The sequence below is a fragment of the Streptomyces sp. NPDC111744 genome, assembly GCF_055634995.1.
This window is the reverse complement of sequence record NZ_JBVKCG010000013.1, coordinates 56862-110365: the sequence shown is the minus strand read 5'-3', so window position 1 is coordinate 110365 and position 53504 is coordinate 56862. Positions and strand designations below refer to the sequence as shown.

General features: G+C 70.9%; 48 protein-coding genes and 3 pseudogenes (1 of these 51 only partly in view). 31 read left to right on the top strand and 20 right to left on the bottom strand.

What is annotated here, in order from left to right; all coding sequences use genetic code 11:
* Positions 1-289: 289 nt before the first annotated feature.
* Genes ACZ7OO_RS26900 through ACZ7OO_RS26890 form a run of 3 tightly spaced genes read left to right on the top strand, consistent with a single transcriptional unit; the run spans position 290 to position 2998 of the window.
* Positions 290-652, top strand: a complete 363-nt coding sequence (locus ACZ7OO_RS26900) for a bifunctional 3-phenylpropionate/cinnamic acid dioxygenase ferredoxin subunit (protein WP_382530847.1) — start codon at positions 290-292, stop codon at positions 650-652.
* The gene (locus tag ACZ7OO_RS26895; RefSeq protein ID WP_471508447.1) at positions 649-1812 is read left to right on the top strand and encodes an NAD(P)/FAD-dependent oxidoreductase; all 1164 of its coding nucleotides are present in this window, start codon (positions 649-651) and stop codon (positions 1810-1812) included. The genes ACZ7OO_RS26900 and ACZ7OO_RS26895 overlap by 4 nt, the downstream gene beginning before the upstream one ends.
* A 52-nt stretch (positions 1813-1864) precedes the next feature.
* Positions 1865-2998, top strand: coding sequence for an aromatic ring-hydroxylating oxygenase subunit alpha (locus ACZ7OO_RS26890; protein WP_471508446.1), 1134 nt, complete (start codon positions 1865-1867; stop codon positions 2996-2998).
* 69 nt (positions 2999-3067) lie between these two features.
* Here the strand turns inward: ACZ7OO_RS26890 and ACZ7OO_RS26885 are convergent, their stop codons facing one another.
* Positions 3068-3865, bottom strand: a complete 798-nt coding sequence (locus ACZ7OO_RS26885) for an IclR family transcriptional regulator (RefSeq protein ID WP_471508445.1) — start codon at positions 3863-3865, stop codon at positions 3068-3070.
* A gap of 150 nt (positions 3866-4015) precedes the next feature.
* On the opposite strand from ACZ7OO_RS26885, the gene betA reads away from it, so the two are divergent.
* The 6 genes from betA to ACZ7OO_RS26855 all read left to right on the top strand — a co-directional run bounded on the left by betA (position 4016) and on the right by ACZ7OO_RS26855 (position 14087).
* The gene (betA, locus tag ACZ7OO_RS26880; protein ID WP_471508444.1) at positions 4016-5686 is read left to right on the top strand and encodes a choline dehydrogenase; all 1671 of its coding nucleotides are present in this window, start codon (positions 4016-4018) and stop codon (positions 5684-5686) included.
* 109 nt (positions 5687-5795) lie between these two features.
* Positions 5796-7265: an aldehyde dehydrogenase family protein gene (locus ACZ7OO_RS26875; protein ID WP_471508443.1), complete on the top strand. Its 1470-nt coding sequence runs from the start codon at positions 5796-5798 to the stop codon at positions 7263-7265.
* A gap of 19 nt (positions 7266-7284) precedes the next feature.
* Positions 7285-8463 (top strand): quaternary amine ABC transporter ATP-binding protein, encoded by a 1179-nt coding sequence (locus ACZ7OO_RS26870; RefSeq protein ID WP_471508441.1) that lies wholly within the window; start codon positions 7285-7287, stop codon positions 8461-8463.
* 62 nt (positions 8464-8525) lie between these two features.
* Positions 8526-10436, top strand: coding sequence for an ABC transporter permease (locus ACZ7OO_RS26865; RefSeq protein ID WP_471508652.1), 1911 nt, complete (start codon positions 8526-8528; stop codon positions 10434-10436).
* 13 nt (positions 10437-10449) lie between these two features.
* Entirely contained in the window at positions 10450-11415 is a 966-nt protein-coding gene (locus ACZ7OO_RS26860) for an ABC transporter substrate-binding protein (RefSeq protein WP_471508439.1), read from the top strand.
* Positions 11416-11648: 233 nt separating this feature from the next.
* Positions 11649-14087: a GcvT family protein gene (locus tag ACZ7OO_RS26855; protein WP_471508437.1), complete on the top strand. Its 2439-nt coding sequence runs from the start codon at positions 11649-11651 to the stop codon at positions 14085-14087.
* A 78-nt stretch (positions 14088-14165) separates the two neighbouring features.
* Here ACZ7OO_RS26855 and ACZ7OO_RS26850 read toward each other — a convergent pair whose 3' ends face one another.
* Positions 14166-15203 carry an acyl-CoA dehydrogenase family protein gene (locus ACZ7OO_RS26850; RefSeq protein ID WP_471508435.1) on the bottom strand — a complete coding sequence of 346 codons (1038 nt, stop codon included), beginning with the start codon at positions 15201-15203 and terminating at the stop codon, positions 14166-14168.
* Between the two features lie 99 nt (positions 15204-15302).
* Between ACZ7OO_RS26850 and ACZ7OO_RS26845 the strand changes: the two genes are divergently transcribed.
* The 5 genes and pseudogenes from ACZ7OO_RS26845 to ACZ7OO_RS26825 all read left to right on the top strand — a co-directional run bounded on the left by ACZ7OO_RS26845 (position 15303) and on the right by ACZ7OO_RS26825 (position 20225).
* Positions 15303-15653 carry a YciI family protein gene (locus tag ACZ7OO_RS26845; RefSeq protein WP_471508433.1) on the top strand — a complete coding sequence of 117 codons (351 nt, stop codon included), beginning with the start codon at positions 15303-15305 and terminating at the stop codon, positions 15651-15653.
* A pseudogene (locus ACZ7OO_RS26840) lies at positions 15653-16840 on the top strand (RNA polymerase sigma factor). The gene ACZ7OO_RS26845 and the pseudogene ACZ7OO_RS26840 overlap by 1 nt, the downstream one beginning before the upstream one ends.
* Before the next feature lie 155 nt (positions 16841-16995).
* A pseudogene (locus ACZ7OO_RS26835) lies at positions 16996-18319 on the top strand (aldehyde dehydrogenase family protein).
* A 254-nt stretch (positions 18320-18573) separates the two neighbouring features.
* The gene (locus tag ACZ7OO_RS26830) at positions 18574-19284 is read left to right on the top strand and encodes a chitinase (RefSeq protein ID WP_471508431.1); all 711 of its coding nucleotides are present in this window, start codon (positions 18574-18576) and stop codon (positions 19282-19284) included.
* Between the two features lie 35 nt (positions 19285-19319).
* Positions 19320-20225 carry an aldo/keto reductase gene (locus tag ACZ7OO_RS26825; RefSeq protein WP_471508429.1) on the top strand — a complete coding sequence of 302 codons (906 nt, stop codon included), beginning with the start codon at positions 19320-19322 and terminating at the stop codon, positions 20223-20225.
* A gap of 15 nt (positions 20226-20240) precedes the next feature.
* On the opposite strand, the gene ACZ7OO_RS26820 is transcribed toward ACZ7OO_RS26825, so the two are convergent.
* Positions 20241-20699 (bottom strand): pyridoxamine 5'-phosphate oxidase family protein, encoded by a 459-nt coding sequence (locus ACZ7OO_RS26820; protein ID WP_471508427.1) that lies wholly within the window; start codon positions 20697-20699, stop codon positions 20241-20243.
* A 142-nt stretch (positions 20700-20841) separates the two neighbouring features.
* On the opposite strand from ACZ7OO_RS26820, the gene ACZ7OO_RS26815 reads away from it, so the two are divergent.
* The 3 genes from ACZ7OO_RS26815 (at position 20842) to ACZ7OO_RS26805 (ending at position 23058) form a co-directional block, all read left to right on the top strand.
* Positions 20842-21225, top strand: coding sequence for a BlaI/MecI/CopY family transcriptional regulator (locus ACZ7OO_RS26815; protein WP_471508425.1), 384 nt, complete (start codon positions 20842-20844; stop codon positions 21223-21225).
* A 331-nt stretch (positions 21226-21556) separates the two neighbouring features.
* Positions 21557-21949, top strand: coding sequence for a VOC family protein (locus ACZ7OO_RS26810; RefSeq protein WP_471508423.1), 393 nt, complete (start codon positions 21557-21559; stop codon positions 21947-21949).
* 38 nt (positions 21950-21987) lie between these two features.
* Complete coding sequence (locus ACZ7OO_RS26805) at positions 21988-23058, top strand: adenosine deaminase (protein WP_471508422.1); 1071 nt, start codon at positions 21988-21990, stop codon at positions 23056-23058.
* On the opposite strand, the gene ACZ7OO_RS26800 is transcribed toward ACZ7OO_RS26805, so the two are convergent.
* The 3 genes from ACZ7OO_RS26800 to ACZ7OO_RS26790 form a co-directional block, all read right to left on the bottom strand.
* Positions 23040-23555 (bottom strand): mycothiol transferase, encoded by a 516-nt coding sequence (locus tag ACZ7OO_RS26800; RefSeq protein WP_471508420.1) that lies wholly within the window; start codon positions 23553-23555, stop codon positions 23040-23042. The genes ACZ7OO_RS26805 and ACZ7OO_RS26800 overlap by 19 nt on opposite strands.
* Positions 23556-23582: 27 nt before the next feature.
* Complete coding sequence (locus ACZ7OO_RS26795) at positions 23583-25076, bottom strand: carotenoid oxygenase family protein (RefSeq protein ID WP_471508418.1); 1494 nt, start codon at positions 25074-25076, stop codon at positions 23583-23585.
* 61 nt (positions 25077-25137) lie between these two features.
* Positions 25138-26052: a LysR family transcriptional regulator gene (locus tag ACZ7OO_RS26790; protein WP_471508416.1), complete on the bottom strand. Its 915-nt coding sequence runs from the start codon at positions 26050-26052 to the stop codon at positions 25138-25140.
* A gap of 110 nt (positions 26053-26162) precedes the next feature.
* Between ACZ7OO_RS26790 and mgrA the strand changes: the two genes are divergently transcribed.
* Positions 26163-27155 (top strand): L-glyceraldehyde 3-phosphate reductase, encoded by a 993-nt coding sequence (gene mgrA / locus ACZ7OO_RS26785; RefSeq protein ID WP_471508414.1) that lies wholly within the window; start codon positions 26163-26165, stop codon positions 27153-27155.
* 35 nt (positions 27156-27190) lie between these two features.
* Here the strand turns inward: mgrA and ACZ7OO_RS26780 are convergent, their stop codons facing one another.
* Together ACZ7OO_RS26780 and ACZ7OO_RS26775 are read right to left on the bottom strand one after the other, a co-directional pair.
* On the bottom strand, positions 27191-27478 hold the full coding sequence (locus ACZ7OO_RS26780; RefSeq protein WP_471508413.1) for a DUF1905 domain-containing protein: 288 nt from the start codon (positions 27476-27478) through the stop codon (positions 27191-27193).
* Between the two features lie 74 nt (positions 27479-27552).
* Positions 27553-27936, bottom strand: coding sequence for a nuclear transport factor 2 family protein (locus ACZ7OO_RS26775; protein ID WP_471508411.1), 384 nt, complete (start codon positions 27934-27936; stop codon positions 27553-27555).
* A gap of 311 nt (positions 27937-28247) precedes the next feature.
* Here ACZ7OO_RS26775 and ACZ7OO_RS26770 point away from each other — a divergent pair, with 311 nt between their 5' ends.
* From ACZ7OO_RS26770 to ACZ7OO_RS26760, 3 genes are all read left to right on the top strand, one after another.
* A complete protein-coding gene (locus ACZ7OO_RS26770; protein WP_471508651.1) occupies positions 28248-28658 on the top strand; it encodes a hypothetical protein in 411 nt (136 codons plus the stop codon).
* A gap of 69 nt (positions 28659-28727) precedes the next feature.
* Positions 28728-31067: an FHA domain-containing protein gene (locus ACZ7OO_RS26765; RefSeq protein ID WP_471508409.1), complete on the top strand. Its 2340-nt coding sequence runs from the start codon at positions 28728-28730 to the stop codon at positions 31065-31067.
* Between the two features lie 8 nt (positions 31068-31075).
* Positions 31076-31687: an SH3 domain-containing protein gene (locus ACZ7OO_RS26760; protein ID WP_471508407.1), complete on the top strand. Its 612-nt coding sequence runs from the start codon at positions 31076-31078 to the stop codon at positions 31685-31687.
* 3 nt (positions 31688-31690) lie between these two features.
* Here ACZ7OO_RS26760 and ACZ7OO_RS26755 read toward each other — a convergent pair whose 3' ends face one another.
* Positions 31691-32989: a streptophobe family protein gene (locus tag ACZ7OO_RS26755; RefSeq protein WP_471508405.1), complete on the bottom strand. Its 1299-nt coding sequence runs from the start codon at positions 32987-32989 to the stop codon at positions 31691-31693.
* A gap of 168 nt (positions 32990-33157) precedes the next feature.
* Between ACZ7OO_RS26755 and ACZ7OO_RS26750 the strand changes: the two are divergent.
* Both ACZ7OO_RS26750 and ACZ7OO_RS26745 read left to right on the top strand, forming a co-directional pair.
* A pseudogene (locus tag ACZ7OO_RS26750) lies at positions 33158-34375 on the top strand (DUF6777 domain-containing protein); the annotation flags it as partial.
* Between the two features lie 377 nt (positions 34376-34752).
* Positions 34753-35205, top strand: coding sequence for an ATP-binding protein (locus ACZ7OO_RS26745; protein WP_352221638.1), 453 nt, complete (start codon positions 34753-34755; stop codon positions 35203-35205).
* Between the two features lie 112 nt (positions 35206-35317).
* On the opposite strand, the gene ACZ7OO_RS26740 is transcribed toward ACZ7OO_RS26745, so the two are convergent.
* Both ACZ7OO_RS26740 and ACZ7OO_RS26735 read right to left on the bottom strand, forming a co-directional pair.
* Complete coding sequence (locus ACZ7OO_RS26740) at positions 35318-36205, bottom strand: RNA polymerase sigma factor SigF (protein ID WP_471508403.1); 888 nt, start codon at positions 36203-36205, stop codon at positions 35318-35320.
* Positions 36206-36408: 203 nt separating this feature from the next.
* Entirely contained in the window at positions 36409-37221 is an 813-nt protein-coding gene (locus ACZ7OO_RS26735; protein ID WP_471508401.1) for a class I SAM-dependent methyltransferase, read from the bottom strand.
* A gap of 56 nt (positions 37222-37277) precedes the next feature.
* Between ACZ7OO_RS26735 and ACZ7OO_RS26730 the strand changes: the two genes are divergently transcribed.
* Complete coding sequence (locus ACZ7OO_RS26730) at positions 37278-37637, top strand: helix-turn-helix domain-containing protein (RefSeq protein WP_471508399.1); 360 nt, start codon at positions 37278-37280, stop codon at positions 37635-37637.
* 7 nt (positions 37638-37644) lie between these two features.
* Here the strand turns inward: ACZ7OO_RS26730 and ACZ7OO_RS26725 are convergent, their stop codons facing one another.
* A complete protein-coding gene (locus ACZ7OO_RS26725; protein WP_471508397.1) occupies positions 37645-38847 on the bottom strand; it encodes an epoxide hydrolase family protein in 1203 nt (400 codons plus the stop codon).
* A gap of 99 nt (positions 38848-38946) precedes the next feature.
* On the opposite strand from ACZ7OO_RS26725, the gene ACZ7OO_RS26720 reads away from it, so the two are divergent.
* Positions 38947-39429 carry a VOC family protein gene (locus ACZ7OO_RS26720; RefSeq protein ID WP_471508395.1) on the top strand — a complete coding sequence of 161 codons (483 nt, stop codon included), beginning with the start codon at positions 38947-38949 and terminating at the stop codon, positions 39427-39429.
* Positions 39430-39488: 59 nt separating this feature from the next.
* On the opposite strand, the gene ACZ7OO_RS26715 is transcribed toward ACZ7OO_RS26720, so the two are convergent.
* From ACZ7OO_RS26715 to ACZ7OO_RS26700, 4 genes are all read right to left on the bottom strand, one after another.
* Entirely contained in the window at positions 39489-40373 is an 885-nt protein-coding gene (locus ACZ7OO_RS26715; protein WP_471508393.1) for a geranyl diphosphate 2-C-methyltransferase, read from the bottom strand.
* 48 nt (positions 40374-40421) lie between these two features.
* Entirely contained in the window at positions 40422-41474 is a 1053-nt protein-coding gene (locus tag ACZ7OO_RS26710) for a family 2 encapsulin nanocompartment cargo protein terpene cyclase (RefSeq protein ID WP_471508392.1), read from the bottom strand.
* 19 nt (positions 41475-41493) lie between these two features.
* Complete coding sequence (locus ACZ7OO_RS26705; RefSeq protein WP_471508390.1) at positions 41494-42936, bottom strand: family 2B encapsulin nanocompartment shell protein; 1443 nt, start codon at positions 42934-42936, stop codon at positions 41494-41496.
* A 229-nt stretch (positions 42937-43165) separates the two neighbouring features.
* Entirely contained in the window at positions 43166-44173 is a 1008-nt protein-coding gene (locus tag ACZ7OO_RS26700; RefSeq protein WP_471508650.1) for a zinc-binding alcohol dehydrogenase family protein, read from the bottom strand.
* A gap of 150 nt (positions 44174-44323) precedes the next feature.
* Here ACZ7OO_RS26700 and ACZ7OO_RS26695 point away from each other — a divergent pair, with 150 nt between their 5' ends.
* Positions 44324-45118, top strand: a complete 795-nt coding sequence (locus ACZ7OO_RS26695) for a VOC family protein (RefSeq protein ID WP_471508388.1) — start codon at positions 44324-44326, stop codon at positions 45116-45118.
* 47 nt (positions 45119-45165) lie between these two features.
* The gene (locus tag ACZ7OO_RS26690; RefSeq protein ID WP_471508386.1) at positions 45166-45867 is read left to right on the top strand and encodes a ribonuclease H family protein; all 702 of its coding nucleotides are present in this window, start codon (positions 45166-45168) and stop codon (positions 45865-45867) included.
* A 10-nt stretch (positions 45868-45877) separates the two neighbouring features.
* Here ACZ7OO_RS26690 and melC2 read toward each other — a convergent pair whose 3' ends face one another.
* A complete protein-coding gene (melC2, locus tag ACZ7OO_RS26685; RefSeq protein WP_471508384.1) occupies positions 45878-46699 on the bottom strand; it encodes a tyrosinase MelC2 in 822 nt (273 codons plus the stop codon).
* Between the two features lie 35 nt (positions 46700-46734).
* Positions 46735-47130, bottom strand: coding sequence for an apotyrosinase chaperone MelC1 (gene melC1 / locus ACZ7OO_RS26680; RefSeq protein WP_471508382.1), 396 nt, complete (start codon positions 47128-47130; stop codon positions 46735-46737).
* Positions 47131-47471: 341 nt separating this feature from the next.
* Between melC1 and ACZ7OO_RS26675 the strand changes: the two genes are divergently transcribed.
* The 3 genes from ACZ7OO_RS26675 (at position 47472) to ACZ7OO_RS26665 (ending at position 50845) form a co-directional block, all read left to right on the top strand.
* Positions 47472-48665 carry an FAD-dependent monooxygenase gene (locus ACZ7OO_RS26675; RefSeq protein WP_471508380.1) on the top strand — a complete coding sequence of 398 codons (1194 nt, stop codon included), beginning with the start codon at positions 47472-47474 and terminating at the stop codon, positions 48663-48665.
* Positions 48666-48761: 96 nt separating this feature from the next.
* The gene (locus tag ACZ7OO_RS26670) at positions 48762-50255 is read left to right on the top strand and encodes an MFS transporter (RefSeq protein ID WP_471508378.1); all 1494 of its coding nucleotides are present in this window, start codon (positions 48762-48764) and stop codon (positions 50253-50255) included.
* On the top strand, positions 50252-50845 hold the full coding sequence (locus tag ACZ7OO_RS26665; protein WP_471508376.1) for a TetR/AcrR family transcriptional regulator: 594 nt from the start codon (positions 50252-50254) through the stop codon (positions 50843-50845). Before ACZ7OO_RS26670 ends, ACZ7OO_RS26665 begins: the two co-directional genes overlap by 4 nt.
* On the opposite strand, the gene ACZ7OO_RS26660 is transcribed toward ACZ7OO_RS26665, so the two are convergent.
* A complete protein-coding gene (locus ACZ7OO_RS26660) occupies positions 50809-51738 on the bottom strand; it encodes a LysR family transcriptional regulator (protein ID WP_471508374.1) in 930 nt (309 codons plus the stop codon). The genes ACZ7OO_RS26665 and ACZ7OO_RS26660 overlap by 37 nt on opposite strands.
* A gap of 152 nt (positions 51739-51890) precedes the next feature.
* Here ACZ7OO_RS26660 and ACZ7OO_RS26655 point away from each other — a divergent pair, with 152 nt between their 5' ends.
* Positions 51891-52781: an SDR family oxidoreductase gene (locus ACZ7OO_RS26655; RefSeq protein ID WP_471508372.1), complete on the top strand. Its 891-nt coding sequence runs from the start codon at positions 51891-51893 to the stop codon at positions 52779-52781.
* Between the two features lie 92 nt (positions 52782-52873).
* Here ACZ7OO_RS26655 and ACZ7OO_RS26650 read toward each other — a convergent pair whose 3' ends face one another.
* Positions 52874-53504: the final stretch of a cholesterol oxidase substrate-binding domain-containing protein gene (locus ACZ7OO_RS26650; protein ID WP_471508370.1), read on the bottom strand. Its footprint extends 1076 nt past the window's final position; the window shows 631 of its 1707 coding nt (coding positions 1077-1707); its start codon lies off the right edge, out of view; it ends in the stop codon at positions 52874-52876.

The following is a 53504-nucleotide window of genomic DNA, read 5'->3' as shown; positions in this document are numbered from 1 at the left end:
AGGTCTCTGATCAAATCCCCCCCCCCGACGCCATACGCTCGATGACCCCCCTCCCCCGCTCCGAGAACCGCTCCCCCCCCCCCCCCGCTCCCAGGGCCGCGTCGTCGCATTCGAAGGGACGCCTGTTTTCCCTGTTCAACCTTGCTTTCGTGGGCACTTCGGCATGCCCGGGAGCCGCTGTCGCGGCCCGCGCAGACCGGCGGGTGAACGCCTTGACAACGCTTCGGAGCCGCCCCCAAACTGACGTTGCGCTCATCGCAATCCGTTTCGCTATACGCACCGAGGTGTCATGATGATTCCCGCGTGCCGTCTCGCGGATCTGCCGCGAGGCGAGGCTCACCGGCTCGATATCGACCCGCCTGTCTCGGTGTTCCACACCGAGGACGGCGAGCTCTTCGCCATCGACGACACGTGCACCCACCAGGACGCCTCGCTCGCCGACGGCTGGCTGGAGGGCCGCGAGGTCGAATGCCCCCTGCACGCCTCCAAGTTCGACCTGCGGACCGGCGCCGTGGACGCACCCCCGGCCAAGCGTCCGGTCCGCACCCACGAGGTCGTCGTCGAGGACGGCACGGTCTACGTCCGGCTGTCCGCCGACGCGCCCAACCTGCCGCCGTGCGTCGCCGCCCGGCTCGCCGGAGGCGCGGCGTGAGGACGGTGGCCGTGGTGGGCGCCTCGCTGGCCGGTCTGTCGGCCGCGCGCTCGCTGCGGCAGCGGGGGTACGACGGCCGGCTGGTCGTCATCGGCGAAGAGCCTCATCGCCCGTACGACAGACCACCGTTGTCCAAGGAGTTCCTGGCCGGCACCCTCGGCGAGGCGGACCTGGCGCTGGAGCGGGACGACGAGGAACTCCGTGCGGAGTGGCTGCTCGGGACGCGCGCCACCGGGCTCGACCGCACCGGACGGGCGATCCGGCTCGCCGACGGCCGGGAGGTCCGCGCCGACGGCGTGGTCGTCGCGACCGGGGCCGCCGCCCGTACCCTGCCCGGCACCGAGGGCCTCGCCGGGGTCCATGTGCTGCGCACCCTCGACGACGCCCGCGCCCTGCGGGGCGATCTTTCCCGGGGCGGCCGCCTTGTGGTGATCGGCGGCGGGTTCGTCGGCGCCGAGGTCGCCTCCACGGCGTACGCCCTCGGGCTCGACGTGACCGTGATCGAGGCGGCGCCGACCCCGCTGGCCGGACCGCTCGGACAGGCCATGGGCGCCGTGGTCTCCGCCCTCCACGCCGACCACGGGGTACGGCTGTTGTGCGGGGTGGGGGTCAAGGGGCTGAGCGGCGAGCGGCAGGTGGACGCTGTACTCCTGGAGGACGGCCGCAGTGTGCCCGCCGACACCGTCGTCGTCGGCGTGGGGGCGCGCCCCTGCGTCGATTGGCTGGAGGGTTCCGGCGTCGTGCTCGACAACGGCGTGAAGTGCGGTGCCGACGGGCGTACCAGCGTGGCCGGAGTGGTCGCCGTGGGCGACTGCGCCAACTGGTACGACCCGCACACCGGCGACCACCGCAGGGTCGAGCACTGGACCGGCGCACTCGAACGGCCGGCCGCCGCCGTCGCCGCGCTCCTCGCGTACGGGGCGACGGAACCGGGCGTCCCCCGGCCGCCGTACTTCTGGTCCGACCAGTACGGCGTGCGGATCCAGTTCGTCGGGCACGCCGCCGGGGCCGACGAGGTGACGGTCGAGGAGGGCTCGACCGACAACCGCCGCTTCCTCGCCGTCTACCGGCGGGCGGGTCGCCCGGTCGCCGTGCTCGGGATGGACCAGCCGCGCCTGTTCACGCGCTGGCGCAAGCAGTTCGGCACCACCGCGTCCTGACCCGGCGCCCGCGCCGTCCCACCGATCCACGACGTTCTCCGAGGAGTGCACCGTGACCTCGACCAGCCTGCCGGACAGCCTGATCGCCACCCTCCCCGGTTCCGCCTACACGGATCCCGGGATCTTCGCCCAGGAACAGGAACGCATCTTCGAGACGATGTGGTTCTGCGTCGCCCGCGCGGCGGACCTGCCGAAGCCCGGCGCGTTCCGCACGGTCGACGTGGGCCGGGAGAGCATCCTGGTCACCCGCGCCCGGGACCGTTCGGTCCGCGCCTACTTCAACGTCTGCCGGCACCGCGGGGCAAAGCTCCGCACCGAGGACACGGGCGAGGTCAGGCGCGCCTTCCAGTGCCCGTACCACGCCTGGACCTACGACCTCGACGGCAAGCTGGTGGCGGCACCCAACCTCACCAGGATGCCCGACGTCGGCCGTACCGAGTACGGCCTGGTGGGCGTGGCCGTACGCGAGTGGCTCGGCTATGTGTGGGTGTGCCTCGCGGAGGACCCGCCCTCCTTCGAGGAGGACGTGATGGGGGCCGTCGTCGAGCGGCTGGGCGACACCGCCTCGATCGAGCACTACGACATCGACCACCTCTCGGTGGGCCGCCGGATCGTCTACGACGTGCGGGCGAACTGGAAACTCATCATCGAGAACTTCATGGAGTGCTACCACTGCGCCACCATCCACCCCGAACTCACCGAGGTGCTGCCCGAGTTCGCCGACGGTTACGCGGCGCAGTACTACGTGGGCCACGGCGCCGAGTTCGGCACGGACATCCGGGGCTTCACCGTCGACGGCTCCGAGGGGCTCGACCGCATCCCCGGAGTCGCCGCGGACCAGGACCGGCGCTACTACGCGATCACCGTGAAACCGCAGGTGTTCATCAACCTCGTCCCCGACCACGTGATCTTCCACCGGATGTACCCGGTGGCCGTCGACCGGACGGTCGTCGAGTGCGACTGGCTCTACCTTCCGCACGTCGTGGAGAGCGGCAGGGACGTCAGCCGGTCCGTGGAACTCTTCGACCGGGTCAACCGCCAGGACTTCGACGCCTGCGAACGCACCCAGCCCGGGATGAGCTCACGGCTGTACGCCAAGGGCGGAGTGCTGGTGCCCAGCGAGCACCACATCGGCGCCTTCCACGACTGGGTCCACGAGCGGCTCGCTACCCGGCAGCCGGAGTGAAGGAGAGAGGGCGCCCGTGGCCCGCGGGGAAGGCGGACGCGGGCCGTACGACGGTCGTCCCCGGGGCGCTCAGCCCAGGTAACCCATGCGGTGGCTGATCTCGTCCGCGCCCTTGACCAGCACCGGAGCCAGTTCGTGCATACGCTCCTCGGTGAACCGGTAGGACGGCCCGGACGCGCTGATCGACGCGACGACCTTGCCCTCCCGGTCCCGGATCGGCGCGGCCATGGCGTGCAGCCCGATCTCCAGCTCCTCCAGCGTCCAGGCGTAACCGCGCTCCCGGGCCTCGGCGAGGTTCTTCTCCAGCTTCGCCTTGGAGGAGATGGTGTGCGGCGTGAGCTTCTTCAGGCCCCCCTCCGAGACCAGCGCGGCCCGTGCCTTCGCCGGCAGATGGGCCAGCATGATCTTGCCGCTGGAGGTGGCGTGCAGCGGGGTCAGCTGGCCGACCCAGTTGTGCGCGGTGACGGCGGCCGTACCGCGCACCTGGTAGAGGTTGATCGCGTAGTGCTCCTGCATCACCGCGATGTTGACCGTTTCGCCGATCTCGTCGGCCAGCCGCTCGCACACCTGCCGGCCCTGCTGGGTGACGTCGACACGCCCGGTGACCGCGCCCGCCAGACGTACGATGCCGAAGCCGAGCGCGTACTTGCCCCGTTCGCCCGCCTGCTCCACCAGACCGCGCGCCTCCAGGGCGCCGAGCAGACGGAACGCGGTCGACTTGTGTACGTCGATCTCGGCGGCCACCTCGCTCACGCCCGCCTCGCCGCGCCGGGCGAGGATCTCCAGGACGCTGATGGCGCGGTCGACGGACTGCACGCCGCCGGAAGATGAGCCGTGCGTTTCGGTATCCGGACTGTAGTTGCTCATAACGGAACTATACGCGGAGTAAACAACAGCACCCAAGAAACGCGATGTGAACAAGGATCTTACAAGTTGCGTTGTTCGCAACCTAGTGCGCATAGCGGTACCCGTACTAGCATGCCGCGCACATCGACGGCGCGAGCGAGACGAGGCAGCATGGATCCCTTGCAGTACGACTTCGTCATCGTCGGCGGCGGATCGGCCGGCAGCGCACTGGCGAACCGGCTCTCGGCCGACCCCGGCAACCGGGTGCTGGTGCTGGAGGCGGGTCGCCCGGACTACCCGTGGGACGTGTTCATCCATATGCCCGCGGCGTTGACGTACCCCATCGGAAGCCGTTTCTACGACTGGAAGTACGAGTCCGAGCCGGAGCCCCACATGGGCGGCCGCCGTGTCTACCATGCCCGCGGCAAGGTCCTGGGCGGCTCCAGCAGCATCAACGGGATGATCTTCCAGCGCGGCAACCCCATGGACTACGAGCGTTGGGCCGCCGATCCCGGCATGGAGACCTGGGACTACGCCCACTGCCTGCCGTACTTCCGCCGCATGGAGAACTGCCTGGCCGCCGACCCCGACGACGAGTTCCGCGGCCACGACGGCCCCCTCGTCCTGGAACGCGGCCCCGCCACCAACCCGCTCTTCTCCGCCTTCCTCAAGGCCACCCAGGAGGCGGGCTACGCACCCACCGACGATGTCAACGGCTACCGGCAGGAGGGCTTCGCCAAGTTCGACCGCAACGTGCACCGCGGCCGGCGCCTGTCCGCGTCCAAGGCGTACCTGAAGCCCGCCAGGAAGCGGCCCAACCTCACCGTCACCACCCGCGCCTTCGTCACCCGCGTCCTCTTCGAGGGGAAAAAGGCCGTCGGCGTCGAGTTCCAACGGGGCAAGGGCGCCCTCCGGCAGGTCCGGGCCGCGGAGGTCATCCTGTGCGGCGGCGCGATCAACTCCCCGCAGCTGCTCCAGCTTTCGGGCGTCGGCAACGCCGGGGAACTGCGCGCCCTCGGCGTCGACGTCGTCCACGATCTGCCGGGCGTCGGCGAGAACCTCCAGGACCACCTGGAGGTGTACATCCAGTACGCCTGCAAACAGCCCGTCTCCGTACAGCCGTACCTGGCGAAGTGGCGGGCCCCGTTCATCGGCCTGCAGTGGCTGTTCCGCAGGGGACCGGCCGCCACCAACCACTTCGAGGCGGGCGGCTTCTGCCGCAGCAACGAGGACGTGGACTACCCCAACCTGATGTTCCACTTCCTGCCCGTCGCGGTCCGCTACGACGGCTCCGTGCCCGCCGGCGGCCACGGCTACCAGGTCCATGTCGGGCCCATGTACTCCGACGCCCTCGGCTCGGTGAAGATCCGGAGCAGGGACCCGCACGAACACCCGGCGCTGCGCTTCAACTACCTCTCCACCGAGCAGGACCGCCGCGAGTGGGTCGAGGCGGTCCGGGTGGCCCGCGAACTCCTCAACCAGCCCGCCCTCGCCCCCTACAACGACGGGGAGATCTCGCCCGGTCCGTCCGTGGCGACGGACGAGGAGATCCTCGCCTGGGTCGCCAGGGACGGCGAGACCGCCCTGCACCCGTCCTGCACCTGCAAGATGGGCACGGATGCGATGTCGGTCGTCGACCCGCTCACCATGCGGGTGCACGGAGTGGACGGACTGCGCGTCGTGGATGCCTCGGTGATGCCGTACGTCACCAACGGCAACATCTACGCCCCGGTGATGATGATCGCCGAGAAGGCGGCCGACCTCATCCTCGGCAAGGAGCCGCAGGCGCCGTCCAAGGCCGCCTATTACCGGCACCGCGACGCCCAGAAGCAGGCGGGGTAGCGCACTCTCCCCGGACCTCTTGACGGCGGTCGCTCCGTTCGTCAGGGTGTGCCACCAAAAGCAAACCAATGCACAATGCGCAACGATTTCGGGCTCGAAGGGCGCGACCGTGGCAGATCTGTACGTGGATGGTGAATGGCGGACGGCCGTGGCCGGCGGCCAACGCGAGATCCGCTGTCCGGCGGACGGCACCCTCGTCGCCACGGTCTCGGAGGCGACCCGCCCCGACACCGAGGCCGCGATCGCCGCGGCCCGGCGCGCCTTCGACGACGGCCCCTGGCCGCACACCCCCGAGCGGGAACGCGGCGCGCTGCTGCTGCGCACCGCCGACATCATCGAGCGCGACGCCAAGGAATTCGCCCGCGCCGAATCCCTCGACACCGGCAAGCGGCTGGTGGAGAGCGAGTACGACATCGCCGACGTCGTCTCCTGCTTCCGCTACTACGGCGGCATCGCCGGCACCAACGCCGGACGGGTGGTCGACACCGGCCGCGACGACGCGCTCAGCCGGGTCACCTACGAACCCGTCGGCGTGTGCGGACTGATCACCCCCTGGAACTACCCCCTGCTGCAAGCCTCGTGGAAGGTCGCCCCGGCCCTTCTCGCGGGCAACACCGTCGTCCTCAAGCCCAGTGAGCTCACCCCCTCCACCGCGATCCTGCTGATGAAGTCCCTTGCCGAAGCGGGCCTTGCGGCCGGCGCCGCCAACCTCGTGCTGGGCGCCGGCGCCGAGGCGGGTGCACCGCTCGCCGAGCACCCGGGCGTCGACATGGTGTCCTTCACCGGCGGACTGCACACCGGCCGGCACCTCATGGCCACCGCCGCCGCCACGGTGAAGAAGGTCGCCCTCGAACTCGGCGGCAAGAACCCCAACGTCGTCTTCGCCGACGCCGACTTCGCCAGCGCCGTCGACTTCGCCCTCACCGCCGTCTTCCTCCACTCCGGGCAGGTCTGCTCGGCCGGCGCCCGGCTGATCGTCGAGGACGCGATCCACGACGCCTTCGTCGACGAGGTCGTGCGCCGCGCCAGGCTCATCCGCCTCGGCGGCCCCTTCGACTCCGAGGCCGAGACCGGGGCGCTGATCTCCGCACAGCACCGCGAGAAGGTCGAGGCGTATGTCGCCGCCGGCCTCGCCGAGGGCGCCGTACTGCGCTGCGGCGGCGCGCGCCCCGACGACCCCGCGCTGGCGAACGGCTTCTACTACCCGCCCACCGTCCTCGACGAGTGCCGGCAGGACATGCGGGTGGTGCACGAGGAGTCCTTCGGGCCCGTGCTCACCGTGGAGCGCTTCCAGGACGAGGACGACGCCGTCCGCATCGCCAACGACACGGAGTACGGCCTCGCCGGCGCCGTCTGGACGCAGGACGCGGGCAGGGCACAGCGGGTAGCCCGCAGGCTGCGCCACGGCACTGTGTGGATCAACGACTACCACCCCTATGTGCCGCAGGCGGAATGGGGTGGCTTCGGGCACTCGGGCGTGGGCCGCGAGCTGGGACCGACCGGCCTGGACGAGTACCGGGAGCCCAAGCACGTCTGGCAGAACATCCGACCCCGGCCGCAGCACTGGTTCCGCGGCTGACGCCGAAGAGAGGCCGATCATGACCCCAGCGCAGACCGAGGTGTCGCAGCGGCGCGACACGTCCCAGGACTCCGGGGAGCGCACCCCGGTCATCTCCGTGCGCCGACTGTGGAAGGTGTTCGGGCCGAAGGCCGACGAGGTGCCGGGCTCCGAGGAGTTGTGCGGGCTGACCCGCCGCGAGCTGATGGACCGCACCGGCTGCACCGCCGCCGTGCGGGACGTCAGCTTCGAGGTGTCGCCCGGCGAGGTCTTCGTCGTCATGGGCCTGTCCGGGTCCGGCAAGTCCACCCTGGTGCGATGTCTGACCCGACTGATCGAACCCACCGCCGGGGAGGTCGTCTTCGAGGGCGAGGACATCCGGGGCGCCGACGCCCGGCGGCTGCGGGAGCTGCGGCGCAGCAAGTTCTCCATGGTCTTCCAGCACTTCGGTCTGCTGCCGCACCGCAAGGTCGTCGAGAACGTCGCGTTCGGCCTGGAGATCCGGGGCATGGGCAGGGCCGAACGGACCAGGAAGGCCATGGAGGTCGTCGAACTGGTGGGCCTCGCCGGATACGAGAACTCCTACCCCGACCAGCTCTCCGGCGGTATGCAGCAACGCGTCGGTCTCGCGCGCGCCCTCGCCGGCGACCCCGACGTCCTCTTCTTCGACGAGCCGTTCTCCGCGCTCGACCCGCTGATCCGCCGTGACATGCAGAGCGAGGTCATCCGTCTGCACCACGAGGTCGGCAAGACCATGGTGTTCATCACCCACGACCTCTCCGAGGCACTGAAGCTCGGCGACCGCATCCTGATCATGCGGGACGGCAGGACGGTCCAGTGCGGCACCGGCGACGAACTCGTCGGCGCCCCGGCGGACGACTACGTACGGGACTTCGTCAAGGACGTGCCGCGCGGCGACGTCCTCACCCTGCGCTGGATCATGCGGCCCGCCACTCCCGAAGATGCCCTGGACGGACCCGAGTTGGGCCCGGAGGTGGTGGTCCGCGAGGCCACCCGGGCGGTGCTCGCGGCCGAGAAGCCGGTCAAGGTGGTCGAGAACGGCAAGCTGCTCGGCATCGTCGGCGACGAGGAGATCCTCGCCGTTGTCGCGGGAGCCGTCGGTGCCGGAGCAAGTGCCCCCGGAGCAGCCGGTGCAGGAGCAGCGGGTGCGGGAGCCCGTGCCGGAGCCGTCGTCGCTGGACAGGAGGGCGGCGCGTGACGGCCGCCGTCGCCGACGCGACCGCGCCTGTCACCACCCTGCGCCACAAGGTGAGCCGTCCCATGGTGGTGGGGGCGATCCTGGTCGTCTGGCTGGTGCTCTTCGCCGTACTGCGCGGCAGGCAGACGCTGACCCTGGCCGCCGCCGACCTCACCGGCCTGCACCGCTGGCTGAACGACGTCAACGACAGCATCGGTGCCAACCGCAACTCCAACCCGCTCTTCCTCTACTTCTTCAACGAGATCCGGCTGGCCATCGACAACCTGGTGACCTTCGTCCAGTCGCTGATCTCGCAGCCCGCCGGCTCCCGCCCGGTCCCGCAGATCGGCTGGCTCGGTGTCGTCGGACTCGCCGGTTACGTGTCCTGGGCCGTGGGCAACTGGCGGGTCGCGCTGCTGGCCGCGGCCGGCTTCACGTTCTTCGGGTTGCAGGGTCTGTGGCAGGAGAGCATGGACACCCTGGCGCTTACTCTGTCGGCGGTCCTGGTGGCCCTGCTCATCGGCATCCCGCTGGGCGTCTGGGCCGGACTCTCCGACCGGTTCAACCGGATCATGACGCCCTTCCTGGACTTCATGCAGACGATGCCGACCTTCGTCTACCTCGCCCCCCTGACCCTGATCTTCCTCATCGGCGGGGCCTCCGCCGTGATCACCACGGTGATCTACGCGGCACCCCCCGCCATCCGTATCACCGCGCACGCCATCCGCTCGGTACCCGAGGCGACCGTCGAGGCGGCCGACTCGCTCGGCGCGACACGGACGCAGCAACTGCTGAAGGTGCTGCTGCCGATGTCCCGGCGCACGGTGGTGATGGGCGTCAACCAGACCATCATGGCCGCCCTGGCCATGGTCACCATCGCCGCCCTGATCGACGCGCCCGGCCTCGGCAAGACCGTCGTCCAGGCCCTGCAGTCCCTCGACGTCGGCACCGCCTTCAACGCCGGACTCGCCATCGTCGTCATGGCCATCGTGCTCGACCGCGTCACCACTGCGGCCGCCGTCCGCACCGAAGTCCGCCGCACCGGCGGCCCGTTCCTGAAGTGGCGCCGCCCGCTGCTGGCGGCCGGCGGGATCGCGGCCGCCGTCCTGGTGTACCTCTCCCACACCTACGTCTGGGCGGCCGAGTTCCCCGGCGACGGCACCGTCGGTTCCCACATCGCGAGCGCCGCCGACACCGCGACCACCTGGCTCCAGGACCATCTCTCGGGTCTGACCAACGCCCTGCGGGACGCCCTCACCAACGGCCTGCTCAACCCGTTCCAGACGCTGCTCACCGACTCCCCGTGGTGGCTCGTCGGCGCCACCCTGGTCGCGCTCGGCGCGGTCATCGGCGGCCGGTGGGCCGGGGCGACGGCCGCCGTGTGCGTCGGGCTGCTGGTCGGCACGGGCGTGTGGTCGGACAGCATGACCACCCTCGCCTCGACCGCCGTGGCCACCGTGCTGGTGATGCTGCTCGGCGCCGTCGTCGGCGTGTGGATGGGCCGCAGCGCGCTGGCGGACCGGCTGATCCGGCCCACGCTGGACGCCGCGCAGGTCATGCCGCCGTTCGTCTATCTCGTTCCGTTCCTGGCGCTCTTCGGCGCGACCCGCTTCACGGCGATCGTCGCGGCCGTCGTCTACGCGGCGCCCGTCGCGATCAAGATCATCGCGGACGGGGTGCGGAACGTGCCCGAGTCCACCGTGGAGGCGGCCACCTCGGCCGGGTGCAACACCTGGCAGATCATCACCAAGGTCCAGCTGCCGATGGCACGCGGCGCCCTGACCCTCGCGACCAACCAGGGCCTGATCTATGTGCTGTCGATGGTTGTGGTGGGCGGCCTGGTAGGGGCGGGCGCCCTCGGCTACGACGTCGTGGCCGGTTTCTCGCAGGGTGAGCTGTACGGCAAGGGACTGGCGGCGGGGCTCGCCATCGTACTGCTCGGAGTCATGTTCGACCGGATCACTCAGGCTGCGGCGCGACGCACCCGGGCATAAGGAGCGCGACACCATGGCACAACACTGGCGAGCCGGCGCGGCCGGCCTGGCCGTCCTCGGACTCACCCTCACGGCCTGCGGCGGAGCGAAGGTCGGCGAGAGCAGTTCCGCCGGCTCGAAGTCCGCGGACGGCAAGTGCGGCACCTTCAACCTGGCCGTCAACCCGTGGGTGGGCTACGAGGCGGACGCGGCGGTCGTCGCATACGTCGCCCAACACGACCTCGGCTGCACGGTCGCGAAGAAGGACCTCAAGGAGGAGATCGCCTGGCAGGGCTTCGGCACCGGCGAGGTGGACGCCGTCCTGGAGAACTGGGGCCACGACGATCTCAAGAAGAAGTACATCACCGGGCAGAAGACGGCCGTGGAGGCCGGGTCCACCGGCAACAAGGGCATCATCGGCTGGTACGTCCCACCGTGGCTCGCCAAGGCGCACCCGGACATCACGAACTGGCAGAACCTCGACAAGTACGCCACCGAGTTCAAGACGTCCGAGTCGGGTGGCAAGGGCCAACTGCTCGACGGCGACCCGTCGTACGTCACCAACGACGCCGCCCTGGTGACGAACCTGAAGCTGAACTTCAAGGTGGTGTACGCGGGCAGCGAGACCGCGCTCATCCAGGCCTTCCGCACGGCCGAGAAGAACAAGCAGTGGCTGATCGGCTACTTCTACGAACCGCAGTGGTTCCTCTCCGAGGTGCCGCTGGTGAAGGTGGACCTGCCCAAGTACACGACGGGCTGCGACGCCGACGCGGCGAAGGTCGCCTGCGACTACCCCGTCTACGACCTGGACAAGATCGTCAGCGCGAGCTTCGCCAAGTCGGGCAGTCCGGCGTACGACCTGGTGAAGAAGTTCAACTGGACCAACGACGACCAGAACACCGTGGCCAAGTACATCGCGGTGGACAAGATGCCGGACGACGCGGCGGCCAAGAAGTGGGTCGACGCCAACCGCGACAAGGTCGACGCCTGGTTGAAGTAGCGGGGGCGCGAAACGGCCGGTCCAGTACGCCCGGCGGGCGGTGCGCAGCTTGTGCGCACCGCCCGCCGGGCGTTGCCGTTCGTACGGCTGGATTCCGGCCGTTTCCCGGCCTGTTCTCCGACGTCACCGGACCCCTTGACACCCCTCCTCGACGACAGGCACATTGAGTTGCGCAACCTGAATCACGTTGCGCACAAGGCAACTGCACCGGTCTCAAGTTCGGAGGTTGGGCGATGGCGGGACCCCGAGTGGTCATCATCGGAGCGGGCGTCGTGGGAGCCGCCCTCGCGGACGAGATCTCCGCGCGCGGCTGGACCGAGGTGACCGTGGTCGACCAGGGCCCCCTCCCGGCCACCGGAGGCTCCTCCTCGCACGCCCCCGGCCTGGTCTTCCAGACCAACCCGTCGAAGACCATGACGGAACTGGCCCGCTATACCGTCGAGAAGTTCTGCTCCCTCGACGTCGACGGCCGGCCCTGTTTCCTCCAGGTCGGCGGCCTCGAAGTCGCCACCACCCCCGAGCGCCTCACCGAACTCCACCGCCGCCACGGCTGGATCACCGCCTGGGGCATCGAAGCGCGGATCCTCACCCCCGAGGAGTGCGTCGAACAGCACCCGCTGGTGAACCCGGACCGGGTCCTCGGCGGCCTACTCGTCCCCACCGACGGCATCGCCAAGGCCGTGCTCGCCGTGGAGGCCCAGATCCGCCGGGCCGGCGAGCGCGGCGTCCGCTTCCTCGGCCGTCACGAAGTCCTCGACGTACGCAGGAGCGATGGCCGCGTCACCGGTGTGCTGACCGATCAGGGCGAGATCCCCGCCGACATCGTGGTGTGCTGCGCCGGCATCTGGGGCCCGAAGATCGCCCGCATGGTCGGCATGAACCTGCCGCTCACCCCGCTCGCCCACCAGCTCGCCTGGACCGGCCCGGTCCCCGCGCTCGCCGGCCAGACCGAGGAGGCCGTCCGCCCGATCCTGCGCCACCAGGACGCCGACCTCTACTACCGCGACCGCTTCGACGGCCTCGGCATCGGTTCCTACGGCCACCGCCCGATGCCCGTCTCCGCGGACGACATCCTGTCCGTCGACGAGGCCGACCAGATGCCCTCGGTCCTGAAGTTCACCGAGGAGGACTTCGAGGACGCCTGGACCGAGACCCGGTCACTGCTCCCCGCGACCCGCGAGGCCAAGGTCGAGGAGGGCATCAACGGCCTGTTCTCCTTCACCACCGACGGCTACCCGCTGCTCGGCGAGTCCGCGGACGTCAAGGGCTTCTGGGTCGCCGAGGCCGTCTGGGTCACCCACTCAGCGGGCGTCGGCCGGGCCGTCGCCGAATGGCTGGTGGACGGCCACTGCTCGTCCTTCGACCTGCACGAGTGCGACATCAACCGCTTCGAGCCGCACCAGCTCGCCCCGGAGTACATCCTGGCCCGCGACTGCCAGAACTTCGTGGAGGTCTACGACATCCTCCACCCCCTCCAGCCGAGCGGGAAGCCCCGCCCGATCCGCACCAGCCCCTTCTACGCCCGTCAGCAGGAACACGGCGCGTTCTTCCTGGAGGCTAACGGCTGGGAACGGCCCCAGTGGTACGAGGCCAACGCCGGCCTGGTCGAAGGCCGCGCCATCCCCACCCCGGACGACTGGGCCGCGCGGTACTGGTCGCCCGTCGTCGGCGCCGAGGCCCAGGTCACCCGCGAGACGGTCGCGATGTACGACATGACCGCCCTCAAGCGCCTGGAGGTCTCCGGGCCCGGTGCCGCCGACTTCCTGGAGGGCCTGGTCACCGGGAAGGTCGCCAAGTCCGTCGGCTCGGTGACGTACACCCTGCTCCTCGACCACGACGGCGGCATCCGCAGTGACATCACCGTCGCCCGCCTCGCCCGCGACCTCTTCCAGGTCGGCGCCAACGGCAACCTGGACCTCGACTGGCTCACCCGCCACCTCCCCGTCGACGGCGGGGTTCAGGTCCGCGACATCACCCCCGGCACGTGCTGCATCGGCCTGTGGGGCCCGCTCGCCCGCGAGGTCCTCCAGCCGCTCACCGACCAGGACTTCTCCAACGAGGGCCTCAAGTACTTCCGCGCCCAGCCCGCCTACGTCGGCTCGGTGCCGGTCACCGCGATGCGGCTGTCGTACGTCGGCGAACTCGGCTGGGAGCTGTACACCACCGCCGACCAGGGCGCGAAACTCTGGGACACCCTGTGGCGGGCGGCCGAACCGCTCGGCGGCGTCATAGCCGGGCGGGGCGCCTTCAACAGCCTTCGGCTGGAGAAGGGTTACCGCTCCTTCGGAACCGACATGACCTACGAACACGACCCCTACGAGGCCGGCGTCGGCTTCGCCGTCAGGCTGGACAAGGGCGACTTCGTCGGCAAGGCCGCGCTGGAGCGGCGCAGGACGGATGTGCGCCGCCGGCTGAGCTGCCTCACCATCGACGACCCACGGGCCGTCGTCATGGGCAAGGAACCGGTGTACGACGGCGAGCGCGCGGTCGGTTACGTCACCAGCGCGGCCTACGGTTACACGGTCGGCAAGGGCATCGCGTACGCGTGGCTGCCGGCGGAGCTGGCGGTGCCCGGCACAACAGTGCACATCGGCTACTTCGACCGGCGAGTGGAGGCTGTGGTGGCCGAGGAGCCGTTGTTCGATCCGGCGATGACCCGTCTGCGTGGGTGAGGCTTTGGCGCGGCGCCCGGGCCGACACCGACCGCACGGTCACCCGCAGGACCTGGGCGTCGCGGCGCGGAGACCGGCTCAGCGGGGTCCCGCGAGCCGCTCCAGATGTGCCGTGCGTGATTCGGCGGTCTGACCCTGGACCAGGAGGAACAGGGCCTCCCGGGCCAGGCGTTGGGCGCGTTCGGTGACGGTCAGCGCCCGGCCGCCTCCCGTCACCACGGCCGCCGTGGTGGCCGTACGCATCAGCGTGAACGCCTCCGCCCGCAGCGCCAGCCGCTCCTGCGCGTGCTCCCGCGGTACCGGATGGTCCGCGAGCGCGTAGGCCCGGCGGCGGATCTCGCCGGCACGGGCCCGCAGCGCAGCCGCGTACTCCTCGTCCACCAGGGCCAGGGCCGCCTCCGTGATCCCGAAGACGGCCGGGCTGGTGTTGAGGGTCTTGGGGCGGTCCGTCGCCGCCCAGTCCTCGTACGGCATCCGGAGCGCGACCGCGTCCTTCGGTACCCGCAGGCCGTCCAGGTCCAGGGACACCGTCCGGGAGGCGGTGAGCGCGGCCAGGCGCATCGGCTCCGACGGGCGCAGGCCCGGCTGCTCCCGTGCCTCGACGAAGGCGAACAGGGCCTCGTCGTCCTCGGTCACCCCGGCCAGCAGCATGACGTCGTTCAGGCCCCAGCCGGTGTACCAGGGGACGGTGCCGTGGAAGCGCCAGACGGCTCCTGCCCGCCGGACGCGCACGGGGACACGCGGGTACGAACGCAGATGCGCGTACGCCACCCCGGACAGCAGCTCACCCCGGGCCAGCGGGCCCAACAGACGGTCTCGCACCGGGAGTTCGGCCTTCGCCAGGGTCAGTACCGGCGTGTGGTGCTGCGTCTGCACGAACCACGTCGAGCAGCAGGCCCCGGCCAGGATCTCCGCCGTCTCGCGTACGACGGCCGCGGGCGCCGCGGAGCCGCCGTACTCCACCGGCGCGTTCACGCCGAGCAGGCCCGAGCGCCTGATCGCCTCGATGTGGCTCACCGGGACGCCCTCCTGGTCGACGCGTTCCGCGGCGGGGGAGAGGAGGCCGTCGGCGAGTTCCCGGGCGCGGGTGACGAGCGGATGTGCGGAGATGGTCATGGACGGGATTCTTTCGACTGTGCGGGGTGGGGTGTCGATCCGGGGGCCCGCCGTTCGTGTAGAAGGCGAGCACACCCCACGACGAACGAGGAGAACGTCATGAAGCACTACCTGCTCAGCGTGGTCCAGCCGGCCGACGGCACTCCGCCCCCGCCGGATGAGATGGCCACGATCATGCGCGATGTCGGGGCGTTCAACGACGAGCTGCGCGCGGCCGGCGCCTGGGTCTTCTCCGGCGGACTGCACGGACCGGAGACGGCCACGATGCTGCGCCCGAAGGACGGCGACGTGCTGGTCACCGACGGGCCCTACGCCGAGGGCAAGGAGTACCTCGGCGGGATCAGTCTGATCCGGGCGGAGGACCTGGACGCCGCCCTGGAGTGGGGACGCAAGGCCGCCCTGGCCACCCGGCTGCCGATCGAGGTGCGGCCCTTCGTGGACCGGTTCTGATGGCGGATGCCGCCGACGTGGAGGCCGTCTTCCGTGCCGAGTACGGACGCGCGGTCTCCGTACTCGTCCGCTTCCTCGGCGACATCGACCTCGCCGAGGAAGCGGTTCAGGACGCCTTCGCCACGGCACTGGACAGATGGCCGGAGAGCGGGGTGCCCCCGAGCCCGGCCGGGTGGATCATCACCACCGCCCGCAACCGCGCGGTCGACCGGCTGCGCCGTGAGTCGTCCCGGGACGCCCGGCACGCCGAGGCCGTCCGGCTGTACGCACCCGACCCACCGGCCGAGGAGGGCCCGTGCGCGACGAACGGCTCCGGCTGATCTTCACCTGCTGCCACCCCGCGCTCGCAGGCCAGGGTCGCCCTCACCCTGCGCCTGCTGGGCGGGCTCGGCACCGCCCAGATCGCCCGCGCCTTCCTGGTGCCCGAGCCGACCCTGGCCCAGCGTCTGGTCCGGGCCAAGGCCAAGATCCGCGACGCGGGCATCCCCTACCGGGTGCCGAAGGACGCCGACCTGCCCGAGCGGCTCAGCGGTGTGCTGGCCGTCGTCTACCTGATCTTCAACGAGGGGTACGGCGGCGATCCCCAGCTGTGCGTGGAGGCCGTACGCCTGGGGCGGCTGCTGTACGGGCTGATGCCGGACGAGCCCGAGGTCGCCGGGCTGCTGGCGCTGATGCTGCTGGTCGAGGCCCGGCGGCCCGCGCGGAGGCCGGCGGGCGGTGAGCCGGTGGCGCTGCCCGAGCAGGACCGCGGGCTGTGGGACCGGGAGCTGATCGGGGAGGGACAGGACCTGGTACGGCGGTGTCTGCGCCGCAACCGCCCGGGGCCGTACCAGATCCAGGCCGCGATCAACGCCGTGCACAGTGACGCACGGACCGCCGAGGCCACCGACTGGGGGCAGATCCTGCGGCTGTACGACCAGCTCATGGCCGTCGACCGGTCTCCGGTGGTCGCGCTGAACCGGGCGGTCGCGGTGGCCGAGGTCGAGGGGCCCGGCAAGGCCCTCGACCTGGTCGACGCACTCGACCTCGACCTCTATCACGTCCTGCACGCCGTCCGGGCCGACCTGCTGCGCCGCCTCGGCCGTGACGACGAGGCGGTGGGGGAGTACGACACTGCCATCGAGCTTGCCGACGGGCTGCCCGAACGGGCGTACCTTCTGCGGCGGCGCGCCGAGCTCTCGGCCTGATCGGTGTGTCCACGACAGCAGGGGGTGCGGGAACTTCGGAAAGTGGTTCCGCGGTGGCGGAATTTACTTCGGCCCATGAAAGGTTGCAATATGCATCCGTCTGTTCGACACTCAGCCGGGCCGTAAGGCCTGTACGCACCACCAGCGAGGCATCCGTGAACCAGTCCACCCCCGAGCAGCCCGCCGACGTCGTGGCCAGACTGCGCGCCACCTTCCCGTACCGGCCGCACCAAGCCCGTCGAGTGGCGCACCGGTCAGCTGCGCCGGCTGCGCGCCCTGCTCACGGAGCGCGGCGACGAGCTGGCCGCCGCCCTCCACGCGGACCTGGGCAAGAACGCCGGTGAGGCCCGCCGCACGGAGATCGACTTCACCGTCCGGGAGATCGACCACAGCCTCGACCACCTGGAGGAGTGGCTGCGCCCGGAGTCCGCCCCCGTCCCGGCGCACCTGGGCGGCGACGCGACCGCCTGGACGCAGTACGACCCGCTCGGCGTCGTCCTCGTCATCGCCCCGTGGAACTACCCCGCCCAGCTGCTGCTCGCCCCGATGGCCGGCGCCCTCGCCGCGGGCAACGCGGTCGTCGCCAAGCCGAGCGAGCTGGCCCCGGCGACCTCGGCCGCACTGGCCCGGCTGCTCCCGGCCTATCTCGACACCGAGGCCGTCGCCGTCGTCGAGGGCGGTGTCCCGGAGACCACGGCCCTGCTCGCCGAACGCTTCGACCACATCTTCTACACCGGCAACGGCGTGGTCGGCCGTATCGTCATGCGCGCCGCCGCCGAGCACCTCACCCCGGTCGCCCTCGAACTCGGCGGCAAGTCCCCGGCGTTCGTCGACCGGGATGTCGACCTCGCGGTGGTCGCGGACCGGCTGGTACGCGGCAAGTTCCTCAACGCGGGGCAGACCTGTGTCGCCCCCGACTACGTCCTGACCGATCCCGAGACGGCCGCCGCCCTGGAGACCGCCCTGGTCGAGGCCGTCCGGACGGTGTACGGCACGGAGCCCAAGGAGTCCGGTGAGTACGGCCGGATCGTCAACGAGCGGCACTTCGACCGGCTCAGCGGACTGCTCGGCTCGGGCCGGGTGGCCGTGGGCGGCGACACCGACCGCGCCGCCAAGTACATCGCGCCCACCGTGCTCGCCGACGTGGCCCCGGCGTCACCGGTGATGCAGGAGGAGATCTTCGGCCCGATCCTGCCCATCGTCACCGTCCCGGACCTGGACGGCGCGATCGGCTTCATCAACGACCGCGACAAGCCCCTCGCGCTCTACGTCTTCAGCGAATCCGGTGACACCCGGGACCGGATCGCCGCCGAGACCTCCTCCGGCGGTCTCGGCCTCGGCCTCCCGGTCGCCCATCTCACCGTCTCCGACCTGCCGTTCGGCGGGGTGGGGGAGAGCGGCATGGGCAGCTACCACGGCCGCTACTCCATCGAGACGTTCAGTCACCGCAAGGCGGTCCTCGCGAAGCCGCTGAGCTGACCCCTCAACTCCCCGGGCCCGGCAGCGTCGACACGCTGCCGGGCCCGACCGCTGTCCTGTCGGGCGGCCACCGGGAGCCGGACGTGCCGGTTTCCGGGCGCAATTGCGAAAACCACTGGCCGAAGATCGACTTCCGAATGACTGGTCTACACCCTTGACTGGTACAGACCAAAGCAGTTGAGTGTGCCTCACACCCCCCACCGCGGCCGCTCCCCCTAGTGGGGTGCGGCCGTGCTCCGCAAAGGAGTTGATCCGTGTCGAGGCGCCGTATCGCCGCACTCCTGACCTCGCTCGCCATAGGCGGCTCCGCCCTGGTGCTCCAGGCGGCCCCCACAGCCTCCGCCGCCGGCTTCGTCGTCAGTGAGGCGCAGTTCAACCAGATGTTCCCGAACCGGAATTCCTTCTACAGCTACAGCGGCCTCACCGCCGCGCTCAGCGCCTACCCGGCCTTCGCCAACACCGGCAGCGACACCGTCAAGAAGCAGGAGGCCGCCGCCTTCCTCGCCAACGTCAGCCACGAGACCGGCGGACTGGTCTACATCGTCGAGCAGAACACCGCCAACTACCCGACGTACTGCGACTGGAGCCAGTGGTACGGCTGCCCCGCCGGACAGTCCGCCTACTACGGGCGCGGCCCCATCCAGCTCAGCTGGAACTTCAACTACAAGGCGGCCGGCGACGCGCTAGGCATCGACCTCCTCAACAACCCCTGGCAGGTCGAGAACAACTCCTCCGTCGCCTGGAAGACCGGCCTCTGGTACTGGAACACCCAGACCGGCCCCGGCGCCATGACCGGCCACAACGCCATGGTCACCCAGGCCGGCTTCGGCCAGACCATCCGCAGCATCAACGGCTCCCTGGAGTGCGACGGCAAGAACCCGGCACAGGTGCAGAGCCGGGTCAGCGCCTACCAGAAGTTCACGCAGATCCTCGGTGTGGCGGCGGGCAACAACCTCTATTGCTGACCCCCCTGTCAGGTGCCGTGTGCCAGACTCCGTCGATGACCTCCGAAACGATCACCGCGGACGCCTCCGGCACCTGGAAACTCGGCGACCTGCCTGTCCACCGTCTCGGCTTCGGCGCGATGCGGCTGACGGGCAGCGCCGCCTTCCACCACGGCACACCGAGCGACCGCACCCGCTCGATCGCCGTACTGCGCAAGGCCGTAGAGCTCGGCGTGAACCACATCGACACTGCGGCTTTCTACTTCTCCCCCCTGCGCTCGGCCAACGAACTCATCAACACCGCGCTGTCCCCGTACCCCGACGACCTGGTCATCGTCACCAAGGTCGGCCCCTACCGCGACTACTGCGGCGAGTGGGCCACCTCCGCCCGGCCCGACCAGCTGCGCGGTCACGTCGAGGAGAACCTGCGCCAGCTCGGCCGCGACCACCTCGACGTCGTCAACCTCCGCCGGATGGGCCAGGAATCGATCGCCGAGCACTTCGGCGCCCTCGCCGAACTTCGTGAGGCAGGTCTGGTCCGGCACCTCGGCGTCTCCGACGTCGAACCGCGCCATCTGGACGAGGCGCTGGCCATCGCCCCCGTGGTGTGCGTGCAGAACCGTTGGGGACTCGACATGCGGGATGCGGCCACCGACGAACTGGTCCGCCTCTGCGGCGAACGCGGCATCGCCTTCGTACCGTTCTTCGCCGTCGCGGGCGAGGCCGGGGCGCGTGGCGCCACCGAGGACCACGACGACGCCGTCCTCGCCATCGCCCGCGCACACGAGGCCAGTCCCGCGCAGATCCGCCTCGCCTGGACCCTGCACCAGGGTCCACACGTCCTCGCCATCCCCGGCACCGGCAACCCGGACCACCTGGCCGAGAACGTGGCGGCGGGCACCATCCGGTTCACCGAAGCGGAGCTGTCCCGGCTGAACGCCCTGCACACCGGGGCGGTCTGACGGTCCTCAGGCCCCTCAGGCCGTCCAGACCCCGTCCCGCATCAGATGCCGACCGCGCAGCTCCTGCTCCCCGTGCCACGCCTCCACCGCGTACGGCCGGAGCCGGAACCAGGCGTACGACGGGCTGTCCCCGCGCGGGTCCCAGCCCGTCTTCGCCCGCAGCGCCTCGGCCGCCGGCCCCGGTACGTCGGCCGAGGAGAAGACGGTCACCTCCCCGTCGAGCAGGACGACATCCCCTGTGTCGCCGAGCGCGAGCCTGGCCCGGCCGCCGTCCCGCAGATTGCGGCCGGTCGGGCTGGTGATCCGGGTGGACACCCACACCGCCTCCCCGTGCCAGACGAACCAGAGCGGCACGAGACACGGCAGCCCGGCGGCGTCCGCCGTGGCCACCCAGACGTCCGTCTCCCGTTCCAGCCGGGACAGTACGTCGCGCTTGCGCCGCTCGGGAGAGCGGACGGCATTCGTGATCTTCATGGCCGCGAAACTACCGGCCACATCCGCCGCACACCTCGGGCGCGCGTCCTAGGTCTGCGGTACCGCCCGGCGCCGCCCGTCCGACTACGCTGTCGTAGACGATCTGCCGGACTGTGGAGGAAGCAGGGGTGAGGAAGCTTCCATGGCCGACGCGAAGGACGAACGCCGCCCCGCCGGTGAACTGGAGGCGAGCGTCATGGCCGCGCTCTGGGCCGCCGGTGTGCCCCGGACCCCAGGACAGGTCCAGCGCAGCCTCGGCGCGGACCTGGCTCGCACCACCGTGACGACGATACTCGCTCGGCTGCACGACAAGGGTGTCGTGGAGCGGCACCGCCAGGGGCGCGGTTTCGCCTACTTCCCCGTCCAGGACGCGCAGGGCCTGACCGCGAAGCGCATGCACAGCGAACTCGACCGCGACAGCGACCGAGAGACCGTACTCGCCCGCTTCGTCGCCCAGCTCAGCCCCGACGACGAGCGTGTCCTGCGGAGTCTGCTGGAAGCCGGCGAGCAGCCCGGGGCGTCATGACCGCACCGCTGATCCTGCCCCTGCTGGTGCCGTTCGTGCCGCCGGGCGCTCTCGCGGTGGGCCCCGGACCGGCCGGCGCCCACCGCCGCGCTCGGTGATCACCGCCTCGGCTGTCGTCCTCGCGGGCTGCTCCCGACCGCGCTCGGCGCGTTCGTCCTCGCCGGGCCGCTCGAGCTGCCGTTCTCCGCGGTGCTCGGTATGCATCGCCGCCGCCGGCGCCGGGTGCGGCGCCGGGTCGGGGCGGCCGGCCAGATCCTTCGTGAACAGCGACTGGCGTTGGCTACGTTTTACGTATAACCTCTCCCGCTAACCGCTCCACCGAAAGGCCCCCATGCGACGCGTCGCCCTGGTCACTCTCGTCGTCGGCGACTACGACGAGGCGATCCGCTTCTACACCGAGGCTCTCGGGTTCCGGCTGGTCGAGGACGCGCCGCGGTCCGACGGGTCCCGTTGGGTCGTCGTGGAGCCAGGGACGGAGGGGCACGGCACCGGACTGCTGCTCGCCCGCGCCAAGGGCGACGAGCAGCGCGCCCGGGTCGGCGACCAGACCGGCGGGCGGGTCGGCTTCTTCCTGCACACCGACGACTTCGCCCGTGACCACGCCCGGATGACCGCCGCCGGCGTGACCTTCCTGGAGGAGCCGCGGCACGAGCCGTACGGCACCGTCGCCGTCTTCCAGGACCTGTACGGCAACCGCTGGGACCTGCTCCAGCCCGCCGCCTGACCGATCAACCGGAACCACCCGCCGAGGAAACCTCCGCCATGACCGCTACGCGCGTAGACGCCGATGTGATCCGCCGCCTCCCCAAGGCCGTCCTGCACGACCACCTCGACGGCGGACTGCGCCCCGCCACCCTCGTCGAGCTCGCCGCCGAGGTCGGTCACACCCTGCCCACCACCGATCCGGACGAGCTGGCCGCCTGGTACTTCGAGGCCGCCAACTCCGGTGACCTGGTCCGGTACATAGCCACCTTCGAGCACACCCTCGCCGTCATGCAGACCGAGGAGGGGCTGCGGCGTGTCGCCGAGGAGTACGTCCTCGACCTCGCCGCCGACGGTGTGGTGTACGGCGAGGTTCGCTACGCCCCGGAGCTGAACGTCAAGGGCGGGCTCACGCTGGTCGAGGTCGTGGAGAGCGTGCAGGAGGGGCTCGCCGCCGGTATGGCGAAGGCCGCTGCCGCCGGCACGCCCGTCCGGGTCGGCACCCTGCTCTGCGGGATGCGGATGTTCGACCGGGTCGGCGAGGCCGCCGCGCTGGCCGTCACCTACCGGGACGCCGGTGTCGTCGGCTTCGACATCGCCGGCGCCGAGGACGGCTTCCCGCCCGCCGACCACCTCGCCGCCTTCGAGCACCTGCGCCGCGAGAGCGTGCCCTTCACCATCCACGCCGGTGAGGCGCACGGCCTGGCCAGCATCCACCAGGCGATCCAGGTGTGCGGCGCCCAGCGCATCGGGCACGGTGTGCGCATCACCGAGGACATCGCCGGCGACAAGCTCGGCCGTCTGGCGAGCTGGGTGCGCGACCGCCGGATCGCCCTGGAGATGTGCCCCACCTCCAACCTCCAGACCGGCTGCGCCACCTCCATCGCCGAGCACCCGATCACCGCGCTGAAGGAGCTGGGCTTCCGGGTCACCCTCAACACCGACAACCGGCTGGTCTCCGGTACGACGATGACCCGGGAGATGTCCCTGCTGGTCGAGGAGGCCGGCTGGACGGCCGAGGACCTGCGCACGGTCACGGTGAACGCCGTGAAGAGCGCGTTCATCCCGTTCGACGAGCGCCGGGCCCTCATCGAGGACGTCGTCCTGCCGGGTTACGCCTCCGTGCTCTGAAACAGTCCCCGCACATAGGCGGCCTGTCCGACGTGCTGAAGGTCGTCGGACAGGACGCTCACCAGCCGTACGCCCAGCGTGACCGGCGGATCCCAGCGGGTGTCCACGACCCGTTCGAGGTCCTTGGCGGGGAGTTCGCGCAGCACACCCAGGGTCTGCTCGTGCACCGCGTCGTAGTAGCCGGTCAGCAGGTCGCCGGAGTCCACTGTGACCTTCGCGACCTTCGCGGGCGTATGGCCGTACCCGTGGTCACGGGGCGGCAGGTCGAGGCCGAAACGCTTCTCCCAGCCCTGGGCCAGCCACACCTGGTCGAGGTCGAAGGCGTCGGCGACATGGTCGTCCTGGATCCGGGTGAGGTGCCAGACCAGCCAGGTGATGGAGTTGGCGCCGGGGGCCGGGGGTTTGTTGAGCAGGTCGGGGTCGAGGCCGTCGAGAGCGGCGTGGACTTCTTCCTGGATGCGGCTGAAGCCGTCGATGAGGATGTCCCTTGCATGCATGTGACCACGATCGTCCATCGCGGGTCGTCATGCGTCCGGAACCCAGCTTCCGTGGAACCCCAGCGGCACCCGTCCCGGCAGGTGGATCCGCGCCAGCGGCTCGCCGCTGAAGTCCTGTGCGGCGAGGATCAGCAGGTCGGCGGCGCCGCGGTCGGGGTTGTGGACATAGGCGAGCGTGAAACCGTCGTCCTCCTGGGCCGCGTGTTCGCCGGGCACGAACACCGCCTCGCCCGCGGCCGCGCCCCTGGGCAGCCGGTGGACCTGGGCCGTGCCGCGCGCGAAGTCGTGCTTGAGGAGGGCGTTGGAGAAGGCGTGGTCCGGTGGATGGCCGTCCCCGGCCAGATACGCCAGTGACATCTCGGCGGCCGCCGCCGAGTAGCCGTAACGGTGCCGGCGGGAGACCAGTTCCTCGTTGACGCGCGGGAATTCCTGCGGCCGGTCGTCGAGGGTGCGCCTGCGGACATGGCCGTGGCGCAGGTCGACCGTCCAGCGTTCGAGCCTCGCGGTGCCCACCGCGTGCGGTCCGTCCGTGTGCTGCCCGGCCACGTCGAACGGCGCCGGATACGTCGTCAGGTCGATCACCACGGAATCACCCTCGTCGTACGCGTTGAGCGTGTGCGAGTAGAACACCGGGTCGACGCCGAACCAGCGGACCTCGCCCCCGGACCGGGGCATCACCCCCACCCGGGCCGGGTGTTCCCGGTTCCAGACGTACGGCACCAGGGCGCCGGCCTCGGCGGCCGCCGGATCGAAGGTGACCGGGATGTCGAAGACGACCACATGCTTCGCGGTGAGCGCGAAGTCGTGCATCATCGGCGCGTCCCGCACCGGGATCCGGGTGGTGCGGGCGACCCGGCCGGTGGGGTCCACGACCAGATGCCGGACGTGGTCCCAGGTCGGGTAGTAGGTGATCGCGTGCAACTCGCCCGCGTGCGTGTCGTACTTGGTGTGCGCGGTGAACGCGCCCTCCAGCGTGCCCCGGAAGTCGTAGGCGCCCACCGTGTTGAGCTCGCCGTCCAGCTCGTACGGCAGCGGGCCGCTCTCCTGGAGCGCGAGGATCCGTCCCCGGTAGGGGATCACATGCGTGTTGCAGGCGAAGTCGTCCGGCGGCACCGGGCCCGGGTAGGACTCGCCGAGCTTCGCCGTCACCTGGGAGGAGCGCACCCAGCGGTTGCGGTACCACTCGGCGCGTCCGTCCCGCAGCCGTACGCCGTGCACCATGCCGTCGCCGAGCATCCAGTGATGGGCGCGCGGATCCTCCAGGCCCAGGACGTTCGGGCCGTTGCGCAGGAAACGGCCGTTCAGCTCGCGCGGGACACGGCCGGTGACCGGCAGGTCGAAGGCCGTGAGTTCCTCGGTGACCGGGGCGAACGCGCCCTCCAGGAACGGGTAGTGACGATCCGCTGGGTTTTCTGCTGCTGTTGCCGCCGCCGCCTGCCGGGTCGCCGTTCCCGTCAGCGCGCCCGCTGCCGCGAGGCCCGCCGCGCCGCGCAGCACCGTACGCCGTGTGTGTTCCGCCATCTTCGTACTCCCCGTCGTCGTTCGTGGACATCCACGAGTCTGCGCCGACGGGAAGCCGAGGTCAGGAGGGGTGGACCCCCTCCGGGGGTGATGTCAGGCCCCCTGTTTCGAGGAGGGTGACCAGCGCCCGGGCCGCCGGGCTCGTGGCCGTTTCGGGCGGCAGCAGGGCGACCGTCTCGTACGCGGCCTCGTCCGTGTCCTTGAGCGCGAGTGCGGTGAGCGAGGGCCGCTTGTGGCGGAAGTGACGGGGTACGACGGCGATGCCGAGGTTCTCGTCGACCAGGTCGAGGAGGCTGTGCACGTCGTTGACCTCCAGCGCGACCGTGCGCCGCACGCCTGCCGCGGCGAAGGCCGAGTCGGTCGTGCGGCGCGGGCCCCAGTCCGGGTGGAAGTCGACGAACACCTCCCCGCCGAGGTCCGCCGGGAGCACCGCCGGGCCGGCCGTGGCCAGCCGGTGGCTGGGATGGCACAGCACGGTCATCGGCTCGCCGGTCAGGGCCACCGACCGCAACTGGTCGGTGTCGTCCTGGGTGCGGTAGGCGAAGGCCAGGTCCAGCCGGCCCGCCGCCACCTCCTCGGCCAGCGCGCCCGAACCGGCCTGCCGCAGCCGGATTTCGACGTCCGGGTGCCGGCGCCGGAAGGCGGCAAGGAGCCCCGCCACATGCACCCCGGCGATGCACTGCTCGGTGCCCAGCGCCAGCGTCCCGCGCAGCACGCCCTGCACGGCGGCCACCGCCTCGTGCGCCGAGCGCACCTGCGCGAGGATGCGCTCCGCCTCGACGAGCAGCGCGCGGCCCGCCTCCGTGAGGGTCACCCGGCGGGTCGTCCGTACGAACAGGGGTGCCCGCAGTTCCCGCTCCAGGGCCCGGATCGAGGCGGACAGGCCCGACTGGGACACCAGCAGCCGTTCCGCGGCCCGGGTGAAGTGCTGGTCCTCGGCGACGGCGACGAAGTGCTGGAGGTGGCGCAGTTCCATGATTGAGAATCGTAGCCGCACAATTCCATCGGATTCTTCTGTTGGACTGCTGCCGCCGCTCGGGAAAGAGTGGTGAAGGTAGACAGTGTGCCAACCCCTCTGGAGTCGCGTTGTACACCGCACACCCCGACCGCTACGCCGACATGCCGTACCGCCGCAGCGGCCGCAGCGGCCTGAAGCTCCCCGCGCTGTCGCTCGGCCTGTGGCACAACTTCGGGCCCGACCGGCCCGTGGCGACCCAGCGCGCCATCCTGCGCCGCGCCTTCGACCTCGGCGTCACCCACTTCGACCTGGCCAACAACTACGGCCCGCCGCCCGGCGCCGCCGAGTCGGCGTTCGGCGAGGCGCTGAAGGAGGACTTCGCGTCCTACCGCGACGAGCTGGTCATCTCCACCAAGGCCGGCTATCTGATGTGGCCCGGCCCGTACGGCGAGTGGGGTTCGCGCAAGTACCTGCTGTCGTCGCTGGACCAGTCCCTGGCCCGGATGGGCCTGGACTACGTCGACATCTTCTACTCGCACCGCCCGGACCCGGAGACTCCGCTGGAGGAGACGATGGGGGCCCTGCACTCCGCGGTCCAGCAGGGCAAGGCGCTGTACGTCGGCATCTCCAACTACTCGGCGGAGCAGACCCGGGAGGCCGCCCGGATCCTCGACGAGCTTGGCACCCCGCTCCTCATCCACCAGCCGCGCTACTCGATGCTCGACCGCCGCCCGGAGACCGAGGGCGTCCTGGACGCGCTCGACGAGCTCCAGGTCGGCTCCATCGTCTTCTCCCCGCTGGAGCAGGGCCTGCTCACCGGCCGCTACCTCGACGGCATCCCCGAGGGGTCCAGGGCCGCGAGCGACAGCCCGTTCCTGAACTCGGACGCGGTCACCGAGGACCTGGTCGGCAGGCTGCGCGCCCTCGACGAGGTCGCCAAGGGCCGCGGCCAGACCCTCGCCCAGCTCGCCCTGTCCTGGGTGCTGCGCGGCGGCCGGGTGACCTCCGCGCTGATCGGCGCGAGCAGCCCGCGGCAGGTCGAGGACTGCGTCGGCGCCATCGGCAACCTGGACTTCGACGCCGAGGAACTGGCCCGGATCGACGCGATCGTCAACCAGTGAGCGACATCGTCGTCAATCGGTGACCGGCATCGTCGTCACCCGGTGACGCGCTCGGTGAGGCGGACGCACACCGCGTCCCCCTCACCCTTGCCGATCGCCTCGCGGACGTCGGCCTTCACGGGGAGCTTGTGCGTGCCGTCCCCCAGGGCCATGAAGGAACTCCGGAACGGATGCCCGTCGACCGTCCCGCGGACCTTGACGAGCCCTCTGGTGCCGAAGAACCTGGCGGAGTCGGGCCAGACCACATAGGTCCAGCCGCCCTTGTTCATGCTCCTGCGCAGGACGGCGGTGAACTCCACGTCCAGCCGTACGGTCGTACCCATGGCGGTCCTCCGCTCGCGGTGGTCTCCTGCTCAGGAGACCGCCGCGAGCGCGGAAACTCATCGTGGACGCCGGCTCAGGCCCCGGTCGGCGCCCGGTCCAGGAAGCCCAGGACCTGCCGGATCCGGCCGTCCTCACTGAGCGTGACCACGTCAAAACCGGCCACCGGTGCCGTGCCGTCGTTCTCGTTCACCAGCTCCCAGCCGAAGCGCGCGGTGTCGTGGTGGCCGTCGACGGCCCCGAGCGGACGGAACACGAAACCCGGGAACTGCTCGTGCGCCGCGGCGATCACGGCCCTGATCTGCGCATGCCCGGAGACGTCGGCGAGCGGGTCGGTGTAGGTGCCCTCCGGCGCCCAGGCCTCGGCGACCGCCTTGCTCAGCGCCTCGGGCTCGGTGGCGTTCCAGGCCTCGAAGTAGCGGGCGGCGGCGGTCTGGTAACGGTCGGTGTTCACGGACATGGCGAATCAGCCTCCATCGAGGTCGTCACTGCTGGTCAGGAGATAGATCGCGGCTTGCGGCGATCCGTTGGCACCACCATGCCCGCATCCGTGCGACGAATCGATTACCCCTCGGGTAATGAAGGCCGGGCCGTACAGCTCACGCATTTCGGCCAATTCGCAGGCGGAATATGCCAAGAGACTGGCCGGAAAGGTGTGGTGACAGTGTTTCGAAAGTGAACATACTCGAATGTCAGGAGCACTTCACCGCACAGGAGCCGCACGGAAAACCGGCCCGCGACGGCACACCGGCGAGCTACGGGGGAGTGATCGTGCACGACGAATTCCTCTGCCATGTCACGGCATACGGCGTCTGCGGCGGGCAGCGCATCGGCGTTCCCCTCGGCACCTACCGTGCGCCGACCCTGGCCCTTGCGCTGTGGTGGTTACGGGACCGGGCCTCGTGGATCGCGGAAAGGCTGGATCCCTTACCCGAGAACCCCAGATATCCGCAGGGGGCACTCGTCCCGGTGGGGGCGACCGTCTCGGACGTACCCGCTCTGCTCCGCGCCTGGTGTGCCGACGTGGTCCGGCAGGAACTCGTCGCCGACGAACTGGCCGGCGGGCGGCTGGTGCGGATCGCCGTCCAGGACGACACCACCGAGTACGAACTGCTCGCCGAGTCCGTCGACGCCCTCCGTATGCAGCGCACCATCCCCGCCCTTGTCGTTCCCGTGGCCTGACACGTGACAGCCGCCGACCGGGCAGCCAAGATCAGGCGTATAAGCTGACAGATCTGTAGAATTTTGACCATGGCGGAGCGGCCGGTCACCTCGGCGGCCCCCGAACTCGTCCTGGAGACCGACACGGGATCCACGGTGATGAGCCCGGGCCGCGACTACCACGTCGGGCGCGACCCGTACAGCGACATCGTCATCGACGACTCCCGGGTCTCCTGGCACCACGCGGTGCTGCGGCCCGCGGACGACCACTGGACGCTCGAGGACGAGCAGAGCACCAACGGCACCTACGCCGACGGCCGCCGCATCCGGGAATGGGAAGTGGGCCCCGGTACGGTCATCCGCTTCGGCAGCCCCGCCGACGGGCCGACCGCCGTCCTCGTCGGCCGCCCGCCGCCCGCCACGGACCGCCCCTCCTCCGTCTCGATGCCCAGCCAGACCGGCACCTTCCGGCAGCCGTCCTCGGTACGACGACTCCAGGCCCGCACCATCCGCATCGGCCGCGCCACCGACAACGACGTCGTGGTCGACGACCTGGTCGTCTCCCGCCACCACGCCGAACTGCGCGCCCACCCCGACGGCAGCTACGAGATCGTCGACCTCGACAGCCACAACGGCACGTACCTCAACGGCCGCACCGTCATCCGCGCCCCGCTCGGGCCCCGGGACGTCGTCGGCATCGGCCACTCGGCGTTCTGCCTGGTCGACGGCGAGTTGCAGGAGTACGTCGACACCGGCGAGGTCTCCCTCGACGTCCAGGAACTCACCGTCTCCGTCGACCGCGGCCGCAAGATCCTGCTCGACCACGTCTCCTTCCCGGTCGGCGAGAAGTGCCTGCTCGCCGTGGTCGGACCGAGCGGTGCGGGCAAGTCCACCCTGCTCGGCGCCCTCACCGGCCAGCGCCCCGCCGAGCACGGCACGGTGCTCTACGACGGCCGCGACCTCTACCGCGACTACGCCGAGCTGCGCCAGCGCATCGGCCTGGTCCCGCAGGACGACATCCTGCACGTCCAGCTGACCGTGCGCAGCGCCCTCACCTACGCCGCCGAACTGCGCTTCCCCGAGGACACCGCGAAGGCCGAGCGGCGCCGGCGGGTCGAGGAGGTCATCCGCGAACTCGGCCTCGAACAGCGCGCCGAGCAGCCCGTGCACAGTCTCTCCGGCGGGCAGCGCAAGCGGGTCAGCGTCGCCCTGGAGCTGCTGACGAAACCGTCCCTGCTCTTCCTCGACGAGCCGACCTCCGGACTCGACCCGGGCATGGACCGCTCGGTGATGAACATGCTGCGCGACCTCGCCGACGACGGCCGTACCGTCATCGTCGTCACCCACAGCGTGCTCAGCCTCGACGCCTGCGACCGCCTCCTGGTCCTTGCACCGGGCGGCCGGACCGCCTACTTCGGCCCGCCAGGCGACGCCCTCGGCTTCTTCGGGTTCGACGAGTGGCCCGAGGCCTTCGAGTCCTTCGAGCGGGACACCGGCCGGGACTGGGCGGGGGAGTTCCGCGGCTCGTCGTACCACCGGAAGTACATCGTGAACTCCAGCGCACAGCCCGTCGTGCCGCGCACCGGCCCGGTCGCCCCGGCGCCGCCGCCGCGGCCACGCAGCTGGGGAGCTCAGTTCTCGACCCTGGTGCGCCGCTACACCGCCGCCCTCCTCACCGACCGCACCTTCCTCGCCATCATGATCGGGCTGCCGTTCGTCATGGGCGCGATGGCCCGGGCCGTCGCCGGCAACAAGCTCACCTTCGACACCGCGACCAACGCGCTGCTCACCCTCTCCGTGGGAGGGGTGCTGACCGGCGCGGCCAACGCGGTGCGCGAGCTGGTCAAGGAACGTGTCATCTACCAGCGGGAGAGAGCCGTCGGTCTGCCCAGATCGGCGTACGTGATGTCGAAGGTCGTCGTCCTCGGCACCATCACCGTGCTCCAGGCGACCGTGCTCACCCAGGTGGGCCTGGCGGGCGTCGACCTCAACGCCCCCGGCGGCCACGGGGTGTTGATGCCACCCCTGCTGGAGATCACGGTGGCCGTCGCCGTGCTCTCCTTCACCGCGATGATGCTCGGCCTGCTGATCTCCGCGCTGGTCCGCAGGGAGGAGGTGACGATGCCACTGCTGGTGCTGCTCGCCGTCGTCCAGGTCGTCTTCTGCGGAAGCCTGCTGAAGCTGGACGGCGTGCCCGGGCTCGAACAGCTCGCCTGGCTGGTGCCCTCCCGATGGGCGCTCGGTGCCATGGCCGGCACCGTCGAACTGCACCGGATCGTGCCGGGCCAGCTCACCGCCGACCCGTTCTTCCGGCACTCTGCGGGCGTCTGGCTGCGCAACATGGTCATGCTGGTGGTGCTGTCCGTCGCCTTCGGCTGTCTCCTGTCCCGGCTGCTGCGCCGGCACGAACCCGCCGTGATGCGGAAGTAGGCGACGCGATGACCACGAGCCCAGGGTTCCGGCCCACCCACGTCGTGCCGGGCGACGGCATGCCCGCCTGGGAGGCCCCCGACCCCGCCCGGCCGACCGTGCCCCTCGACCCGTTGCTGCCGGTGCAGCTCATGGAGCGCCGCGGCGACTGGGCCCGCATCAGTTGCGCCAACGGTTGGTCCGCCTGGGTCGACGGCCGCCACCTCGTGGCCGTACCCCGGGACCCGCCCCTGACCGGCGGCCCGTCCGCCGAGGCCACCGACCCACGCCCGCTGCTGATCCGCGCCGCACAGGCCCTCGCCGACTACCGGGACGCCGTCGAGGACCTGGCCGGCGGCCTCGACGGGGAGTCCTTCCGGGGCCGTACGCACGGGTTGCGCATCGGGGTGGTGGTCGACGGGGAGTCCATGTGGCTGTACGACCCGGCCGAGGGACGCTGGCTGTACGGCGACGGGCGGCGGCTGTCGACCTACCTCACCGACCGGGGCCCGGCCGACCGGGACCCCACTGACCGTGACCGCACCGACGGGCACCTCACCGACCGCGCGGAGCCGGGCGGCGACGGCCTCGGTCACCACCCGACCCGGGTGGTCACCCGCGACGGTGACCGCGAGCGGTAGGTCTCAGGCTCCCCGGGCCGGCACCTCGCCCCGCCGGCGCACCGGGCCGGCCAGCAGCGCGCCCAGGAACCCGGCGACCAGACCCCAGAGCGCGCCCAGGCCCAGCGCCGACCACAGCTGCGCCTTCAACAGAAGCTCGCCGGAAAGATTGCCCCCCAGGTCGCCGATGCCGAGCAGGGAGAGCCCGTAGTGGGCGGAGATCCGGCCGGTCAGGCAGAGCGTCAGCATCGTCAGCGCGAGCGCGATCGCCAGATGCAGGGCGTGCTGCCAGGCGCGGACCCGGGCCGGGGAGCGCACCGCCATCAGGAACGCGGACGCCGGCAGCAGCACCGCGGCCACCCCCACCAGCCACCACCAGCGGCCGTCATGGGCGGTGATCGTTCGGAGGTTCATGGTCGAGATGTCCGGGGTGCGCAGCACCTCGGCGAGGACGTGCGGCACCGGCAGCCCGAACGGGCCGTCGACCCGCCCCTTCCAGGTGGCGCCGAGACCGAGCGTGAGCGCCAGCCACGCCAGATTGGGCAGCCCGAGCAGAATCACCCCGAGGGTCTCCTTGGCGTGCCCGCGCGTCATCAGCGCGACCAGCGCGACCACCAGGGCCAGACCGACGTACGCCAGCACGAAGACGACCATCGCGAACGCCGCCGGGCGCACCGACGCCTGGAAGCGCAGCAGCCGCCCCGGCAGCGGCGCCCCGCGCGACACCAGCAGCGCCAGCAGCAGGATCCCGGCCAGCCACAGCAGCCCGGAGGCGACCGTGAGCGGCACGTTTGTCGTGAAGCCCACCTTCGGCGCGGCGTCCAGCAGATCGGTGAGGTCACTGAGCGTGCCGCTGCCCACGTTCACGGCGAAGGTGTGCCGGGCACCGAGCGCGAGACCGATCAGCGCGAGCAGCCACAGCACCGCGACCCGGGCCGACCAGCCGGCCAGCTCCCGGGCGCCGGCCACCGCCCGGTGCCGCAGCGGCCGCAGAAAGCCCCATGCGACGACCAGCACGCCGACCAGCGTGACCGACAGCGGTACGACGGTCAGCCCGGCGTTCGTCCTGGCCAGGTCGCCCGCGTCGCCCGACAGCTCGACGGTGCCACCGACGGCCGTCACCACGGTCGCGAGGACCACTGGCAGAAAGGCCCCCTTTGGCAGGTCCGCCGCGCCCGCCGCCCACAGCCCCACCGCCGCCACCACCGTCATGGCGACCAGCGCGGCCAGCACCACGGCCAGGGCCTGCGGCCAGCCGTGCCGGGCGACGGGCCGACCGGCCGGCGCGGCCGCCGGCCGCGCCGAGGCGATTCGTGGGCTCACGCTGTCACGCTAGGCAACGCCCCGGAACCTCGCCCGCCGGGTAGGCCGTCCGCGTCGGCTTGCGGACGGTAGGCGAGCGGCGCACATTGGGCTCGTTGTGCTTCAAATGAGGCATTTTTCGCAAAAGCTGTTTACTGTCAAAGCGTCAGTCGCAACGGGGAGATGAGCGTGAGCGTCGAACCGCCGTCATCCGGCCGCCCCACAGGACCTCCCTCCGGCCCGTTGTCCGGACCCTCCGGACCGCCCCCCGGCCCGCCCTCGAAGCCGCCCGGAGGTGGAGGCGGCGGCAGTCAGGGCGGACAGCCGCACCAGCCGTGGTGGAGGTCCGCGCCCCGGATCGCGATGCTCACCACCGCCGTCGTGGTCGCCGCGGTGCTGGCCGTGGTCTTCACCCGTCCGGGTGGTGGCTCCGGGAAGGGCGGCGAAGTCTTCCTCCAGGCAGCCAACAGCTCCGGACAGGACCCGTACACCGAGTCCAGTGCCACGAAGAGCTCCGTCGCACCGGCATCCTCCGTACCCGCCGCGCCGGCCGCGTCGGCGGTGCCGGCGAACGAGGTGCGCGGGGTGGACGGCGGCGCGCCCGGCCTCTACAGCGGCACGAAGAACAGCAGCAGCTGCGACGTCGGGAAACAGATCAAGTACTTCCAGGCCTCGCCCTCACGCAACAAGGCGTTTGCCGCACAGGTCGGTGTCCGGCCCTCCGGGGTCCCCGCCTACCTGCGCTCCCTGACCCCCGTACAGCTGCGCGCGGACACCCGGGTCACCGCGCACGGCTACCGCGGCGGCGGCTCGACCACGTACCAGTCCGTCCTCCAGGCGGGCACCGCCGTCATGGTCGACGGGCACGGTGTGCCCCGGGTGCGGTGCGCCTGCGGAAACCCGTTGACCCCGCCGGTCGCGCAGAAGAGCACTCCGAGGACCAGGGGCACCGCCTGGTCCTCGTACCGGCCCTCGAACGTGGTCGTCGTCGCACCCGCCGCGCGGATCGTCAACGTCTTCGTCATCTTCGACCACCGGCACGACGACTGGTTCGGCCGCCATCGCGGTGACCACACCGGACACGAGGACCGTCCGGCGAAGCCCCCGGCCGATCCGGACCCCATGAACCCGCCGGGACACCACGGCTGCCCGCCCAGCCCCGGCAGGACCGGGAACCCCGGCGCCACGCCGTGCCCGCCGGCCTCCACGGGCCCCTCGGGGCCGTCCAGCCCCGGCACCGGCTCGAAGTCGCCGTCGTCCTCCGTGTCCTCGGGGTCACCGTCCTCGAAGCCGCCCTCGTCCGAGTCACCGTCCTCGAAGCCGCCGTCCTCCGAGTCGCCCTCGTCGGAATCTCCGAACACCGGATCTCCGAACACCGGATCTCCGAACACCGAATCACCGAAGACCGAGTCGCCCAAGACGGAGAGCCCGAAGTCCGAGTCCCCGAAGACCGAGTCCCCGAAGTCCGAAGCCCCGGCCCCGGCGTCGCCGGCGCCGGAATCTTCCAAGTCCCAGGCCCCGCCCTCCGCGCGGCCGCCCTCTCCGGCGTCGCCCGGCCCCGAGTCCGCGGGGTCTTCGGCCGCCCCGGTGTCCCCGCCCGCCCCGCCCAGCTCCGCTCCCCCCGCGCCCCCGGAGTCCGCGGGTCCCGGTTCTCCGGCGGTGTGACCAGCCTGACGACGTTTGTGCGCGGTCGGCAGACACGCCGGGGACTGTGGGACCACACTCGGGGTACGAGCATGGTTGCAAAGCGACCGGGCCGGAACCGGCCTCCTGGAGAGAAACGCATGATCGAACACCTGGGCGGGGCAGTGATAACGACTGGCTTCGACGTACCCGTGGAGCCGCTGCGGCGGGCGGCGCACTACACCGGTGAACCGGGCTGCATCGCCGAGGCGCGGGACTTCGCGGCCCGCTTCCTGGACCAGCTCAGGACCGAGTGGTGTGCCACGATCGACCCCCGGGCCGACGGCGAGCTGCTCCTGGTGGTGAGCGAGCTGATCACCAACGCCGACCGGCACAGCAACGGCCCGTACATCCTCGAACTGGAGGGTACGGACAGCGCGGTCCTCGTCTCCGTGTACGACAGCAGTGCCGCCCTGCCCCGGCGCTTCCCCAGGGACCCCGAGCGGGTCGGCCGGCACGGTCTGGAGATCGTCCACGCCCTGGCCGCCGAGGTCACCGCCGAGCGGGTGCCGGTCGGCAAGCGGGTGCGCGCGCTGCTGCCGCTCTCGCACTGAACTTCGGCGGAGGAGAGTCCCATCGGGAATCCCGTCGGATCGCCCGGACCCCCGGGCTCACCACAGGCGCTGCCCCACGCGCCGGTGCGGGGCAGCGCCCATGAGCCCGCCGTCAGGCGCAGCCGAGTTCGCCCAGCATCCCCTGGCGCAGGCGTGTGATGATCCGCTTGATGAGGCGGGAGACATGCATCTGGGAGCAGCCGAGCCGCTCGCCGATCTCCGCCTGGGTGGCCTCCTCGACGAACCGGAGATGGATGATCTCCCGGTCCCTTTCGCTCAGTTCGGCCATGAGCGGGGCCAGCGACTGGAAGTCCTCGACGAGCCGCAGCCCTTCCTCCTCGACGCCGATGAAGTCCGCCAGTACGGCCTCGCCGTCCTCAGGGCCGTCCCCGGTCAGCGCGGCGTCCAGCGAGGAGGAGTTGTAGCCGTTGGAGGCCAGCTGGCCCTCGATCACCTCGTCCTCGGACAGGTTCATGAGCGTGGCGAGTTCGGCGGCCGTCGGGTCCCGGTCGAGGCGGCTGGAGAGTTCCTCGCGCGCCTTGGCCAGCTCGACCCGCAGCTCCTGGAGCCGGCGCGGGACGTGCACGGCCCAGGTGGTGTCCCGGAAGAACCGCTTGATCTCGCCCACGATGTAAGGCAGCGCGAAGGAGGTGAACTCGACCTCGCGCGACAGCTCGAACCGGTCGATGGCCTTGATCAGGCCGATCATCCCGGTCTGGACGATGTCCTCCATGTCGTCGCCCCGGTTGCGGAACCGTCCGGCCGCGAAGCGCACCAGCGACATGTTCATCTCGATGAGCGTGTTGCGGGCGTACTGGAACTCGGCTGTGCCTTCCTCCAGCTCGCCGAGCCGGTGGAAGAACTGGCGGGACAGTTCCCGCGCGTCCCGCGGGGCGACGGTCCTCGGGTCCGCTATTCCGGGCAGCGCCCCCTCCGTCGAACGCTCCCCGACAGACGGCGCGGTGTTCCCTGCTCCCGACCGGATCCCGGCGGTATTCATTACCTCTCCCACGAAAGTCACGGTTCGGCCCTGCCCCTTCGGCCTGCGTAGTTCCAGCCCTGTCCAGTTGACTGCCTGGCCCGGATACCCGGCATCGGACATCCCATGCGTGCTTGACGGTCGTGTACCCCGGGTGACGCATCGCATGCGTACCGTCCACCCGGGTGGCGTAAAACAGCCGGTGACAGCTGGGGGAGAGCCAGTCACTCCGCGACGCGCACCGCCGTGATCAGCTCGTGCCAGTACCGCTTGGCGACCACGCCGCCGTACCGCGACTCGATGAGCTCCCGGACACCGGTCAGCAACCCGGCCCGGGCGGGTTCGGGCAGGGCCCGGTGGTTGGAGTAGGTGAGGAGTACGTCCAGGTAGGCGTCGGTCGGGTACGTGATCTCCTGGGCGTGGCCGTGCACGGTGACGTCCGTGAAGTGCGGGGAGCCGGTGAACTCGGCCGTGTCGGTGGCGATGTCCGACTCGGGGGTCAGCCGCAGCCCCGGCGGGGTGGCCGGGTCCCAACGCTCGTAGCACTCCTGGACGTCGGCGAAGAAGTCCTCCGTGCCGCCCGCCACATGGTGGGTGGTGACGACGGCGAGCAGTCCGCCGGGGCGCAGCGCCCGGGCCGCCTTGGGCACCCGGACCGCCGGGTCGATCCAGTGGAACGCGGTCGCGCACACCACCGCGTCGAACGGCTCCGGCGGCAGCTCCCAGCGCTCGAAGTCCGCGGTCACGACGTCCACCGCGGGAAAGGCGGCCAGTTGCCGACGGGCCACGGCGGCCAGGGAGGGGCCCAGCTCCACGGCCGTGATCGCACAGCCGGACCCGGCGAGATCGACGGTGAGCTGGCCCGTGCCCGGAGCGACCTCCAGCAGGCGGACACCCCGGGCGGCGCCCGTGACCCGGCTCAGCTCCTCGATCAGAGAGCGGGGATACCGGGGCCGTGCACGCTGGTACCGCTCCGCGTCCTGGTCGAAGGTGTCCCGCAGCTGCGGCCCTGTTCCCATGAACTCCAGCGCATCCATGCCGGGCAGCATGCCGATCGCCTTCCGGCGCGTGCCACTGCTTTTAGGCTGTGGGGGTGAGCAGCCAACCGCCCAACCACGCCCCTGTCGTCCCCCTACGCCCGCAACAGCCGACCCCCGAGCCCAGGGAACCCCTCTGGCGCGACCTGGTCGGAGACGTCCTGCGGCGGGAGCGGCTGGACCAGGAGCGCACCCTCAAGGACGTCGCCGAGGCGGCCCGGATCTCCATGCCGTATCTCTCGGAGATCGAGCGCGGCCGCAAGGAGGCCTCCTCGGAGGTCCTCGCGGCCGCCGCCCACGCCCTCGGCATGGACCTGGGCGGTCTGTTGTCCCTGGTCCAGTCCGAGTTCGCCCGGAAGACCTCCCTGGGCCGACCCGCGCCCGGGCCCTACAACGGGCTGTGCCTGGTCGCCTGACCGCGGTTCAGTGTTCGACCCGCTCCCGCAGCTGCCGGAAGAACGCCCGGACGTCGCCCACCAGCAGGTCCGGCTCCTCCATCGCCGGGAAGTGGCCGCCCCGGTCGAACTCCGTCCAGCGCACGATGTTCTCCGTGCGGTTCGCCTTGTGCCGCAGCGGACGCTGGGGTTCGGCCGGGAACAGGGCGACGGCGGTGGGTGCCGTCGACGGTGCGGAGGGCGCGGTGGCACGGGGGCCGGTGGCGTGCGCCCGCTCGTAGTAGATACGAGCGGACGAGGCGGCCGTACCGGTCAGCCAGTACAGCATCACGTTGGTCAGCATCCGGTCCCGGTCCACCGCCTCCTCCGGCAGCTCCTCCGAGTCCGTCCACTCCCGGAACTTCTCGACGATCCAGGCGAGTTGTCCCACCGGTGAGTCCGTGAGCGCGTAGCCGGGCGTGTGCGGGCGGGTGCTCTGCAGGATCGCGTACCCCGTGCTCTCGCGGGACCAGGCGGCCCAACGGCGCCATGAGTCAAGGGTGTTCGCCTGCTCCTCGGGATCCAGCGCGGCCAGCTCCTCGGCGGTGGGCTCCGTGGCCTGCTGGGCCCCCGGCAGCAGATTGAGGTGGACGCCGATCACCCGCCCCGGATGGGCGCGGCCTAGCTCACGCGAGATCGCCGCGCCCCAGTCACCGCCCTGCACACCGAACCGTTCGTAGCCCAGCCGGTGCATCAGCTCGGCCCAGGCGTCCGCGACCCGGCCGGCCTCCCAGCCGGGCTCTGTGGTCGGACCGGAGAAACCGAAACCCGGGATGCTCGGCACCACCACATGGAAGGCGTCGGCCGGGTCCCCGCCGTGCGCCGCCGGATCCGTGAGCGGGCCGACCACGTCCAGGAACTCCACGATCGACCCCGGCCAACCATGGGTGAGGACCAGCGGGGTGGCGTCCGGCTCGGGGGAGCGGATGTGCGCGAAGTGGACGTGGGCGCCGTCGATCGTGGTCGTGAACTGCGGCCACGCGTTCAGCAAGGCCTCGGCCGCCCGCCAGTCGTACGTGTGCCGCCAGTACCGGGCCAGCTCCCGCAGATACGGCGTCGGGACGCCGTACGCCCAGTCGGCGCCCGGCATCTCGGCCGGCCAGCGGGTGCGGTCCAGTCGCTCGTGGAGGTCGTCGAGGTCGCTCTGGGGGATCGAGATGCGGAACGGATCAACAGCTGACGAAGAGGGCATGGTCGGGATGCTAGGTGTAACAGTGAGCGATCAGCGATGAGTTTCCCGTCGAGTCGGGGTCGGTACAGATGACCCTGTTCCACGCCCCAGGAGGTGTTCATGACCACCGACGGATTCACCACGTGTCTCTGGTTCGACGGCCAGGCCGAGGAGGCCGCCCACTACTACGTGTCGATCTTCAAGAACTCCAGCGTCGGGAAGGTCGGCCGCTACAACGAGGCCGGACCGGGGGAGGCGGGCTCCGTGCTGGCCGTCGACTTCACGGCCAACGGGCAGAAGTTCGTCGCCCTCAACGGCGGCCCGCAGTTCAAGTTCACCGAGGCGATCTCCTTCCAGATCTACTGCGACGGCCAGGAGGAGGTCGACTACTACTGGACCAAGCTCACCGAGAACGGCGGCGAGCCCGGCCCGTGCGGCTGGCTCAAGGACAGGTACGGCGTGTCCTGGCAGGTCATCCCGGACGGGCTGATCGAGATGATCGGCGACGCCGACCCGGAGAAGGCGGCCCGCACCACACGGGCGATGTACGCGATGGGCAAGCTCGACATCGCCACGCTGAGGAAGGCGTACGCGGGCGAGTGACCCGCATGGCGACGTGGGGCGGTGTCCCCAGACACCGCCCCGCGCATGCGCCTCGCCGGTCAGACCCGGTCGGCCACGATCAGCAGATACTGGAAGCTGCCGTTCTTGTAGGCGGTGAGGAAGGCGTCCTCGATCCCCGTCACCAGGTGCTCGGCCTCCTTGCGGAGCTCCCAGTAGGGGATCGTCGCCTCGGTGAGGTCCTCCACATGGACCGGGACGAGCCGGTTCTTCGCCATCGCCCGGAAGTACTCCGACCGCGGGTGGATGTCACAGATGTAGTGCGCGTTGATCAGGGACACCTCGCGCGAGGCCCGGCCGTAGGTGTCGTTGTAGCAGCCGGTGATCGTGACATAGCGTCCGCCGCGGCGCAGCAGCCGGGCGTGCTCGGCGAAGAGCAGCTCCAACTCGACGTACATCGTGGACTCGTTGTTCCAGGAGGCCGCGTACGCGGCCGTCTCGAAGCCGGTGTCCAGCATGTTCCGGTGGTGGTAGCGGACCTTGTCGCCGACCTCCCGCTTACGGGCCATGTCGTTGGCGAAGTCGGCCTGCTTGGCGGAGATCGTGACCCCGTCGGCCTGGCAGCCGTAGCGCAGGTTCGCCACGATGCTGCCGCCACCCCGGCCGCAGCCGGCGTCGAAGACCCGGTCGGCCGGGGTGAGCGGGCCGAGGTGACCGGCCAGCAGCTCGGCCTGGGCGTGCTCCAGACGGTGCAGTTCGCTGGTGACGCGTTCCTTGCGCAGTTCGGGGTCGGTCTCGTCGAGCACCGACCAGTCGGCCTCGCCGATGCCGTAGTGGTGGTGGTACAGGTCGTCGATCTTTCCGAGTTCGAGGTTGACCGGGTTCTCCTCGGCGTTCCAGTAGTCCGCGACGCGGTTCTGGTACCTGGACTGGGTCGGCACCGGGGCTGACGTGGACGTCTTCCGGGCGACAGGGGCGGTGGTCAACAGTTGCTCCTCGAAGTGTTTCTGACGGCGTTTCGGATGGGCGCGGTGCTACCAGTAGTCGGGCAGGTGGTAGCGGTTGGTGTTGGTGGAGTGCCACTCGTGGTTGCCCGAGACCCAGGCGGCCAGGCCCTCCGCGTAGCGCGCGACCAGCGGCGAGGTGGCGGCCAGGGCTGCCGACTCCTCCTCGAAGGCCTCCATGATCCGGTTGTGGATGTCGACGGACTTCAGGTACGCCGCCTTCAGTCCGCGCCGGTCGTTGGCCGCCACCACCTGGGGCAGGTTGAGGTGGTCCGGGTCGCTCGCCAGCTCCTTGGTGAAGGAGTACAGGTCGTTGACGATCGTGGTCGCATTGCAGGCCAGGGCTGTGATCCGCTGGATCTCCGGGCGGGCGTAGAGCTGCTCGGGCAGTTCATAGCCGTCCACCGCGTCGACGATCGACAGACACGGCCGGAAGTTGTTGAACTGCCGCATCACCAGGTACTCCCAGACCCGCGGCATGTACCGGGTCTCCATCCACGCGGCCTCGCCCAGGTACCCCAGGTGCAGCCGGGCGATGTCGTGCACGAACCGGTCGGTCTGGCTCGGTGTGGCGAACCCGGCGAAGTCCACCAGGGCGAAGTGGTACGAGCGCAGCGGACCGTCGGCCCGGATGCCCTCGCGCCACTCCTCCTCCAGCTCCGGGACGCCGTGGTAGGGGTCGAGTGCCGACTGGGCGATGATCAGCGGGCCGCCGAGCCCGCGCCGCGATCCGCCGCGTCCCTCGTCCTCCTCGCAGTAGCAGGAGTCCACGATGTTCTCGGCCAGCAGCAGCTTGCCGGCGACGGTGAGCCGGTCCAGGTCGAGACCGCCCGGATGCTGGAGTACGACGGCCCGGCCGAACTGGAATCCCGAGAAGTCCCCCTTCCAGGCCTCGGGGAACAGGTCGAGCTCCCGGGCCCAGGTCTCCAGACGGCGGTCGAGTTCGGCGGCCTTGGCGGGGTCGGCGGGCACGGCCGGCCGGTAGTGCAGTCCGGGGACCGCACCGGTGCGCCTGGCCGGGCGCAGACTCTGCGCGATGTTCGGCGGCCCGGGCAGGACGTAGGAGGGGGTGGCTTTGGTCATGACTGTGTGCTCCAGGCCGTCAGTCGGCGGTACGGCCGAGCTGGACGTTCTCCAGGATCCCGGCCGCGTCGGGGACCAGGATGGCCAGCGAGTAGTAGGCGGTGACCAGGTAGTTGACGATGGCCTGCTCGTTGACGCCCATGAAGCGGACGTTCAGGCCGGGCTGGAACTCCTCCGGGATCCCGGTCTGGTAGAGGCCGATGACCCCCTGGTCGGCCTCGCCGGTGCGCAGCGCGACGATGCTGCTCGTGTGGTCGTCGGTGATCGGGATCTTGCTGCAGGGATAGATCGGGACCCCCCGCCAGGCCGGGATCTCGTGCCCGTCGACGTTCGTGCTGGGGGGCACCAGTCCGCGCCGGTTGCACTGCCGGAAGAACGCCGCGATCGCCTTGGGGTGCGCCAGGATCACCTTGGTCTTGCGGCGCATGGAGATCAGCTCGTCCATGTCGTCCGGGGTCGGCGGGCCGGTGAAGGAGCTGATCCGCTGCCCGTAGTCGATGTTGTGCAGCAGCCCGAACTCGCGGTTGTTGACCAGCTCCCACTCCTGGCGCTCGCGGATCTCCTCGACCGTGAGGCGCAGCTGCTGCTGGGTCTGGTCCATCGGGTGGTTGTAGAGGTCGGCGACCCTGGTGTGCACCCGCAGTACGGTCTGGGTGATCGACAACTCGTACTCGCGCGGCGCGAGTTCGTAGTCCACGAAGCCGCCCTGCAGGGTCGGCTCACCCCGGTGGCCGGCCTGTACCGGCACCTCGGCCTCGCCCTTGCGGTTCATCGGCAGCCGCTGCCGGTCGACATACGCCTGGAGGTGGGCGCCCAGCGACGGCACCCGGTCCATGACCTCCTCGACGACCGCCCAGGGCAGCGCCAGCACCACGCCGGCCGTCTCCGCCCGGACCGAGGTGAGCCACAGCGGGTCGGTCTGGCCGACCGCCTCGTCGCCCATCTGGTCGCCGTCGGTGACGACTCCGACGACCTCCTCCTCGCCGTACTTGCCGGCCGCGTACCGGATGAACCGGCCGTGCACGACCAGGTAGGTCTCGGTGACCGGCTGCCCGGCCTCGAACAGCACCTGCCCGGCGCGCACTTCACGGGACTGGAACCGCGCGGCGATCTGGGTCAGCGCGTCCAGGTCGTCGTAACCGCGCAGGATGGGCAGTTCGGTGAGGGTCCCCGGGATGACCCGGATGTCGTCGCCGCCGTTGTGCTCGAAACTCACCCGGCCGCGTCCGGTGCGCAGCTGGAGGCGCCGGTTGACCCGGTAGGCGCCGCCCTTGACGTCCACCCACGGCAGTGTCTTCAGCAGCCATCGTGAGGTGATGGCCTGCATCTGCGGTTCGGACTTGGTGGTCGTGGCGAGCTGACGCGCCGCCCGGGTGCTCAGACTGGTGAGCTGCCCGTCGGTGGTCGGATCCGGCTCGGGCTCGTCGACGGCGGAACCGATGACGCTGTCCGGTGTGGACACATTCCCTCCAGCAGAGAAGCGAACAGGGGTGACCCGGAGGGCCGCTGGTGGTGCGAGGTGGTGATGCGCAAGGACCAGCCAAACAGCCGTGGTGATCTACGGGTACGGCGCGAAAGGGGCGGTAGTGCGCCTTAGTTGCGCAAACCTGGTGTTCGGGGTGGAAAAGGTTGCGTTCCTTGATCGCGCGCCGGTGGGCCGCTCTCGTACCCGGGTCCGGCGAGGGTTGGGCTCAGGAAAGGTCGTCGACCAGCACCGCGGCCCCGTCGAAGCGCCCGGCCTTGAGGTCCCGCAGGGCCTGAGGGGCCTCGGACAGCGGGTACGTGTGGGTGGTCGCGTGGACGTGGTGCCGCTCGGCCAGGGCCAGGAACTCCCGCCCGTCGGCACGGGTGTTGGAGGTGACGCTGCGCAGCTCCCGCTCGTAGAACAGCTCACGCTCGTAGTTCAGCGTCGGCACGTCGCTGAGGTGGATGCCGGCGACCGCCAGCACCCCGCCCCGGTCCAGGGCGCGCAGTGCGACCGGCACCAGATCGCCGACCGGGGCGAACAGGATCGCGCTGTCCAGCGGCTCGGGCGGCGGCTCGGAGGTGTCCCGGGCCGAGGCCGCGCCCAGCTCCACGGCCAGCCGCCGGGCCTCGGCACCCCGGGTCAGCACATGCACGGTCGCGCCCTCCGCGAGCGCCACCTGCGCGCAGAGATGGGCGCTGCCCCCGAAGCCGTACACGCCGAGCCGGCCGCCCCGGGGGAGTGATGCCCGGCGCAGCGCGCGGTAGCCGATGATCCCGGCGCACAGCAGCGGCGCGAGCGCCACGTCGTCGAGGGCGCCGGGCAGCCGGTAGGCGAAGTTCGCCGGCACCGTCGTGTACTGGGCGTAACCGCCGTCCGCGTCCCAGCCGGTGTACTCCGAGTGCGGGCACAGGTTCTCGGCACCCCGCCGGCAGTAGGCGCAGGTCCCGTCCGTGCGCCGCAGCCAGGCCACCCCCACCCGGTCGCCCACCGCGAAGTCCGCCACCTCGACACCCCTGCCCGCGACCATGCCGACCACCTGGTGCCCCGGCGTCACCCCGGGCCGGTGCACCGGCAGATCACCCTCCGTGACATGCAGGTCGGTCCGGCACACCCCGCAGGCGCGCACCCGGACCAGCAGCTCGTCGGCTCCGGGCACCGGTACCGGACGCTCGACGAGCCGGAGCGGATCGCCCTCGACCGGTCCGGGCCGCTCCACCGACCACGCCCGCATCGTGTCCGTCATGTCGTGCCCCATCCGCCGAGTCCCGTCGGCTCACCTTCCCCAGTGTCCGCCGGAGTCCGGCGTTCGGCGCGCGGGCGGAGCGCCGGATGGCTAGCGTGAGAAACCCGGAGAATCCGTGCGATCGGAAGGGCCGCGGCGATGGCGGTACAACCTGAAGGAACCCCCTGTTGGGCCGACGCGATGTTCAGTGATCTGGAGGGGGCCAAGAACTTCTACGGTGAGGTCCTCGGCTGGACGTTCGGCGAGTCGACGTCGGAGTACGGCAACTACACCCAGGCCTACGCGAACGGCAAGGCCGTCGCCGCCGTCGTACCCCCCATGCCCGGCCAGGAGGGGCAGTCGCAGTGGTGTCTGTACCTCGCCTCGCCGGACGCGGCGGCCGCCGCCGCGCGGATCCGGGAGAACGGCGGTGAGGTGCTGATGGAGCCGATGCAGGTCGGCGAGTTCGGCACGATGTGCCTGGCCCGGGAGCCCAGCGGCGCGGTGTTCGGTATCTGGCAGGGCGGCGTCCATGAGGGCTTCGAGGCCACGGCCGTGCCCGGCGCCTACTGCTGGGCCGAGGTCTTCACCCGCGAACCCGAGAAGACCGACCCCTTCCTCACCGCCGTCTTCCCCTACACCGCCAAGCAGCTCGAGGACGACAACGTCGACTTCCGGATGTTCGACCTGGACGGGAACACCGTCCTCGGCCGGATGCGGATGACCGACGACTTCCCGCCCGAGGTGCCCTCGTACATCAATGTCTACTTCACCGTCGACAACTGCGACGACGCCGTCGCCAAGGCCACCAAGCTCGGCGCGGTGCTGCGCTTCGGTCCGATGAGCAGCCCCTTCGGCAGGTTCGCGGCGCTCACCGACCCGCAGGGCGCCAACTTCTCGGTGATCGACATCACCACCACCGAGGGCGAGCCGCCCCAGGCCAAGGACGTCTGACCAGCACGGACACAGGGCCACGGCCGGGCTCCCCGCCCGGCCGTGGCATGATCGGGCCCATGGGTGAACGACTGGTGGCCGCGTGCGACGGGGCTTCAAAGGGAAACCCGGGACCGGCGGGCTGGGCCTGGGTGGTGTCCGACGACGCGGCGACTCCGGCCCGCTGGGAAGCCGGGCCGCTCGGCAAGGCCACCAACAACGTGGCCGAACTGACCGCGTTGGAACGGCTGTTGACGGCCACCGACCCGGACGTGCCGCTCGAGGTGCGGATGGACTCGCAGTACGCGATGAAGGCGGTCACCACCTGGCTGCCCGGCTGGAAGCGCAACGGCTGGAAGACCTCCGCGGGCAAGCCGGTCGCCAACCAGGACCTCGTCGTGCGCATCGACGAACTCCTCGACGGCCGCACGGTCGACTTCCGCTACGTCCCCGCCCACCAGGTCGACGGCGATCCGCTGAACGACTTCGCCGACCGCGCGGCCAGTCAGGCGGCGACGGTCCAGGAGGCCGCGGGCAGCGCCCTCGGATCCCCGGTACCGCCGCCGTCGCCGACGCCCGCCGCCTCCGCCGCGGCCCCGCGCCGCAAGGCGGCACCCCGCAAGACCGCCGCCGGGGGCTCCTCGACGCGCACCATCAAGGCCAAGTTCCCCGGCCGCTGCCTGTGCGGCCGCTCCTACGCTGCCGGCGAGCCGATCGCGAAGAACGGGCAGGGCTGGGGCCACCCGGAGTGCCGTACGGCGGCGGGCTGATCGGACGTCGTCAGACGTCGAACGTGTAGAACCGCGTGTGGTCGAGCAGGTCCGCCGGCCGCACGTCGTTCCACGGCTTCATCGTCTCGTCCAGGTCGACGACGTCCGGCGTCCCGCCGCCCGGCACATAGGCCGCCTGCGGGTGGCGGCGCTGCCACTCGGCCCACAGCCTGTCGATGAAGGCGTGGTGCAGCCAGAACACCGGGTCGTTGGGGGAGACCCCGGTGGCCATCTGCCCGCCGACCCAGACATGGACCCGGTTGTGCAGGTTGACCCCGCGCCAGCCCTCCAGATGGTTCCGGAAGCCGTCCGAGGCGCTGTTCCAGGGCGCCATGTCGTACGTCGGGATGGCCAGCACCGAGTCGACCTCGGCCCGGGTCGGCAGCTCGCGCACGCCGGTCCCGAGCGACCTGCGCAGATAAGTACGGCCGTCCACACGGACGTTGAGCGGCCAGTTCCCGCTCGATGCGGCGAACGGGCCGTCCATCACCCGCCCGTCGGAGCTGCGCCCGGTGCCACCCAGGAAGTCCGGGGCCCACAGCGTGGCACGGACCGTGCGGTCGGCGCTCCAGTCCCAGTAGGGGAGTGCCACCGAGGAGTCCACCGACTGCAGCGCCCGCTCGAAGTCGAGCAGGAATCTGCGGTGCCAGGGCAGGAACGACGGCGAACGATGGCCGGTGCGCTCCGAGTCGTCGGTGTCGGACATGATGAAGGCGTTGTGCGTGCGCACGAAGTCGTCGTAACGCCCGCTCCGCTTCAGTTCGATGACGGCGGCGACGAACCGCCGCTTCTCGTCGGCGGACAGGTCGGCCTGGTTCTTGCGTACGGTCATGTGCTTGGAGGCTCCGGAAGTCCTTGCGAGGGCGGTCAGTTGGCGGGGAACGGCAGCAGTGCGGCGCCCTGCAGCTCGTCGACCGCCGCACGGGCGGCGGCACGCGGGGTGCGCACCGGGTCGTAGTGGCTGACCACGCTGATCCAGCTGCCGTCGGCGTTCCGCATCACATGCAGCTCCACGCCGTCCACGAACACCGCGTATCCGCCGCCGTGTCCGTGGTGGTGGCCGTCCATGCCGTCCATGCCGTCCATGCCGGACGGGCGGCCCTGTATCCGGCGCCCCTTGTAGACCTCGTCGAAGGGTTCGAGGGATCCCTGCCGCGGGTGAGTGGCGGCCGAGGTGACGGGCGCGACCAGGGTCTGGGTGCCGGCCGCGGCGGCGAGGGCGCCGGCCGCGGTGAGCGCGCGACGGCGGGTGAGTTCGGGCATACGGATGCTCCTGTGGTGGGTGCGGGTGATGACTCCGTATGCCTATCCGCCGGTTTCCGGGCGGGCGAAATCGCCCGGACCGGGTTGGCTGCGATCAGGACAATTGACTACATGTCATACAAGGTTGAACAAAGATGATCTTGCCGTGGCGGGGTGATCGCAGCTCCCGGAACGGGGAATTCCTAGCCCGGGTGCGGGTGTTTCCGTCGATCTTTCGCGGTGGTCCGCCGTCCGGGTGTCATGGCTCACGCCGTCGATCTGGCGCGATTCGAAAGCCCGGCCGGGCCCGCGTCCGCTGCTACCCTGCGGTTCCAATTGACCACTTTCCGTGAAATCCAGGGGTGCGTGTGAAGGTCGTCTGCGTCGGAGGCGGGCCCGCCGGCCTGTATCTAGCGATCCTGCTCAAGCGGCAAAACCCGTCCCATGACATCGCCGTCCACGAACGCAATCCCGAGGGCTCGACCTACGGCTGGGGGGTCACCTACTGGCGTGCTCTGATGGACCGGCTTCACGCGCACGATCCCGAGTCGGCGCGCGCCATCGAGGAGAGCTCGGTGCGCTGGAACCAGGGCGTCGCCCATGTCCGCGACCAGATCACCCGGCAGCCCGGCGACGCCGGCCACGGCATCGGCCGCCACCGCCTCCTGGAGATCCTCGCCGACCGCGCCCGGTCCCTGGGGGTGCGGCTGGAGTTCGAGAACGAGATCACGCCCGACAAGCTCCCCGAGGCCGACCTGGTCGTCGCCGCCGACGGCATCCACAGCGCCCTGCGCACCCGGCACGCCGACGACTTCGGCACCGAGGTCACCGAGGGCCGCAACCACTATGTCTGGCTCGGCACCACCAAGGTCTTCGATTCCTTCACCTTCGCCTTCGCCGAGACCGAGCACGGCTGGGTCTGGTGCTACGGCTACCCCTACGACGCCGAGCACAGCACCTGCGTCATCGAGTGCGCCCCCGAGACCCTCACCGGCCTCGGCCTCGACACGCTGAACGAGGCCGACCAACTGGCCCTGCTGGAAAAGCTGTTCACCGGCATCCTCGACGGGCGGCCGCTGACCGGCGGCTCCTCGGCGGCCGCCTGGCCCACCTTCCGTACCCTCACCAACCGCACCTGGCACCACGGCAATCTCGTCCTGCTCGGCGACGCCGCCCACACCACCCACTACTCCGTCGGCGCCGGCACCACCCTCGCCCTGGAGGACGCGATGTGCCTCGCGGAAGCCTTGCGCGAACACGGCGCCGATCCACAGGCGCTCGCCGCCTACGAGCGGCAGCGCAAGGCCGAACTGCTCTCCGCCCAGAGCGCCGCCCGCCTCAGCGCCCAGTGGTACGAGAACCTGCCCCGGTACATCCATCTGCCCCCGCACCGCATGTTCGCCCTGCTCGGCCAGCGCCACTCGCCCCTGCTGCCGTACGTACCGCCGCAGCTCTACTACGGCATCGACAAGGCGGCCGGCCGGCTGGAGGTGCTGCGCCGGTTCAAGCGATGGCTCGGGCCACGGGCGGCGCGCGCCCTGCACTCCCGGTCGTAGGCGCCCCCGAAGACGGCATGAGTTGGTGAAAGGTCATTCACTCGATAGGGTGAATTTGTATTCACCTCCTTATCTCTGCCGTCCGCAGGAGCGCCGATGGACCACCCCGCCCCGACCGCCGGACCCTCGGGCTTGACCGCCGCACCGCCCCCGTCGCGGGAGCGGCTGACCATCCCGGTACTGGCCTTCGGCGGGATCCTGATGGCCGTCATGCAGACGGTGGTCGTGCCCCTGCTCCCGGACCTGCCCAAGCTCACCCACTCCTCGGCCGGCACCGTCTCCTGGATGGTCACGGCGACCCTGCTGTCCGGGGCCGTCCTCACCCCGGTGCTCGGCCGGGCCGGTGACATGTACGGCAAGCGCCGGGTGCTCACCGGGGCGCTCGCCCTGATGACCGTCGGCTCCGTGATGTGCGCCCTGTCGTCCGACATCACCGTGCTCATCGCCGCCCGCGCTCTGCAGGGTGCCGCCGCCTCCGTCGTACCGCTGTCGATCAGCATCCTGCGCGACGAACTGCCGCCCGAGCGGCGGGGATCGGCCGTGGCGCTGATGAGCTCCACCGTCGGCATCGGTGCCGCGCTGGGCCTGCCGCTGGCCGCGCTGGTGGTGCAGTACTACGACTGGCACACCATGTTCTGGCTGACCAGCCTGCTCGGAGCGGTGGGCGTGGCGGGAGTGTGGTGGGCGGTTCGGGAGTCCCCGGTGCGCTCACCCGGGCGGTTCGACGTGCTCGGCGCGCTCGGGCTGGCCGTGGGGCTGACCTGTCTGCTGCTCGGCGTCTCCCAGGGCGGCCAGTGGGGCTGGGGCAGCCCGAGCGTGCTGGGACTGTTCGCCGCCACCGTCGTCGTACTGGCCCTGTGGTGGTGGCAGCAGCTGCGGACCGAGCAGCCGCTGGTCGACCTGCACCTGGTGTCCCGGCCCCGGGTCGGGCTGTCCCATGTCGCCGCCCTGCTCACCGGGTTCGCCTTCTACGCCAACTCCCTGGTCACCGCCCAGCTGGTGCAGGCGCCGAAGGCCACCGGGTACGGCCTTGGCCTGTCCATCGTGGCCACCGGTCTCTGCCTGCTCCCCGGTGGCGTGACCATGCTGCTGTTCTCGCCGCTCTCCGCCCGGATCTCGGCCTCCCGCGGCCCGCGCATCACCCTCGCCCTCGGCGCCGCGGTCATCGCCTGCGGATACGTGGTGCGCATCGCCGACAGCCGCGACCTCTGGCTGATCATCCTGGGCGCCACCGTCGTCGCCACCGGCACCACCCTCGCCTACTCCGCGCTGCCCACGCTGATCCTGCGGGCCGTCCCGGCGAGCCAGACCGCCTCCGCCAACGGCGTCAACGTCCTCATGCGGACCATCGGCCAGGCCACCTCCAGCGCCGCCGTTGCCGCCGTCCTCACCCATCACACCAGCCTCGTCGGCGGCGCCCAGGTGCCCACGCTGCACGGCTATCTGCTGGCGTTCGCGATGGCCGGCGTCATCGCGCTCGCGGCCGCCGCGGCCGCCCTGTCCATACCCGGCGACAAGGCCACGGACGACGCCCCGCGCGCCCGGAGCCGCACCCGGAGCGCCCGTGACGACGCGCTGGAGGGAGCATGAGTGCCGTGAGCACCCGACCCGACACCGACACCACACCCGCGCCCGTCCGCCGGGACGCGGAGGCCACCAAGGCGGCCATCCTCAAGGCCGCCCGCCACCTCCTCGCCCGGCACGCGCACGCCGACATCACCCTCAAGGACGTCGCCGAACGCGCCGGGGTCAGCGCGCCGCTGATCCTCAAGTACTTCGGCAACAAGGACGGTCTGTTCGCCCGTGTGATGTCCTTCGACACCGACGCGACCGCCCTGCTGGACGCACCCCTGGACGAGCTCGGCCGGCACATGGTCCGGCACGTCCTGGAGGGCCAGCGCGACCGGGGCGCCGACCCGCTGCTGCGGATCGTCTTCGCCCCCCTGCACGGCGACCACGGAGACGTGCTGCGCGCCAACTTCCGCACCCAGGTGGTCGACCGCGTCGCCGCCCGGCTCACCGGCCCCGACGCCCCACTGCGCGCCGAACTCGCTGTCGCCCAGCTCATCGGCCTGGGCGTGATGTACGGCATCGCCCGCGGGCCACGGCTGCGCGACTCCGCGATCGACGACATCACCGACCGCTACGGCCCCGTCGTCCAGGCCCAGCTGACGCCCTGACCGGGCTCCGGCGCCGTCAGGAGCGCCTCGGCCGACGTGCGGAAGGCGGCCAGCAGCCGGGTGTCGTCCTCGGCGCGGGTCACCAGCACCACATGGCTCGGTTCGACACCGTGCAGCGGGACGGTGGTGAGGTCGGGGCGGATGGCCACGCCGGGCACCCGGGGCACGATCGCCACCGCCTGCCCGGCGGCGACGTGTTCGAACTTGTCCTCCACCGCGTCGATCAGCGGACCGCCGGGCGCCGGGCTGCCGTCCGGTCGGGGATCGACACGCCAGAACGCGTTCCAGAGCGGATCCTGCCCTCGGGGCAGCGGCTCATCGGCGATGTCGTCGAGCGTGACCGACTCCTTCCCGGCGAGCCGGTGGTCCAGCGGCACGACCAGGACACGCGGCTCGGCGTAGAGGACCGTCACCCGCAACTCGTCGGCGCGCAGCGGCAACCGGGTCACCACCGCGTCCACCCGCCCCGTCAGCAGGGCCTCGCGCGACTCGTTCCAATCGAGGTGCAGGGTCTGCACCTCGGCGTCGGGGAATCGACGGCGCAGATCGCGTACGGCCGCGGTGACGAAGACTCCGTTGATGTACCCGATGGTGACCCGGTTGGGCTCGGCGGCGGCCCGGGTGGCGGTCGCGGCCTGGGCGGCGGCCCGCAACAACGCCCTGGCACGCGGCAGGAACACCTCACCGGCCCCGGTGAGCCGGGCGCCCTGCGGGGTCCGGTCGAAGAGCCGCGCCCCCAGCAGCTGCTCCAGACGCTGGATCTGCCGGCTCAGCGACGGCTGGGTGATGAGCAGGGCCTCGGCGGCCCGCCCGAAGTGCCGCTGCTCGGCGACCACGGTGAAGTACCGGACCACCCGCAGATCGAGATCGGGGGTGGGATCCATGTCGGCCATGCCCCCAGGGTAAGCCGTAGCGCCGCGACGACCTGCCCTGATGCCCAGAAGGCATGGCGCCATGAGAAACAGGCTTTGGACGCACACGGCCTGTCGGCCGAACGATGGAAGCACAACCCCCTTCATCGCCTTCATCGAAGGAGCACCCCACCATGCGGGTATTCGTCACCGGCGGCAGCGGCTTCATCGGCTCCGCGGCAGTCCCCGAACTCCTCGGCGCCGGACACCAGGTCCTCGCCCTCGCCCGCTCGGACAAGTCGGCCGAGGCCCTGAAGGCGGCGGGCGCGGAAGTGCACCGCGGCGGCCTCGACAACCCCGAGGACCTGGCACGCGCGGCGGCCGGGACCGACGGCGTGCTGCATCTGGCCTTCAACCACGAAGACTTCCCGGACGTGACACGTGCCGTGGAGACCGACCTGCGCGTGATCGAGGCGATCGGCGCCGCCCTGGAGGGCTCGGACCGGCCCTTCGTCGTCACCTCGGGAACCATGATGCTCGCCGCGGTCGACGGTGTGGCGACGGAGCAGGACATTCCGGCACCGCGCATCCACCGTGGCGCCTGCGACCTCGCCGCCCTCGCGCTGGCCGAGCGCGGCGTACGCAGCTCGGTGGTCCGCCTGGCCCCCACGGTGCACGGCCGTGGCGACCAGGGCTTCGTGCCGCAGCTGATCGACGTCGCCCGCCGGACGGGCGTCGCCGCGTACGTCGGCGAGGGCACCAACCGCTGGCCGGCCGTACACCGCCTGGACGCGGCCCACCTGTACCGCCTGGCACTGGAGTCGGCCCCGGCGGGCACGGCCCTGCACGGAGCGGCCGACCAGGGAGTCCCCTTCAAGGACATCGCCACGGCGATCAGCAAGGGCCTCGACGTCCCCCTGAAGAGCATCGCGCCCACAGAGGCGGAAGCGCACTTCGGCTGGCTGGGCGCGGTGGCGGCGATCGACAACGCGACATCGAGCGAGAGGACCCGGAAGCTTCTGGGCTGGGAGCCGGAACAGCCGGGTCTGATCGCCGACTTGGAAGAGGGCCGCCACTACTTCTAGGAGAAGACCGGTACTTCTGGCGCCGGTTCGGGGAGCGCGCTCCTCAGGGACGCGGGGAACTGCGCGACCAGCCCCCGCCGGGCCCGCAGGCGTCAACGGCGCACAAGGACCCGATCCAGGAACCCGTTACTGAAGACACGGTGCGGGTCGAGGCGGTCGAGCGTCCCGACCGCCGAATCCCACACCGCGTTTTCGAAGGACCCCGGAACAGTCGTACCGAGCACCTCCTCGTCGCTCCACACATCGGACTCGGTATACGCCCACCCCTTGGACCACTCGACGCGCGTCCCCTCGTACCGCTCGAACAAGAACCGCTCCAACTCACGCAAGAACGCCTCCGCACAAGGCGTCCCCGGCAGCGTCAGCACATCCAGCCACACCGCCGTGTCCGCCACGCCCTTCGGCCGCACCGCGGAAAGCAACGGAACCTGGGCACCGGCCAGTTCGACATCCCCAGGCTCGTCCAGCCCCGTCACCCGAATCTCCACCGACCCGTTGACCGGGAACCGCCCCAACGCGGCGTACGCGGCGAGCCGTTCCCGGTAGAACGAAGTGAACTCGTGGACAACGCGCTGCACTTCTGCCCGCCGAGTCAGCACCGCGTACCCGTTCGCGTCGACCCGCAGCGTGGTCGGCCTCAGGTACAGCAGCGTGTTCTTCGACGCCCCCCAGATGTCCGAGGACAGCGTCGTCACCAACCCGAGCGCCGCCGCGTCCAGCTGC

Coding starts and splice junctions, on each gene's coding strand:
- ACZ7OO_RS26900 (WP_382530847.1), top strand. CDS start 290: ATGATGATTCCCGCGTGCCGTCTCGCGGATCTGCCGCGAGGCGAGGCT.
- ACZ7OO_RS26885 (WP_471508445.1), bottom strand. CDS start 3,865: ATGAGCAACTACAGTCCGGATACCGAAACGCACGGCTCATCTTCCGGC.
- betA (WP_471508444.1), top strand. CDS start 4,016: ATGGATCCCTTGCAGTACGACTTCGTCATCGTCGGCGGCGGATCGGCC.
- ACZ7OO_RS26870 (WP_471508441.1), top strand. CDS start 7,285: ATGACCCCAGCGCAGACCGAGGTGTCGCAGCGGCGCGACACGTCCCAG.
- ACZ7OO_RS26865 (WP_471508652.1), top strand. CDS start 8,526: ATGGTGGTGGGGGCGATCCTGGTCGTCTGGCTGGTGCTCTTCGCCGTA.
- ACZ7OO_RS26860 (WP_471508439.1), top strand. CDS start 10,450: ATGGCACAACACTGGCGAGCCGGCGCGGCCGGCCTGGCCGTCCTCGGA.
- ACZ7OO_RS26855 (WP_471508437.1), top strand. CDS start 11,649: ATGGCGGGACCCCGAGTGGTCATCATCGGAGCGGGCGTCGTGGGAGCC.
- ACZ7OO_RS26850 (WP_471508435.1), bottom strand. CDS start 15,203: ATGACCATCTCCGCACATCCGCTCGTCACCCGCGCCCGGGAACTCGCC.
- ACZ7OO_RS26845 (WP_471508433.1), top strand. CDS start 15,303: ATGAAGCACTACCTGCTCAGCGTGGTCCAGCCGGCCGACGGCACTCCG.
- ACZ7OO_RS26825 (WP_471508429.1), top strand. CDS start 19,320: ATGACCTCCGAAACGATCACCGCGGACGCCTCCGGCACCTGGAAACTC.
- ACZ7OO_RS26820 (WP_471508427.1), bottom strand. CDS start 20,699: ATGAAGATCACGAATGCCGTCCGCTCTCCCGAGCGGCGCAAGCGCGAC.
- ACZ7OO_RS26815 (WP_471508425.1), top strand. CDS start 20,842: ATGGCCGACGCGAAGGACGAACGCCGCCCCGCCGGTGAACTGGAGGCG.
- ACZ7OO_RS26810 (WP_471508423.1), top strand. CDS start 21,557: ATGCGACGCGTCGCCCTGGTCACTCTCGTCGTCGGCGACTACGACGAG.
- ACZ7OO_RS26805 (WP_471508422.1), top strand. CDS start 21,988: ATGACCGCTACGCGCGTAGACGCCGATGTGATCCGCCGCCTCCCCAAG.
- ACZ7OO_RS26800 (WP_471508420.1), bottom strand. CDS start 23,555: ATGCATGCAAGGGACATCCTCATCGACGGCTTCAGCCGCATCCAGGAA.
- ACZ7OO_RS26795 (WP_471508418.1), bottom strand. CDS start 25,076: ATGGCGGAACACACACGGCGTACGGTGCTGCGCGGCGCGGCGGGCCTC.
- ACZ7OO_RS26790 (WP_471508416.1), bottom strand. CDS start 26,052: ATGGAACTGCGCCACCTCCAGCACTTCGTCGCCGTCGCCGAGGACCAG.
- ACZ7OO_RS26780 (WP_471508413.1), bottom strand. CDS start 27,478: ATGGGTACGACCGTACGGCTGGACGTGGAGTTCACCGCCGTCCTGCGC.
- ACZ7OO_RS26775 (WP_471508411.1), bottom strand. CDS start 27,936: ATGTCCGTGAACACCGACCGTTACCAGACCGCCGCCGCCCGCTACTTC.
- ACZ7OO_RS26765 (WP_471508409.1), top strand. CDS start 28,728: ATGGCGGAGCGGCCGGTCACCTCGGCGGCCCCCGAACTCGTCCTGGAG.
- ACZ7OO_RS26760 (WP_471508407.1), top strand. CDS start 31,076: ATGACCACGAGCCCAGGGTTCCGGCCCACCCACGTCGTGCCGGGCGAC.
- ACZ7OO_RS26745 (WP_352221638.1), top strand. CDS start 34,753: ATGATCGAACACCTGGGCGGGGCAGTGATAACGACTGGCTTCGACGTA.
- ACZ7OO_RS26740 (WP_471508403.1), bottom strand. CDS start 36,205: ATGAATACCGCCGGGATCCGGTCGGGAGCAGGGAACACCGCGCCGTCT.
- ACZ7OO_RS26735 (WP_471508401.1), bottom strand. CDS start 37,221: ATGGATGCGCTGGAGTTCATGGGAACAGGGCCGCAGCTGCGGGACACC.
- ACZ7OO_RS26725 (WP_471508397.1), bottom strand. CDS start 38,847: ATGCCCTCTTCGTCAGCTGTTGATCCGTTCCGCATCTCGATCCCCCAG.
- ACZ7OO_RS26720 (WP_471508395.1), top strand. CDS start 38,947: ATGACCACCGACGGATTCACCACGTGTCTCTGGTTCGACGGCCAGGCC.
- ACZ7OO_RS26710 (WP_471508392.1), bottom strand. CDS start 41,474: ATGACCAAAGCCACCCCCTCCTACGTCCTGCCCGGGCCGCCGAACATC.
- ACZ7OO_RS26700 (WP_471508650.1), bottom strand. CDS start 44,173: ATGCGGGCGTGGTCGGTGGAGCGGCCCGGACCGGTCGAGGGCGATCCG.
- ACZ7OO_RS26695 (WP_471508388.1), top strand. CDS start 44,324: ATGGCGGTACAACCTGAAGGAACCCCCTGTTGGGCCGACGCGATGTTC.
- ACZ7OO_RS26690 (WP_471508386.1), top strand. CDS start 45,166: ATGATCGGGCCCATGGGTGAACGACTGGTGGCCGCGTGCGACGGGGCT.
- melC2 (WP_471508384.1), bottom strand. CDS start 46,699: ATGACCGTACGCAAGAACCAGGCCGACCTGTCCGCCGACGAGAAGCGG.
- melC1 (WP_471508382.1), bottom strand. CDS start 47,130: ATGCCCGAACTCACCCGCCGTCGCGCGCTCACCGCGGCCGGCGCCCTC.
- ACZ7OO_RS26670 (WP_471508378.1), top strand. CDS start 48,762: ATGGACCACCCCGCCCCGACCGCCGGACCCTCGGGCTTGACCGCCGCA.
- ACZ7OO_RS26665 (WP_471508376.1), top strand. CDS start 50,252: ATGAGTGCCGTGAGCACCCGACCCGACACCGACACCACACCCGCGCCC.
- ACZ7OO_RS26660 (WP_471508374.1), bottom strand. CDS start 51,738: ATGGCCGACATGGATCCCACCCCCGATCTCGATCTGCGGGTGGTCCGG.
- ACZ7OO_RS26655 (WP_471508372.1), top strand. CDS start 51,891: ATGCGGGTATTCGTCACCGGCGGCAGCGGCTTCATCGGCTCCGCGGCA.